This window comes from Kribbella sp. NPDC005582 (assembly GCF_040605415.1).
Lineage (GTDB): Bacteria > Actinomycetota > Actinomycetes > Propionibacteriales > Kribbellaceae > Kribbella.
Genome location: NZ_JBEXCU010000001.1, coordinates 1,620,635 through 1,676,012, shown reverse-complemented (window position 1 = coordinate 1,676,012; position 55,378 = coordinate 1,620,635). Strand labels below are relative to the sequence as shown.

Genomic DNA, 55,378 nt, shown 5'->3' with positions numbered 1-55,378 from the left:
CTACCAGCCGCAGCAGCAGCTTCCGGGGCAGCCGCAGTACGGCGCCCCGCAGGGACCGCCGGCGGGCGGCCCGCCTGCGGGTTCCCCCAGCCCGCAGGACGGACAGCCGCCCTTTACCGGCGGCCACTGACGGAGCGCCTCCCGGTGCCGGGCCTGGGACACGGCGGCGGTCGGTCGCCGCGCCCCAGGCCCTGCCTCCCCCCGGTACCGGTGTCAACAGTGCCGCAGTGAGATACATCCGGCGTACATCGGGCTTCCCGGGCGGTGTGGCGAGATGCCACGATGGGTCGGTTCGAGAGTGGAGAGGGCAGGCGAGTGGACAGTCCGAGGTACCGCATCCTCGGACCCCTACGCCTCAGCCACGTCCAGGGCCAGCCGCTGAAGGCCGCGAAACCGCGGCAACTGCTGGCCACGCTGCTGCTGCACCCGAACCGCTTCGTCTCCACGGACCTGATCGCGGACGCACTCTGGGAGAGCAGCCCGCCACGTTCCGCGACCGCGAACATTCGCACCTACGTCCGTGCCCTGCGCGGCGTGCTGCAGGACGCCGGACTGCCGGCCCCGATCGACACCTCGGCCGCCGGCTACAGCATCGAGGTCGGCGTCGACGAGCTCGACGCGAGCCTGTTCGAATCGCTCCTCGCCGAGGGCGGCCACCTCCGCGATGCCGGTGACGGCAAGCAGGCCATGCAGGTGCTGTCCCGTGCCTACGCGCTCTGGCGCGGGCGGCCACTGGAGGACCTGATCGTCCCAGCGGCCTGGGAGGGCTCGCTCGGTCGGCTCGAGGCCCAGCACCGTGGACTCGTCGACAGCCTGCTCGACCTGCGCCTCGAGTACGGCGATGCCGCGGGCGCCGCCGTACTGCTGAGTGCTCGGCTCACCGACGATCCGTACGACGAACAGCTCTGGCGGCGACTCGTGGACGCGCTGCTCGCGGCCGGTCGGGTCGGCGAGGCGCGAGCGGCGTACGCGAAGGCTGTGCAGACGCTCGCCGACGAGCTGGACATCAAGCCCGGTCCAGAGCTGGAAGCGGCCGGAGCCCGCGCGGAGAACGGCCGCTCCGCCAACTGGCCGAACCCTGGCATCCCAGCAGCAACCAGTACGCCGGAACGCGCGGCGACCGAAGCGCCGCCGGGCCCGATGGCCGCGCCGGAGCTCACTGATCCAGTGCGGCCGCCCAGCCAGCTGCCGCTCGATCTGCCGGACTTCAGCGGTCGCGCGGAACACCTGGAGCAGCTCCGCGACCTCGTGTGCGGTCGGGACCCCGTCCGGCCGCCGATCGCGGTCGTGTCAGGTGCACCGGGGACCGGCAAGACCTCGCTGGCCGTTCGGCTGGGACATCTGGTCCGGGATTACTTCCCGGACGGACAGGTCTACCTCGACATGCACGGCGCCACGCAACCGCGCGATCCAGCGGCCGCGCTCACCGATCTGCTGCTCAGCCTCAACCTGCCCGACTACGCGATCCCGACCGATCCTGAACGCCGTTCGGCGATGCTGCGGTCCGAGCTGGCCAGCCGGCGGGTGCTGATCATCCTCGACGATGTCGCCACAGCCAGTCAGGTCACGCCGCTGATGCCAGGCACCGGAGCCTCCGCGGTGGTCGTCACCAGCCGCAACCGGCTGGCTGATTTGGCCGGCGCGGACAGCCTCCCGCTGGACACCTTTGACGACGGAGAGGCCGCTGCGCTGCTGGAGTCCGTGGCCGGTGCAGGTCGCGTCGACCGAACCACCTCTGCTGCCGAGGAGATCCTTGCTGCCTGCGGCAACCTGCCGCTCGCGATCCGTATCGTCGGCAGTCGGCTGGCACAACGCCCCGACCTCAGCCCCGGCGAGCTGGCCCGGCGGTTGCGGGACGAGAGCTCGCGGCTCGACGAACTGAGCATCGGTGAGCTGGCAGTGCGGACCAGTGCCGACTTGAGCTACGACGCGCTGAGCCCGGAAGAGGCCCGCCTCTACCGGCTGATCGGTCACTTCGCGGTCGGTGTCTTCTCGGCCCGAGCGCTCGAGGCGATCGCATCCCCAGCCTCGGTACGCCGCAGCCTCGACCGGCTGATCGAGGTCAACCTGGTGCGGATCAGCTCCGTCGACCACCGCGGTACGGCGCGCTACCGCATGCACGATCTGCTGCGCCTGCACGCGATCGGGGTCGGCGACGAGAGCCAGCAGGCCGAAGCGGTCAAGGACGTCGCGACGGTGCTCGACGCGATCCTGAACAAGATCCGGAGGGCGAACAAGGCGCTCTCGGTCGAATACTTCGGCGTACTGGAGCACACCGCTCCGTTGACGTCACCGGATCCGGCGCCGTTCACCGAGACCGATGCGATCGCCTGGTTCGACAGTGAGCGCAGTACGTTCGTGCCCGCGATCCGGGCCGCGGCGCAGAACGGTCTTCATGAGTACGCGTGGCGGATCGCTTCGGCCTGGGGGCCGTATCTCGACATCCGCGCCGGGTTCGACGACTGGGGCGAGTCGCACCGGCATGGGCTGCAGAGCGCGATCGCGGCCGGCGACCGGTGGGCCGAGGCGATCATGCATCGCAACCTCGGTCAGCTCGGGATCTACCAGGACGACTGGGACACGGCGTCCAACCACCTCGAGCAGGCGGCGCGGATCTTCGCCGAGGTCGGAGACCGGTACGGCGACGGGATCAGTGCCGTCGGTCTCGGGACCTGGCTGCGTGAGCGCGGCCGGCCCGACGAGAGCCTCGCGCAGTACGAGAAGGCGATCGAGGCGTTCATGGAGGTCGGCAACGCGAACGGCGAAGCGGTCGCCCGGACCGCGGCCTCGTCGATCTGGCTGGCCCGTGGTGACACGGTCACGGCTGGTCGCTACCTGGCCGAGGCGTTCCTGCTCGGCGTGCGGCTCGGCGACGTGCATCGCGTCGCCAAGGTACGGCGGCGGATCGCGGAGCTGCGGAGTCATCAGGGCCGCCACGACCAGGCAGTCCGGCAGCTACGGCACTCGTTGAGCACGTTCACCGGTCTCGGTGACGACCACTGTGCGGCGTGGGCGCGTGCTGACCTTGGGCATGCGCTGATGAAGTGCGGTGAGCTGGCCGCGGCCCGCAAGATGCTGCTCGACTCGATCGAGATCGGCCGCCGCTTGGGCGATCGCAGTGTCGAAGGTCAGGCCGCGCAACACCTCGGCCGGCTCTACCTGCAGACCGGCAAACTGGACTGGGCCCGCCGTACCTTCGACCGGGCCGCGCGGGTCTGGCAGCAGGCCGGTCACGACGCTCGAGCCGCGGCCTGCCGCCGCGAGCTGGCCGAGTTCGACAACGACGCCGCCGCGGGCTGATGCCGTACAAGGCGCCGTACAACGAGGCAATGTACGGCGGCTGTATACCTGCCGGGCAAGGTAGTCCCAGCACGGCAACAAGGGGCCGGCGGTAAACGGGGATCGGGGGATACCTATGGCCTGGGGGGATGTTGTCGTGGAGCGCCGGGTGACGAACCCGCGGGAGACCGAGGCGGCGCTGAACTGGCAGCTGGAGCGGGTGGGGTCGACGGCGTGGCAGGACTGGCCGTTGAAGTTCCAGCGGATGGCGTTCGGTTATGCGCAGGACAGCGGCTGGCACGACGCGGCCGACGCGGTGCGATGGCTCGACCACCATTCCCTTCTGCACGAAGGGATTGCGCCACGGGGGGCGCTGGTCTGGTACCAGGCGGCAGACGGGATCCGAGTGGCTTGTGCGCTCGGGTCCGGTCAGGTGGTCGGTCCGCTCGTCGAGGGTCCGGTGTCCATCGCCGTGCTCAGTGAGGTGAGCACGGACTGGATCTGGTCGGACCCGGTGTTTCCGTTCGGCCAGTAAGAGAACCCAGTAACGCTCAGTGCTTGGGGGCCGCGTGCTTCGCGGCACCGTCGCCGGCCGCCTTGTTCCGGCGGCGGGCGAGGAGGATCTCGACACCCATCGGGATCAGCGAGACCAGCACCAGCAGGATCAGCGCGGACTCGAGGTGAGCGTGGATGAACTCCACGTTGCCCAGCGCGTGCCCCAGCAGGGTGATCCCGGGCGCCCAGATGACAGCGCCGACTCCGGTCCAGAGGAAGAACTTCTTCGGGTCCATCCGCCCGGCGCCGGCCACGATCGTGATGAACGTCCGCACGATCGGCACGAACCGGGCCAGCACCAGCGCCCGCGGTCCGTAGCGCTCGAAGAACTCGTGGGTCTGCACGATGTACTTCGGCTTCAGGAACTTCGCGTTCGGGTTCGTGAACAACGAGGTCCCGAGCACCCGGCCGATGTAGTACCCCGACACGTTGCCCAGGAACGCCGCGATGGTCAGCAGCACGCAGGCCAGCCACAGCGGGACGTCGATCGTGCCCTTCGCGATGAACAGTCCGACGGCGAACAGCAGCGAGTCACCGGGCAGGATCGGGAACAGCACCCCGCACTCGATGAACACGACGATCAGCGTGCCCCACAGCGCCCAGTCGCCCAGCCAGTTCAGCAGGAACTCGGGGTCCATCCAGTCCGGCATCAGCATCGCGAGTTGTAGAAGCACGCGCACAGGGTAGCGTCCCAACCTGTGCAGGAGCTCAATCGTGACGAGAAGGACCTCCGCGGGACCGACGTGGTCGGACCGAACGAGGTCGGCGTGGGTCCGTGGATCGGCGACCCGCCGGACGACCCCCGCCTGGACCCGGAGCTGCTCGCCGGCGGCGACCGGCGCAACGTGGTCGACAAGTACCGGTACTGGCGGCTGGAAGCGATCGTCGAGGACCTCGACCGGCAGCGGAACCCGTTCCACGTCGCGATCGAGAACTGGCAGCACGATCTCAATATCGGTTCGGTCGTCCGCACTGCGAACGCCTTCCTGGCCGCCGAGGTCCACATCGTCGGCAACCGGAAGTGGAACCGCCGTGGCGCGATGGTCACCGACCGCTACCAGCACGTCCGTCACCACCCGCAGCTCGCCGACCTCGCGACGTACGCCGCCGAGCGCGAGCTGCCGGTGATCGGTATCGACAACCTGCCCGGGTCAGTGCCGTTGGAGACCTTTGAGCTGCCAGCCGGCTGCGTCCTGCTCTTCGGTCAGGAGGGCCCCGGGCTCACCGACGAAGCCCACAAGATCTGTACGGCGGTCCTCTCGATCGCGCAGTTCGGTTCCACCCGCTCGATCAACGCGAGCGCGGCTGCCGCGATCGCCATGCACGCGTGGATCCGCCGGCACACCTTTGGGCAGCACACATGAGCGACGTGATCTGGTGGCAGGTCTATCCGCTCGGCTTCACCGGCGCGGATTCATCGCCTGGCCATCGGCTGCCGCACATCGTCCAGTGGCTGGACTATGTCGTCGAGCTCGGTTGTACCGGCCTGTTGCTGGGGCCGATCTTCGCCTCGGAAACACATGGCTACGACACTGTTGACCACTTCCGGATCGATCCGCGACTCGGCGACGACGAGGACTTCGACGCGCTGATCGCGGCGGCGCATGAGCGGGGATTGAAGGTCGCGCTTGACGGGGTGTTCAATCACGTCGCTCGCTCGTTCGTGCACCCCGAGTGGATGGCGGACCACACCTTCGAGGGCCACGATCAGCTGGTCGCCCTCGATCACAGCAATCCCGCGGTCGCGCAGTATGTGGCCAAGGTGCTGGAGTACTGGCTCGAGCGCGGTGTAGATGCGTGGCGGCTCGATGTGGCGTATGCCGTGCCGGCCGAGTTCTGGCGGAACGTCCTGCCGCGGGAGCGGTTCCCGAACGCCTGGTTCTTCGGCGAGATGATTCACGGCGACTACGCCGAGTACGTCGCACAGAGCGGGCTGGACTCGATCACGCAGTACGAGCTGTGGAAGGCGATCTGGAGCTCGCTGAACGACGGCAACTTCTTCGAGCTGGCCTACGCGCTAGGACGGCACGACGCGTTGCTGGACACCTTCGTGCCGCAGACCTTCGTCGGCAATCACGACGTGACGCGGATCGCGACCCGGCTCGAGGACGAGCGGCATGTCGGTCACGCGCTCGCGATCCTGTTCACGGTCGCGGGGGTGCCGAGCATCTACTCCGGAGACGAGCAGGGGTTCCGCGGGCTGAAGGAGGATCGGATCGGCGGCGACGATGCGATCCGGCCGGTGTTCCCCTCACGCCCCGACGAGCTCGCGCCGTCCGGAGAGGCGACGTACCGGCTGCATCAGGAGCTGATCGGTGTCCGGCGGAACAATCGGTGGCTGACGCGGAGCCGGACGACGGTCGAGCACTTGGCCAACCGGACCATGGCGCTGCGGTCGGCCAGTGGCGACGACTCAGTGCTGCTCCTGCTGAACATCAGCGACGACGAATTCCACTTCGCGGGGGAGTCCGTTCCGGCGCAGAGCTGGCGATTGTTGACGGAACGCGTAACCCCCGGGCCGGGTGCCGCGTTGTCCCTCTGACAGAAGTGAGGCTTCTCGACCAAAGTCAGCCCCTCGGGTGGGGCGGCGCGCCCTCACGCGCGCCGACTGGGTTTGTGACGGGAAAACAGGGGATGTTGATGAGTTCACTGTGGGACGAACTGATCCATGAATTGGGGACGGTGCGCGCGTTGAGCGCGGCCGCCTTGGAAGCGCGCTCGGAGTCGTCGCGGGTCGCGCTGATCACGTTGCTGGATGCCGAGACCGCGGAGATCTCGGCCATCCTCGACCAGATTCTCCGCGAGGCCCGGCAATCGGCCGAGACGCGGCAGTCGTCAGCGGCCTAGGAGCTGATTGACGGCCTGCTGCAAGGTTTCGGCGGGATCGGCAGGGAGCTCGGACGCGCGATAGCCGATGTGTGCGTCCGGGCGGACCAGCAGACAGCCGTGATCCGGGATCTCGCGCACGCGCGCCCAGTCGCCGTACAGGTCGTCGAGCTCGCGGCCCGGGCCGATCACGAAGGACTCGATCGGTACGCCGAGCTGTTCGGCAACGGACTGGGCTGCCTTGACCCAGGCCTCACCGCCGATCCCGGTGAGCAGGGTGAACCGGCCTTTGCCGACGACATCGAGCGTGCTGACGGTGTCCGATCCGCGAGTCAGCCAGCAGTGCGGAATGCGTGCGCCTGGCCAAGTGGTCGGGTGGTAGTACAGCTCCGGATCACGCTCGTACGGCGGCTCCGGCGTACCGTCGGCGATCACCGCGGCCGAGTGATAGCGCTGACCGAGCTCGACGCCGTGCGCGTTGAACTCATAGTCCTTGAGCTCGATCGCGGTCCGCAGTTCCTCGCGCTGGGCGATGCCTTCCGGGGTGTCGTCCTTGCGGGAATCGATGGTTCGGCCGGCCGGAGCGTCCGGGGTCATGCCCAGGGCGGTGAAGATCTGGCCGAACTGGGTGCGGCTCTTGTTCGCCCGGTCCACGATCTGCTTGGCGATCGGCGTCCGCTCCTCGTCGTACGTTTCGAGCAGCTGTGGCGAGGCTTGGTCCTTGAGGACGAGAGCGAGTTTCCAGGCCAGGTTGTACGCGTCCTGGATCGAGGTGTTGGAGCCGAGACCGTTGCTCGGCGGATGCCGGTGGATCGCATCGCCCATGCAGAACACGCGCCCGCTCGACGCCTTCTCGGCGTACATGTGGTTCACGCTCCACACCGAGGTGCTCTTCAGCTTCACGTCGATCGTGTCGTCACCCACCAGGTTGTGCACGATCTCGGTCGCCATCGCCTCGTCGACCACCGGCGCGGGCTGCGTGATGTCGTAGCCCCAGACGATCAGCCACTCGGTCCACGGGCGGACCATCCGGATCAGGCCGGCGCCGATCCCTCCTATCTGTGCCCCGGGCTGCAGTACCCAGTAGAGGACGCTCGGCCGGTGCGCGACGTACTTGGAGAGGTCGGCCTCGAAGACGATGTTCATCGAGCCTTCGATGTCCATCGCGCCCGCCATCGGCAGGCCGATGTCCTGGGCAACCTTGCTGCGGCCGCCGTCCGCGCCGATCAGGTACTTCGCCCGGATCTGGTAGATCTCGCCGGAGAGCCGGTCGCGGACGGTGGCGGTCACACCGTTGTCGTCCTGCTCGAGCGACAGGTACTCGGTGTTGAACCGGACCTTCGCGCCGCGGGCGGCCGCCGTACTGACGAGGATCGGTTCGAACAACGTCTGCGGGAGATCGCAGGGCAGCACCGGACTGGCCTCGGTGTAGTCGGCGAGCCGGCGCGGATGCGTGCCCCAGGTGCGGATCCGGCCGATCTCCTCACCGGCGAGGCTGGTGCAGAAGGCGGTCTGGCCCATCAGGTGGTGCGCGGTGCCCTTGCCGGTGATCTGGTCCTCGATGCCCATGTCGCGCATCAGCTCGATCGTGCGCTGGTTGGTGATGTGGGCGCGGGGCGTGTTGGCGGTCCAGCCGTAGCGAGTCAGTACGACGGTGTCGACGCCGTACGTGGACAGGAAGAGAGCGGCGGCGCCACCGGCTGGGCCGCTGCCGACGATCAGGACGTCGGTGGTGATCATTGCGGCTCCTCGGCGAGTACCAGGTCGTAGGTGACGGAGTAGTGACCATCGGGGTGTTCGGTGAAGTCGGTGACCAGCGAGTCCTTAACGCCGAAGACTGCGTCCGCTTGCAGATAAGGGTCTTCGGCTTCGAAGACGTGGGTGATGAGGCGGCGGTAGCCGGGCGCGGTGACCATGAAGTGGATGTGCGCGGGACGCATCCAGCCGCGTCCCGCTGCGCGGAGCAGCTCGCCGACCGGTCCGTCGACGGGGATCGGATAGGCCACCGGCTTCACCGCCCGGAAGGAATAGTTGCCGTCGGCATCGGTTGTGAGGTGGCCGCGGTTCTGTGGTCCAGCCAGACCGTCCTTCTGGACGTCGTAGAACCCGTCCTCGTCGGCCTGCCATGTCTCGACGGTCGCGCCTTCGATCGGCTCGCCTTTGGTGTTCAGGACGCGGCCGCTGATCAGGCACGGTACGCCGGGGGCGCCGTTCGCGATGTCGTCGCCGTTCTTGACCTCGGGCGAACCCTCGACGAAGAACGGTCCGAACACCGTCGACTCGGTCGCACCACTGGTCGCCGGACTGCCCAGGCCGACGGTCAGCATGGACAGGCCGAGGACGTCGGCCAGGAGCACGAACTCCTGCCTGGTTCCGGTGGAGATCTGTCCGGTCCGAGTGAGGAAATCGATCGCGAGGAAGTACTCCTCCTCGGTGAGGTCGACCTCGCGCGCGAACGCGTGCAGATGCCGCACGAGCGCACTCAGCACCTCTTTGGTCCGCGGCGCTGGGCTGCTGTCGAAGCTGGCCACCACCGCGTCTGTCAGGTCTTCGCCTTGCAAGTCCATCGCTGTGCCTTTCATGCTTCGATCACCATCGCCAGGCCCTGCCCGACGCCGATGCAGAGAGTGGCCAGTCCGTAGCCGCCGCCGCGCCGCTTCAGCTCGTGCGCGAGGGTGGTCAGGATGCGCGTACCCGAGCTGCCCAGGGGATGCCCGAGGGCGATCGCTCCGCCGTTCACGTTGACTTTCGTGAGGTCGAGGTCGGGCCACTCACCCAGGCATGCCAGGCTTTGCGCGGCATAGGCCTCGTTGAGCTCGACCAGGGTCAGGCCGCTCCAGCCGATACCTGCCTTGGCCAGCGCTTTGTTGGCGGCCTCGACCGGTCCGATCCCGAAGTACTGCGGTTCCACGCCGTGCACTGCTCGGCTGACAATCCTGGCCAACGGTGTTCCGAGTCTGTGTGCTGTCGCCTCGTCGGCCATCAGTACGGCGGATGCCCCGTCGTTGAGCGTGGACGCGTTGCCGGCGGTGACCGTGCCGTTGTCCCGGAAGGCGGGCTTCAGCTTGGCCATCAACTCCGGCGTACTGCCGTCGCGAATCGACTCGTCGCGGGTCAGCGGGGTGTGCTTCTTCGGGAGGATTTCGGTGAGGCGGTCCCACGGCAGTACCTCGTCGTCGAAGGTGCCGGTGGCCCAGGCCTTGGCCGCTTTCTCGTGACTCTCCAGGGCGAACAGGTCCTGCGCTTCCCGCGTGACGCCGTACTTCTCGGCTAGTTGCTCGGTCGCTTCGCCGAGGGAGATCGTCCATTCCTTCGGCATCCTCGGGTTGATGAAACGCCAGCCCAAGGAGGTCGATTCGGCGTGCAGGCTGCCGTGGGGGAAGGCTCGGTCGGGCTTCGGGAGCACCCAGGGTGCGCGGCTCATCGATTCCACGCCACCGGCGATCACCAAGCTCGCGTCGCCGGTCTCGATCGCCCGGGCCGCTTGGATCGCGGCTTCCAGGCCGGACCCGCAGAGGCGGTTGACCGTCGTACCGGGGACGCTGGTGGGAAAGCCGGCCAGGAGTGCGGCCATCCGGGCGACATCGCGGTTCTCTTCGCCGGCGCCGTTCGCGTTGCCGAGGATGATGTCGTCGAGTTCGGCCGGGTCCAGGCTCGGGGTGCGGCGGACGAGTTCTTGCAGGGTGACGGCGGCGAGATCGTCGGGGCGGGCGCCGGACAAGGCGCCGCCGAGTTTGCCGACCGGGGTGCGGACGGCGTCCAGGAGGTAAGCGGATCTCATCGGGGCGCTCCTTCGGGGCGGGTTCCGGCCCAGGCTCTGGTGAGGATGTCGTCGACGTCACCGGGGAAGCGTTCGGCGGCCTCTTTGGCCTGCTCGCGGGTGAGTCCGAGCGTCTGCAGGCTGGTTGGGACCTTCGCTGCCTCGAACAGCTCGAAGAGACCGGTCGCGAGATCGTCGGTGTGGAGGGCTTCCTCCAGGCGGCGCTTCGCCTGCGGGACCTCGGGGGCCTTCGCTCGGGCCACTTGGGGGAGTACTGCTGCGTGGGTCTCGGCGTGCGGAAGGTTGTAGGTTCCGCCGAGGAGGTGGCAGAGCTTGTGGTGGATACCTGTACCGGCCGACGCGAGCGCCGTACCGGCGAGGCAGGCGCCGAAGAGCAGCTCGCCGCGGGCGTCTGCGTCGGTCGGCTCTCGAAGAACCTTTAGTAGACCGTCCGCTAATGCTCTCGCGGCTTCTACTGCCGTGGTCTCCGTGATCGGGTTCGCCTTCTCCGTCCACACTGCTTCCACACAATGCGCGAGCGCGTTGGCGACACTCGCCGCGGTCACGTTGAGCGGTAGCTGGAGCGTGAGCTCGGCGTCGTAGACAACAGTCTTCGGCAGTACTCGCAGGTCGGTGCCGGTGGTCTTGCTGCCGCCGCTCGTCTCACCCCACACCGGTGTCATCTCGGAACCGGCGTACGTGGTCGGTACGGCGAGGATCTGCACGTCTGCGGTGAGTGCGATTGCCTTGGCCAGCCCGATCGCCGAGCCGCCGCCGATCGCGACCACTCCGTCGGCTTCGACCTCGCGTGCTTTTGTGCGCGCTGCCTCGGCGACTTCGGTCGGTACGTGCTGCCGGACGCCGTCGATCCGGCCGGCGAACCGTTCCTTCAGTGCCGCCTCGACCACATTGGCTGCTTGGTGCGCTGATCCGGTCGCGATCAGGAGGGCACGCCGTACTCCTAGGAGCTCGATCTCGGCGGCCACCTGCTCCAGCGAGCCTGCGCCGAAGACCACTCGGCTCGGATAGGACGTGTGCACGAAGTTCTCAGGCATGGATGACCTCGCGGGCACGCAGTCTGCGCAGCACGTCCAGCTCGTGCGCGGTGGGCGGTGGGACGATTTCGATGCTGTCGGCAACCTTTAGCTCCCACCCAGTGGCCGCACGAGCCTGCTCGACGGTCACGCTGGGATGCAATCGAGTCAACGTCAACTCGTTGGTCTGCGGATCCGGCTCCAGTACGCCGTGATCCGTGATCACCAGCGTCGGACCGGCACCCGGTGCTTGCCGCTCGCGCCCCGTCGGCCCGAAGCCAACGCTCGTGATGAAGTCGACTCGCTCGACGAACGTCCGCAGCGACTGCTTGACGATCACGATCACCCGCCCCGCGTTGGCGGCGATCTCCGGCGCCCCGCCCGCGCCGGGCAGCCGGGTCGTCGGATGCTCGTGGTCGCCGATCACGGTGGTGTTGATGTTGCCGAACCGGTCGATCTGCGCGGCCCCGAGGAAGCCGATGTCGATCCGCCCGGCGCCGACCCAGTAGTTGAACATCTCCGGTACCGACACCACCGCGGTCGCGGTCGCGGCCAGGTCGTCGTCCCCGATCGACAGCGGCAGCCGGTGCGGCTTCGCGTCGATCGCGCCCGACTCGTACACGAGCCGGCAGTTCGGTGCATGCGTGTGCCTGGCCAGGTTCGCCGCGAGGTTCGGCGGACCGACCCCGACCAGGCACACGTCCCCGTCATGCAGTTCGCGGGCGGCGGCGACGTTCATCAGATCGGCGCTGTCAGACATAGTCCTGCTCCTTGGCCCACTGCAGGAAAGCGTCGCGGTCCCGCGACACCGCATCCCACTGCTGATAGAAGTCGTTGTCCCGCACGGAATAGCCGTCCGCGTACGAGGGCCACGCTCCATTCGGTACGACGCTCACCGCGGCCAGCACCCATTCCGGCAGCACGACCGCACCGGTGCGTTCAGGGAACTCGTCGACGACTTCTTCGACCGTGACGATCGCCCGCTCGGCCGCGAGGACCGCTTCTCGCTGCACACCGGTGATTCCCCACAGCATCACGTTGCCGGCGCGGTCCGCGAGCTGAGCATGGATGACGGTCACGTCCGGGTTGATTGCCTTCACCGCGGCCAGTTCCTCGCCGGTGAACGGACAGGTGACCCGGCCGATGATGTCCCGCTGTTCTTCCAGATCCGTACCGCTGTAGCCGCGCAATACGGCGAAAGGCAGTCGCGCTGCACCGGCGACGTACGCGTTGGCCAGTCCGGCGTGGCTGTGTTCGTGAACCACCAACTGGTGTGGCCACTGGTTCTCCACGGCGTCACGGAGCCGGTGCAACGAGCCGACGCCGGGGTTGCCGCCGTACGAGAAGACGAGCTCGTCCGCGACGCCGAGGCCGATCAGTTGGTCGTAGACGACGTCGGGCGTCATCCGGACGAGCTTCAGGTGCCGTCTGCCCTGGCGGGCGATCTCATGGGCCGCGGCGAACGGGATCAGATGCGTGAAGCCTTCGAGCGCGACGGTGTCGCCGTCGTGGACGTGGGTCGCTATCGCTTCGTCGAGAGGGACTGGACGTGGCATGTGCGGCTCCACTATGATTTCGCTGAGCGAAAAGTTCTTCTTTCAACGAAAAGTAGGGTAGTCGGTGGCCGGAGACGCGTCTAGTGGGACGTTCCTGCAGGGGCTCGAGCGTGGGCTCGCGGTGATTCGCGCGTTCTCCGCCGAGGCGCCGGCGCTGACGCTGAGCGAGGTGGCGCGCGACGTCGGCATCACCCCGGCGACCGCGCGGCGGATCCTGCTCACGCTCGAACAGCTCGGCTACGTCCGCACCGACGGCCGTCAGTTCTCGCTGACGCCGCGCGTGCTCGCGCTCGGCTGGGCGTACCTGTCCTCGCTGGACCTCGGCGAGCTCGCCGGGCCGTACATGGAAGAGCTGAGCGCCGCGACCCGCGAGTCCTGCTCGATCGCGACGCTCGACCTCCCCGACATCGTGTACGTCGCCCGGGTGCCCACGAGCCGGATCATGACTGTCGCCCTCGGCGTCGGTGCGCGGCTGCCTGCCTATCCCACGTCAATGGGCCGGGTCCTGCTCGCCGGTCTCTCCGCGACTGACCTCGGTGCCTACCTGTCCGACGTACAGGCCGAGCAGCTCACGCCTCGCACTGTCACCTCAGCTGACGAACTCCGATCAGTCGTCGAGGCGGCCGGCGCTGACGGCTACGCGCTGGTCGATCAGGAGTTGGAGCTCGGCCTGCGCTCGCTCGCCGCTCCGATCCACAACTCCCGCGGCCGCGTGATCGCCGCCCTCAACGTCTCGGCCCACGCCTCCCGCTCCACCCTCGACTCCCTCAGGTCGGAAGTCCTCCCGCACTTGTTGCGCGCCGCCGACCAAATCACCACCGCCCTCAAGCACCGCGGCCACCTCTAGCCGCCCACCTTGAGCACCCGGCGTACTCGGTCAGCCGAGGCCGATCTGGGCGTTGAAGGACTGGTTGTCCCAGAAGAGGTACTCCTCGTCCATGGTGTTGTGGCGGTTCCAGATGCCGACGGTGGCCATGGTGATGCGGTAGGGCTTGTTGGTGGGCTGGATGTAGCCGCCCTTGCCGTCGGGCATCGGGCGGGTGAAGGTGCCCTCCATGATCCCGGTGACGGCGGTCAGTTCGTTGGTCGCGAGGCGTAGCGGGTGCTCGTGGATCCGGGTGTCGGGCGCCCAGACGAACATCGCCTTCAGGTCGGCGATGTGCTTGTCGATGCCGTCGGTGAAGTGACCGTCGGGCCAATGCACGCGAATGTTCCGGGCGTGGCTCTCGTCGAGGCGGTCCCACTTCTGGCCGGAGAAGATCTCGAAGTCGAGCTCGTCGAAGATCCGTAGGTGCCGCCGCTCGGTCGGCGAGAGGTGCGCCGGGTAGGCGGAGTCCGCGAGTGCGGTGCCGCTGTTCACCGCCGCCAGGGCCAACGCCCCGAAACCTACCGCGCCGCTGTTCTTGATCAAGGAACGCCGATCGATCGCCATGGTCACTCCATCTCGTATCTGTAGTTTCTGCTGGATACTGCTTACCAATAGAAACTAGAAACTTCAAGTACCTGGTTCCCGAGACGAACTACACTGGGCAGGTGACCGAGCAGGAGATCGAGTACGACGTGTTCTCCTCCGCATGCCCGTCGCGCCCGGTGCTCGAGGACGTGACCGGGCGGTGGGGAGCGCTGGCGCTCGGAGCGCTGGCCCACGGGCCGCTGCGCTTCAACGAGCTCCGGCGGCAGGTCGACGGAGTGAGTCAGAAGATGCTCGCCCAGTCGCTGCAGGCGCTGGAGCGGGACGGCCTGGTGCTCCGTGATGTCCAGTCGACGTTCCCGCTGAAGGTCGAGTACAGCCTGACGCCGACCGGCGCCGTACTGGCCGGCAAGCTGCTGGACCTGATCGGCTACCTGACCACGAACATGCCCGCGATCCTCACCGCCCAGTCCGACTACGACGAGGCCCACGCCGACTGACCGTTGGTCAGTGAGCGCGGGCCTCGGGGTGCTGGGGTCAGGAGCGCGTGGACTCGAGAATCTCCAGGTAGTGCGGGTTGTTCATGATGCCGATGACGTTGCCGAACGGATCCGCTACCGAGGCGGTCCGGAAGCCGGTGTTCACACCGCGCTCGGTGATCTCCTCGATCAGAGTCGCGCCGAGCTCGATCAGCCGGGCCAGCGAGGCCTCGAGTTCGTCCACGTGCCAGTAGAGGACGGCCCCCGCCGAACCGCCGTCCACCGTGTGTGATGCGAACTTCGAGTTGATGATGCCGAGCTCGGCCTGGAAGTCGCCGATCCGGAACTCGACGTACTGCGGGTCGTCGGCCGACGGGACCGCGAAGTAGGCCTCGACCCCGAGGAGTTCCTGGTACCAGTCCCGGGCCGCCTTCACGTCCGCCGCGTAGAAGCTCACAGTCGCCATGCCTCGCAACATTTGCCCACATCCCTCTTCTGCTGTGCTGATGTCTCTACTCTCGCAGCAGAAGAGGACAGGTTGTGGCCGCTACTTGGAAAGGCTGAAACTGATCAGTCGGTCTGGGTGACCTTGCGCAGGCCGCGGGGTGCGTCGGGGTCGAGGCCGAGCTTGCGGGCGAGAGCCTCGATCACGCGCTGGGCCGGGATCACCAGGGCCAGCGGGGCCAGGGTCTCGGGGAGATCCGGGCCGACCAGGTTCACGTCACAACGCGCAGCGAAGGCCGGGTCGCCGCCGATGCCGAGGATCTTGCTGCCCTTCTCGCGGACCAGGCCGGCCAGCTCGGTCATCCCGGGCAGCGCCGGGCCTTCGCCGGCAGCAACGAGGATTGTCACCAGGTCGGCGTCGACGACCGCGATCGGGCCGTGCTTCAGGTCGGCGTACGACAGGCCGCGGACCGGCTGGAGGCAGGTCTCCTCGAGCTTGAGGGCGACCTCGAGCGTGGTGCCGAAGGTCAGACCGCGGCCGCTGGCGAGCACGTCGTGCGCACCGGCGAGCAGTGTGGCGGCTTCCTCGACCGAACCCTCGAGCATCTTCGCGGCCGCATCCGGGACGCGGGCGATGTCGGCGTCCAGCGTGCCGGGCTTCTGCGCCAGGGCGTCGACCGCGACGGTGATTGCGGCGAGCTGGGTGGTGTAGGTCTTGGTCGCCGGGACCGCGAGCTCCTTGCCGGCCTGCGTGATCAGGGCGACGTCGGCGGTCGAGGCGAGCGGGCTGTCGCCGTCGTTGGTGATGCCGACAACCGCTGCGCCGTTCCGCTTGGCCCACTCCGCGGTGTCGACGATCTCCTGGGTCGCGCCGGACTGGCTGACCGCGACCACCAGCGAATTCGACAGGTCGAGGTTGGCGCCGTACAGCGTCGCGACCGACGGAGCGGCCAGCGCGGCCTGCCGGCCGGCGTGAATCTCGGTCAGGTAGCGGCCGTAGACACCCGCGTTGTCGGACGACCCCCGAGCCACGAAGATGACGTTGCGGCGACCCGCGGCGAGCCGCGTGATGTCGTGCCGCAACGGGAGAACGTGCTCGAACGTCGCGGCCAGAGCGGCCGGCTGTTCGGCGATCTCGCGCGCCATCTGGGTTGCCGGGGCGGGGACAGACACCACTGCGATCACTGGTCCTATCTGGTCTTAACAGGTATGCTGCGCACCATAGCAGTGAGCGGCGTCCCGGGGCACCCCCGAGGCCCGCCCAGGTCTGGAGGATCGAGATTCGATGGTGGCGACGAAACGGGCCCAGGTCCGATCGGTGCTGGAACGACTGATCGATGTCGAGCTGCACCCGGGGGACCCGATCCCCTCGGAGCGGGCCCTGGTGGACAAACTGAACGTCTCCCGGGTGACCGTCCGGCAGGCGATCAGCGACCTGGTCGAGTCCGGCGCGCTGGAGCGGGTGCACGGCAAGGGCACCTTCGTCACCGGCCCGCAGGTCGACTCCCAGCTGCACCTGACCTCATTCTCCCGGGAGATGCGGGCCCGCGGTCTGGAGCCTGGCACGGTGGTCCTGTCGGCCACCGAGATCGAGGCTTCCGACGAGACCGCGAAGGGACTGCGGGTCGCCAAGGGCACCAAGGTGATCCGGGTCGAGCGGCTGCGCACGGCCGACGCGTCGCCGATGGCCTACGAGGTCGGCTTCTACCCGTCCGCGCTCTTCCCCGGCCTGCTCGGCCGTGAGCTCGGCACCCTGTACGACGTCTTCGCCAGCGAGTACGACGTCGTCGTCACCTCCGGTGAGCAGACCGTCCGGGCGGACAACGCCGACGGTCACGTCGCCCGGGTTCTCGGCGTGGCCAGGCGGGCACCCCTGCTGGTCCTCGAGCGCACCACCTTCGCCGGCCGCAAGGTCGTCGAGCTGTCCTGGTCGGCCTACCGGGCCGACCGGTACCGGCTGCACATGGCCCTCACCCCGCGGGGCCCGCGCTCCGGATCGGCCTGAAAGCTGTAACAAACTGGATCGGTCCTGTTCATCAACTGGTCTGTTCCGCTGCCGTTCGCTCCCCGGCCACCTGGCCGGCTCGGCAGGCGGGCTGCTGGGTACGACGAAGTACCCGGCGGCGATACTGGAGCTCAACCCACAGGAACTTTGTTGTGAGGAGTACCGCGAGACATGCCTATTGCCACCCCTGAGGTCTACGCCGAGATGCTGGACAAGGCCAAGCAGAACCGCTTCGCCTACCCGGCCATCAATGTCAGCTCCTCGCAGACCCTGATCGCCGCGATCCGCGGTTTCGCCGAGGCGGGCTCGGACGGCATCGTCCAGGTCTCCACCGGCGGCGCCGAGTACCTGTCCGGGTCGACCGTGAAGAACATGGTCACCGGCTCGGTCGCCCTGGCCGCCTACGCGCACGAGGTCGCCAAGAACTTCCCGGTCAACATCGCGCTGCACACGGATCACTGCCCCAAGGACAAGTTGGACGGCTTCGTCCGCCCGCTGCTGGAGATCTCCGCCGAGCGCGTCGCCCGCGGCGAGAACCCGCTGTTCCAGTCGCACATGTGGGACGGCTCGGCCGTGCCGCTCGAGGAGAACCTCGAGATCGCCAAGGACCTGCTGGCCAAGGCGGCTGCGGCGAAGATCGTGCTGGAGATCGAGGTGGGTGTCGTCGGCGGTGAGGAGGACGGCGTCGCCAACGAGATCAACGACAAGCTCTACACCACCGTCGAGGACGGTCTCGCGACCGTCGAGGCGCTCGGCGCCGGCGAGCACGGCCGCTACCTGACCGCGCTCACCTTCGGCAACGTGCACGGCGTCTACAAGCCAGGCTCGGTCAAGCTGCGCCCGGAGATCCTCAAGGAGATCCAGGACGCCGTCGGCGCCAAGATCGGCAAGGAGCGCCCGTTCGACCTGGTCTTCCACGGCGGCTCCGGCTCGACCCTGGAGGAGATCCGGGCCGCGGTCGACCACGGTGTGATCAAGATGAACGTCGACACCGACACGCAGTACGCGTTCACCCGTCCGGTCGCCGCGCACATGTTCGGCAACTACGACGGCGTCCTGAAGGTCGACGGTGAGGTCGGCAACAAGAAGGCCTACGACCCGCGCGCGTGGGGCAAGGCCGCCGAGGCCGGTATGGCCGACCGCGTCAAGGAAGCCTGCGAGAGCCTGCGCTCCACCGGCACCTCGCTGAACGCCTGACATCTGGTTCCTCCTTGCAGGACTGGGTTTTGGAGGGGCTCGTCGCTTCGGCGACGGGCCCCTTCGTCACATCCGGGCGAAGTCCACGTGCCGGATGTCGGTACGGCGGGCCGCCCGGGCGAACGTGCTCGTGATGCGGTCGAGCACGGCCTTCGGGTGGTCGAGATCGGTCCACGAGATCCAGCAGGTCTCGACCGGCGGAGGACCGTCCGCGGCTGGAACGGGTGGCGGCTGCTCGGCGTCCTCGTCGGGTTCTTCGCACCAGTAGGGATGACGGAGCTCGAACTCGAGCAGTGTGCGCTGCTCGGGAAACCACAGGGCCGCTTCGCGCTCCGGTACTTCGACACCTGTCGGCAGTACCTCGGCCGGCTCCGGGAGTCCGCCCGCCTCGAGGATGAACCGCAGCCGCGATTCCGCCACCGAGGCCGAACCTCGGCAGTGCGCGAAGACGCCGAGCGCCCGATCCCCGCCGTACTCGAGGAGGCCGGCGGCGCGGCGCAACGTGCGCTTGGAGGCGAGACCGGCGTACAGGGCGGCGTCGGCGAGGGCGATCGCCGGGATGGTCGGCGCTGTCGCCGCCACCTCGGCGACGGCCCGGGCCGCGGACACCATCGGCAGCCGGTTCCAGATCAGCACGCCCGGGCCGACCGGATCCCGGATGTGCCGATACACCCCGCCGACTCGGCCACGCCGACCTCCGGTGGCCGTCACGTGCACGGTCGAGAGGTCCAGCCCCCACACCGGCAGCGCATGCAGAGCCGCCGCCGACTGATGGCTCGCGAAGACCAGCCCGCCACCCGCCCGCAACACCCGATGCACGCGCCGCAGGTACAGCGCCGCTTCCGTCACGACCTCGAACGCCCGCTGCTCCGCATACGTCCCGCGCCGGATCCGCCGCCACCCGCCGCTCGCCAGCAGATAGTCGATGTCCGCGTCGTCGTAACCACAAGCCCGGGCATCCGCCCGCCGAAAGACCCCGCCCCGAAGGCAGGCCATCACCGCAAGTTGAGGATTCATACCCAAGAAGGTGCAGCAATCACCCCCTCGATCCACCAACAACTTCCAACCTGTGGAGAACTCCTAGGCAGGCCGGATCCGGGCATAAAAAATGCTCGTCATGTGACTATGACGAGCTCGGCGCGGGTTGGTACCCAGGGTTGCCAGAGGAGGGGCATGTTGGCCTCTACCGGGGTGCGGTTGCCCTTGCGCTCGTTGCAGGAGGCGTGGGCGGCGACCGCGTTGAGCCACTCGGTGCGGCCGCCCCGGGACCTGGGTTGGACGTGGTCCATGGTGTCGGCGTTGTCGAGGCCGCAGTAGGCGCAGCGGAACTTGTCGCGGCGGAGGACTCCGTGTTTGGAGTACTTCATCCGGCCGGCGGCGTAGCGCCAGTGGGTGACGACGTAGCGGACCAGGCGCAGCACGCGGGGGACCGGGAACGGGCCGATGTATCGCTCTCCGTGCGCCTCTTCGACGACCGCGACCTCGCGGACCAGCATCCGGATGGCGTGCTGGACCGAGACGGTGTGCAGCGGCTCGTACGACGCGTTCAGGACGATGACGCTCATCCGGTGCCTCCTTCCGGCCGTAGCTGGGAACCACGGCGGTGTTGACGCAAGGGTCTCAAGCATCCGTGGCCGCTCGGTGAACGGTCAACGGATTTCGCCAGACGGTCACGTGCCGGGTCGGCGGCGTGATCGGCGAAGATGTGCTTATGGAATTGAACAATCTGCTCTCAGGCCCACCCGAGACATTACTCCCAGTGGACCCGGCCGCGGCGGAACTCGCCGCCGGGGCTCCCGCGGTCGAGGTCGCGGCCCGCTTCCCGGCCTCGTCGCTGGCCTGGGGGACGCTCGCCGAGGCGGCCCTCGCCGACGGCAACACCATCGAGGCCTACGCCTACGCCCGGACCGGTTACCACCGGGGGCTCGACCTGCTCCGGCGCAACGGCTGGAAGGGGCACGGCCCGGTCCCGTGGGAGCACGAGCCGAACCGCGGCTTCCTGCGCTGCCTGGCCGTTCTCGGCAAGGCCGCCGGCATCATCGGCGAGACCGAAGAGGCCGAGCGCTGCTCGACCTTCCTGCGCGACTCGTCACCCACCGCAGCCGACGTACTGGCCTGAAACAGGGTTGCTGGGCTGGTCACCCCGACGGCAGGATGCGTCGGATGACCAGCCCCTACGCCCAGCACGGTTTCCGCGTCGGCTTCGATTGGGGTCCGGTCGGCGCCGAGGTGGTTGCCGGACACCTGGTCGCCGTCGTCGACGTCCTGTCCTTCACCACAGCAGTCACGGTCGCGGCCGACCTCGGCATCGACGTCTACCCCTACCGCTGGCGTGACGAGACAGCCGTCGCCTACGCCAAGCAGTACGACGCCCAGCTCGCAGTCGGCCGTTCCGAAGCCGGCCCCGGCGAGGTGAGCCTGTCCCCGATCACCATCCGTCAGGCGACCGGTGTCACCCGGCTGGTACTGCCGTCGCCCAACGGCTCGACCATCACGCAGCAGCTCAGTGACAGCGGCGCCACTGTGATCGCGGTCTCGCTCCGTAACCGACTGGCAGCCGCGCAGTGGGCCAACCAGCGCCTCGCCGAGGACCCGACTCTGAAGGTCGTCGCGATCGCGGCCGGGGAGCGCTGGCGCGACGGCTCGCTCCGACCGGCTGTCGAAGACCTCTGGGGCGCAGGTGGCTTCCTGAGCGCGCTGGAGAGCGAGGGCCTGTCACCGGAGGCCCGAGCAGCAGCAGCGGCGTACGACGCAGTGGCGGACGAACTGCCGGCACTCCTGCACGACTGCGCCGGCGGACGTGAGCTCACGCAGTACGGGTATCCCGAAGACGTGCGGATCGCGGCAGAGGTAGACGAGAGTCACTCCGTGCCGGTGCTGAGAGACGGTAAGCTGACCACGTCAATCTGAACGATGATTTCTGCCCGTTGACAGAGCCGGCAGGCGGCGCGCGTCCCCGCTTCCTGCCGAACATGGACGGTTGTAGGCGGATTCGGCAGACCGGTGAAGCTGGACGCCCACGGTCGGCCCCCGCCCCGACGGGCAGCGGAAGGCTCTACCGTGCCGGCACTCACCGGACGGCTCAGCTACGCCCAAGTACTCCGTACTCCCGGGGCGTGGAAGTTCTACCTCGCAGCTGCACCAGCTCGAATCGGAATCGCCATGACGAGCCTCGGCATCGTCTGGCTGGTCCACGGATCCACTGACTCGTACGCCGTCGCCGGCACCGTAACCGGCGGATTCGCGGTCGCCGAAGCGCTGGTCGGACCGCAGGTCGCCAAACTCATCGACCGCTTCGGCCAGACCCGGATGCTGCCGATCATCCTGCTCACCCATGCGCTGGCGATGGCCATGCTGATCGGCCTGGCTGTTGGACAGGCGCCACTCTGGGTGCTGGTCGGAGCAGGCGTCCTCGCCGGTGGGTCACTCCCGCAAGTCGGTGCGCAGACTTCGGCCCGCTGGGTCTATGCGCTCCGCGGCTCCGGTCTGTTGTCATCAGCCTTCGCGCTTGAGGCTCTGAGTACCAGCGTCGCGTTCCTGGTCGGCCCAGGCCTGGTCGGCCTGGTCAGCTCGCTGTGGAGCCCAGTAGCCGGCACGGTGCTGGCAACCAGCCTGCTGCTGGCAGGCGGCTTCAGCCTGGCGGCTCAGCGTCGGACAGCTCCGCCCCCGGCGGCAGCTGGTCACCAGGTGCGCTCAAGTCGCTTGCTGCACAAGCGATTCCTCGCACTGGTTGCCGCCACTGCCGGAATCGGGCTCTTCTTCGGCAGCATGCAGGTGTCGGTCACCTCCTATGCAGTCGAGCGTGGAACACCGTCACTGGCCGGACCGCTGTACAGCATCACCAGTCTGGTCAGCTTGTTCGCCGGAGTGATCTACGGCGCTCGGCGATGGCGCATGGTGGTCGAAAACCAGTTCGTGCTGGTACTGGCCGTTCTGACCGCCACCTCCGTACCGCTGCTCGTCGTACAGGCCCCGTGGGCGGTCGGAGTTGCGCTGGCATTGCCGGGGTTGGCGATCGCGCCGTTCCAGACCCTCTCGGCCGTGATGACCGAGTCGTCGGTGGAACCGACAGTGCTCACGCAGGCCTTCACCTGGATGAACTCGGGGAGCGCTGCGGGGATCGCCCTGGGCGCCGCGTTCGCGGGACGCGTGGTGGACGCCCACAGCGCGCAGTACGGCTTCGCCGTCGCGCTGGCGGCGGCTCTGCTCGCAACCTCGATGGCGGTCCTGAGGCGGGTCAGCTCCCGTAGACCTCCAGTTCAACGACTCTCGAGTACGTCGGACCTTCGTTACTAGCCAGCGTTCGGATGCGGACCGCGGTGGCTGCGACTGGCGTGAACGTAGAGCTCGTCAGTCCGGCCACATTGCCGCGAACCTCGGCGACTGTTTGCCACGCGCCACCGACCATGGCTTGCACGTCCCAGTCCTTCAGGCCGTAGCCGGCGGCCGGGTACTGGCGTGAATTGAGGGTGTAGAGGTCGACGCGGCCGACGGTCTGCGGCTGGTCGAAGGTGACCTGGAGCCAGTCGGGGAAGTTGCCTTTGGTCGAGTCGTTCCAGCCGGTGGTCTTCGCCCAGTGCTCGGAGTCGCGGTCGCCGTCGACTGCGCCGCAAGCCGGATAGTTCGGCAGGTGCTCGCTGGAGGCAGTGACCGGCGTGTAGCGAGCGAGATTGCCGGTGGTGTCCACCGGCGGCTCGCCGACGTGCACTGGCAAGGTGACCTTCTGCTCGCCTGCCTTGATCTGGATCGAGTAGTCGCCCGGTGCGGTGCCGCGGGGCGCGTTGACGGCGATCGGAACCTTCAACGTGTAGCCCGGCGGCAGATAGCTGGACACCAGCTTGCGTGACAGCGTCAACGGCGTACCGGCCTCGAGGAAGGCGTCGGCGTACACGGCAGTCTTTCCGGTGTTGCCGAAGCGCAGCTCGAAGCCGGCCTTCGAACACGGCACCGGTGTCACTGCAACCTGCGCGACGTCAGTGGCGACAGTCAACGACGATCGCTCAGGTACACCAACCGCTGCCAGGACCAGTGCACCCACTGCGACGAACGAGCGCAGCCTCATCAGACCGCCTCCAGTCCCGGATTACCGGCCTCGACGACGAACGAACGGACGGTGGAGATCGGTGCGCCGGGCCGGTCGATGTACGGCACCGCGCGGAAGTCGACGCGGAGCTCTCGTTCGTCGAACCGGAGAACGGAATACCCGCGCTTCTCGTTGACGAGCTTCAGATGCGGGTTCGCGTCGAGGAACTTCTGGCCGTTGGCCGAGACATCGACACCGTTGCCGCCGCTGCTGAACGACGTCGGCACGAGCTCCACGCCGTACGTCTGGGAGGACGGATCGGCGAAGTCGCGCTTCATCTCCATCGCGTAGCCCGCATGCACGTCGCCGGTCAGGACGACAGGGTTGCGATGACGGTTCGCGGCGAGACCGGTGAGCATCACCTGTTGCTCGGTGGCGTAGCCGTCCCAGGCATCCATGTTGTAGAGCTCGGCCGGCGTGGGGTCGAGATCCATCCGGCTCATGATCACCTGGTTGGCCAGCACGTTCCAGGTGGCGCGGGAGCGGTTCAAACCAGCCAGGAACCACTCCGCCTGTGCATGACCGGCCAGCACTCGCGCAGGGTCGCGGCGCGCTTCGGAGTCTGCCTTCCAGCCGTCACCTGCGGCCTGGTCCGATCGGTACTGCCGAGTGTCCAGGACACTCAGCTCGGCCAGCCGGCCGAAGGCGAACCGGCGATACAGCAGGTAGTCCGGTCCCTGTGGAGCAGGTCCACGCAGCGGCAGGTGTTCCCAGTACGCGCGGTAGGCGTTGGCCCGGCGTACCAGGAAGTCCTCGACCGGAGCGTTGCTCTTCGAGGTCAGGCCGGCGTAGTTGTCCTGTACTTCGTGGTCGTCCCAGGTGGTGATCCATGGCGCGCTGAGGTGTGCCGCCTGCAGGTTCGGATCGGACTTGTAGAGCGCGTACTGCAGCCGGTAGCGGTCGAGCGTGTCCGCCTCGGTGCGGAACTGGTCCGGCACCGGATCGGTCAGATTACGCAGCCCGCCTGCCGCGGAGACGCCGAACTCGTAGATGTAGTCGCCCAGGAAGACCACTGCGTCGACGTCCTCGGACGCCAGATGTCCTTGGGCGGTGTAGTACCCGTCCGTCCAGGCCTGGCAGGAGCTCACGCCGAGCGTCAGTTGCCCGCCTCGCTGGCCGGGCGGGGGCGCCGTACGGGTGCGTCCGGTCTGACTGACGTGGCCGTCCACGCGGAAGCGGTACCAGTAGTGACGACCAGGCTGAAGCCCCCGTACGTCGACATGCACGCTATGCGCGAATTCCGGCCGAGCGGTGGCCCTGCCCGCGCGCACGACCTTACGGAACTGTTCGTCCGCGGCAACCTGCCAGTCGACCCCGACATTTCGGTACGGCGCTCCGCCGAGCGGCTCGAACGGTTGCGGCGCCAGCCGGGTCCAGATGACGACCGCGTCGGGCAGCGGATCACCGGAGGCGACGCCAAGCGTGAACGGGTTTCCGGTCAGCCTGCCGGAAGGCTTGAAAACTGCGCCCGGCAGGTTGGTTCCGAACGCCACCGCGGTGGCGGCGCCGGTCAGGGTGAGGAACCGGCGCCGGGCCAATCTCACCGCAGGTCTCAGATCGTGGGTCATCGCCTATCCCTTCAGGCCGCTGGAGAAGCCGCGGATGACATAGCGCTGGAGGACCAGGAACACGAGCAGGATCGGCAGTGCGGCGAGCACGAGACCGGCCGCGACCAACCCGTAGTCCGACGTGTATTCGTTGACGAAGGCAAAGATCCGGACCGGCACCGTCTCCCGGCCCGAGCCGCCCAGGTAGAGCAGCGGGGTGAAGAAGTCGTTCCAGATGTGGACCGCGTTCAGGATCAGCACGGTGCCGGTGATCGGCCGCAGCAGCGGGAAGATCACGTGCCGGAAGGCCTGCAGGTGAGTGGCTCCGTCGATCAGCGCCGCGTTCGTGTAGTCGGCGGGCAGGGACCGGATGAAGCCGGTGTAGAGGAAGACCGTGAAGGGCAGCTGGATCCCGGTGTAGAACAAGATCATGCCCTGGTAGGTGCCGAGCAGACCGAGGTCACTGACGAACTGGTACAGCGGGATCATGCCGAGCTGGAACGGCAGGATGATCCCGACCAGGAACAGGATGTAGAGGCTGTAGCTCAACCGCGAGGCCCGCCGAGCCAGGAAGTACGCCGCCAACGAGCCGAGCATGATCAGCGCGACCACGCTGGTGACGGTGATCAAGGTGCTGTTGAGCAAGGCGGAGCCCAGCGACGCCGACTGCCAAGCCTCGCCGAAACTGTCCACCGACGGCGGGTCCGGCGGTGACAGCGGTGCGTTCGCGATCTGCCCAGGATCCTTGAAAGCCAACGTCACCAGGGCGTAGACGGGAAACAGGAAAGCGACCGCGGCGGCCACCATGACCAGCTCCAGGACGAAGGTGCGCGGTCGGTACGCCGTTCTCATGCGGCCGTCTCCCTCGATCTCAGATAGCCGATCTGAACGAACGACACCGCCGCGACGAAGATCGCCAGCACTAGCGCGACCGCGGTGCTGTAGCCGAACTTGCCGAACACGAAGGCCTGTTTGTAGAGCACCGTCGACAAGGTGTCGGTCGCGTAGCCGGGACCGCCGTTGGTCATTGCGATGATCTGCGTGAACAGCGTCAGCCCGCCGACCGTGGACAGCATCACGTTGATCGTCACGGCCGGCGCCAGCAGCGGCCACGTGATGTGCCGGAACCGCGCGACCGTCCCGGCGCCGTCCACCATCGCGGACTCGTGCAGCTCCGGCGGTACGCCTTCCAGCCCGGCCAGGAAGATCACCATCGAGTAGCCGGCGCACTGCCAGATGACCGTGAACGCGACCGACCAGATCGCGAGCGACGGATTCCCCAACCAATCCTGGCGTAGCGCGCCGAGCCCGACCGCGCCGAGTGCCGCGTTGAGGCCGGCGTCGGGTGCCGGGTTGTAGACGTACTTCCACAGGAACGACACCATCACCGGGCTGACCACCACCGGCGCGAAGAAGATCACCCGCAGCAGCATCCGGCTCTTGATGGTGGTGTGTACGCCGAGTGCCAGCAGCAGACCGATCCCGTTCTGCACGACCACGATCGCGACCGTGAGCAGCAGTGTGTTTCGTAATGCACCAAGGGCTTGATCGTCATGGATGAGCTGTTTGAAGTTCGCCAGGCCGACGAACGACCGCTGCTCGCCGACACCGGACCAGTCCGTGAAAGCCGACCCGGCTCCGACGATGCTCGGGTAGAGCATCACCACCGCGTAAACCAGGAGCGCCGGTGCCGCGAAGAACCACGGCGGCGCGATCCCGCCGCGCCCGCGACCGACCCGTCGTACCGGCGGTGGGGCCGGCTTGACGGGCGGCGTCATGACCGCGGTCACGCGCTCTTCCGGTAGGCCTCGTCCATCTTCTTCAGTGCGCCGTCGACCGTGGTCCGGCCGCCGAGCAGCTCCTGGACGACGGCGAAGTGGGTCGGCTGGACCTCGGCGTTCGGCCAGCGCTGGTCCATGAACGGGACCGCCTTGTTGTCCGCCAGGTACGGCAGGAACGGCTTCAGGACCGGATCCACCTTGGCCTCGCCCTCGGAGTACAGGGGGACGCAGGCGACCGCTTCGGCCCAGGCGCTGACGGTCTCCGGCTGTCCGCAGAACTCGATGAACTTGCGGGCCTGCTCGGCCTTCTTGCTCTTCGCGCTGACTGCGAGGCCGACCACGATGCCGCCTGGGATCCAGTTGTCCGCGACCGTGTCGGTGGCCGGGAAGGGGAACATCCCGAGGTCGTCCGGCGACGGCGCGGCCGCGCGGTAGGCCTGCAGGACGGCGGAGACCTGGACGGCCATCGCCGCCTTGCCCGTGCCGACCATCGAGGTGGCCTGCTCGTACGTCGTACCGTTCGGGTTGTCGTTGAAGAACCCGCGCTTCTGCAGTTCGAGGTACTTGGTCATCGCGTCGGCCCAGCCCGAGCTCGCGAAGCTCGTCGAACCCGCCGCCATCTTGTCGTCGAAGTCGGGTTGCTTGGCGTAGACCGTGCCCGGAACCAAGGCGTAGTTGATCAGCTGCGTCACCCACGGGGTCTGCGCGCCGAGTGCTAGCGGCACGATGCCCTTCTTCTTCAGGGCTTCGCAGACCGTCAGCAGTTCGCTCCAGGTCGTCGGCGGCTCGACACCGGCCTTGCTGAACGCCTTCTTGTTGTAGATGGCGCCGAGCACGCTGGTACCGGGCGAGAAGATGTAGGTCTTGCCGCCCTGCTGGTACGCGCCCTTGAAGCCGGTGGGGATCTTTTGCGTCCAGGCCTGGTCGCTCAAGTCCGTGAGCAGTTTCGCCTTGCTCAGCTGGACCATCGACATCGCGCTGCCATTGCCGGGGTAGACCGCGTGCAGGTCCGGAGCGTTGCCGGCCGCCAGCTGCGCCCGGAGCGAGGTCTGCAGCTGGTCCGCGGGCGAGAAGGACAAGTTGAAGTCGAAGTCGGCGTTCTTCGCCTTGTACTGCTCCAACGCCTTGCGCAGCCCGGCCTCCTGACTGCCTGCGCCGATCACTTTCAGCTGTCCGCCGCCGGAGCCGGAGGAGTTGCCGCCACAGGCCGCCAGGGTGCCGGCCGCCGCCGCACCACCCGCCAGCTGCAAGAGGCGCCGACGGCTGACGGGACGCTCGAATACGGATGCCACGGTTCCTCCTGAGCTCGGGAAATATCGTCGATTGACGTGAATTCACCGGAAAGAAGCGTTAACTTCTCACGCCGCGCACGCTACGGACGGCCTGGAGCGGGTGTCAAGAGCTCCGCGAGCTGTTTTGAAAGGATTCAGCGAGTTCGCGATCGTCAGCGATAGGCGGTGACGGCACGTTCGGCCTGAGCCCGGAGCGCATACTCAGCCGGGGTCAGGCCGATCTGCTGTTTGAACTCCTTCGAGAAATGCGCCTGGTCGAAGTAGCCGAGCGCGGCCGAGAGCGCGGCGAGCTCGGTGACCTCGCCGCGCGCGAGCAGCTCGGCGCCGTCGTGCAGGCGGTAGCGGCGCAGCACCCACTTCGGGCCGACGCCGACGTAGCGGCGGAAGAGTCGTTGCAGGGTTCGGATCGAGACGTCGAACCGTTCGGTGATCTCGTCCACCCGAGCCAGGGATCGGTCGGCGGCCATCGTGCTGACGATCTCCCGCACCAACTCGTACGACGGGTCTGGCGGCGCGAGGTGGTCCCGCAAGAACGCCTCGAACACGGCACGACGCCGTACGTCGGATTCTTCGGCGAAGACGAGGTCTGCCAGCCGGTCGCCGTCCGGAAAGACTGCAGTCAGCGGCAGCACCTGGTCGCTGAGTGAACCGACGTCGAGCCCGGTCACGGCACCGAAGCCGCCGGCCCAGAACTTCACCCCGAAGACGCGGCCCCGGCCGACCAGCCGGCGCTCGAACTTGCGCGTGTAGACGCCGTTCACGAAGGCGCCGCCGGGCTGCTCGAAGGTGACGTTGACGCTGGGAAACGGCAGCACTTCGGCGGTGTAGGGCTCGTCGAGATCCCACTCGACGATCCAGTACCACTCGACGAATCGGGCCGCGTCTGGGCCCGGAGCGAGCCGGCGCAGGACGCGATGCCGGGCCTGCTCCCGCGGGTGCAGGATGCCCCGTTGGCTGTCCGACGGAGTGCTCACACTGGCTGTCGCTTTCTTACAAGACCGGTCCGGCTGCCGGTGGGTTGACTAAGAGCATGACGACCGACACCGACAAAAACAGCGTAGTCAGCCCCATTCCCGACGGTTACCACTCGCTCACGCCGTACCTGGCGGTCCCGGACGGCCCGAAGGCGATCGCGTTCTACGAGGAGGTGTTCGGCGCCGAGGTGATCAGCCGGCAGGACCTTCCGGATGGGCGGGTCGGTCAGGCGGAGCTGCGGTTCGGGAACTCGATGCTGCAGCTCAGCGACCAGATGCCGCAGATCGGCCTGCAGGCGCCGAACGGCGAGTGGGTGCACTCGTCGCTGGTCCACTACGTGCCGGATGTGGACGCGACGTACGCGAGGGCGATCGCGGCCGGGGCGCGGTCGGTCGAGGCGGTGCAGACCTTCATGACCGGCGACCGGTTCGGGACGGTGATCGACCCGTTCGGGCATCGGTGGGCGATCCTGACCAAGGTCGAGGACGTGTCGCGCGAGGAAGCCGACCGGCGGGTGCAGGAGTGGCTCGACGCGAACCCGGAAGCCCTCAGCTGAATCAATCACCGCATAAGGAAGCGGCCCGCCGGAACCGTCCCCTGCGGCAGTTTCGGCGGGCCGCTGACTAAGAGTGTGCACGTGATCACGGAGATTGGCAACCCGTTAGGTGATGAAACACTTACTTGAAGTGTTCGTTGGGCGGCTGTGGACGATCGACACAGCGGGTGGACCTGGTTCCGGTAGGCTTCGGTCGTAAGAGCCTGGGTGCGTTACCGGATGAATTGCCGGTGAACGTCTCCGGGCTTCACCGTTTCCAGCGTCCGGCCGCCGCGCGTCGTGAGGGCCGCGGGCCGGCGCGTGAAGAGGAGGGCTGAGATGCCCGCAATCGTGCTCGTCGGCGCCCAGTGGGGCGATGAGGGCAAGGGTAAGGCGACCGATCTGCTCGGGAACACCGGGACCGCGATCGACTACGTGGTGAAGTTCAACGGCGGCAACAACGCCGGCCACACGGTCGTGATCGGCAGCGAGAAGTACGCGCTGCACCTGCTCCCGAGCGGGATCCTGACCCCCGGCGTGACGCCGGTGATCGGCAACGGGGTCGTGGTCGACCTCGCCGTACTGTTCGAGGAGCTGGACGCGCTGCAGGCCCGCGGCGTCGACACGTCCCGGCTGGTGATCAGCGCGAGCGCACACCTGATCCCGCCGTACAACCGGACGCTGGACAAGGTCGCCGAGCGGTTCCTCGGCAGCCGCAAGATCGGCACCACCGGCCGCGGCATCGGGCCGACGTACGCGGACAAGATGAACCGGATCGGCATCCGCGTCCAGGACCTGTACGACGAGAAGATCCTGGAGCAGAAGGTCACCGGCGCGCTGGAGCAGAAGAACCAGCTGCTGGTGAAGGTCTACAACCGTCGCGCCGTCGAGATCCGCGAGGTCCTCGACGAACTGCTCCAGTACGCCGAGCGCTTGCGCCCGATGGTCGCCGACACCAGCCTGCTGCTGAACAAGGCGCTGGACGACGGCAAGACCGTGCTGATGGAAGCCGGCCAGGCGACCCTGCTGGACGTCGACCACGGCACCTACCCGTTCGTCACCTCGTCGAACGCGATCTCCGCCGGCGCCTGCACCGGCACCGGCATCCCGCCGACCCGGATCGACCGCGTGATGGCCGTCGTCAAGGCCTACACCACCCGCGTCGGCGAAGGCCCGTTCCCGACCGAGCTGCTCGACGCCGACGGCGAGTGGCTGCGCCAGCAGGGCTTCGAGTTCGGTACGACGACCGGCCGCCCGCGCCGCTGCGGTTGGTACGACACCGTCATCGCCCGCTACGCCGCCCGCGTCAACGGCGTCTCGGACTTCGTCCTCACCAAGCTGGACACGTTGACCGGCCGCGAGACGATCCCGGTCTGCGTCGCGTACGACGTCAACGGCGTCCGGCACGACGAGATGCCGATGACCCAGACCGACTTCCACCACGCCACCCCGATCTACGAAGAGTTCGACGGCTGGTCCGAAGACATCACCGGCTGCCGAACCTTCGAAGACCTCCCCAAGGCGGCCCAGTCCTACGTCCGCGCCGTCGAGTCCCTCAGCGGCGCCCGCATCTCCGCCATCGGCGTAGGCCCCGAGCGCTCCCAAATCGTCCAGCTCTGAGCTGACCGTCCGCCGGCGTCCTCGTCGTCAGTTGAGGCCGATGATGGGGATGTCGCGGATGAAGGGGGCTTGGCGGAGGTCGTCGAGGGTGGGTTGCTCGAAGGTGGCGCCCTCGGTGGGGTTGCGGGCCCAGTCGGAGCCGGCGCCTTGGGTGGCTTCGTAGAAGGTGTAGGCGCCGAGGGCGAGGAAGACGACGGCTACTGCCGTGGCGAGCCAGCGGGGGCGGAAGATGCTGCGGGCGGTGATGTGGGCGCCGCGGCGGAGGGAGTTGCCGCCGGGGCCCCACCAGGCGGTGAAGAGGGCGGCTAGGCCGGCTGCGCCGAAACCGACTGCTGACAAGGGCTGCCAGCTCACGCTCTTGGCGGTGGCGGCGACTCCGGTGACGACGCCGCCGACGATCACGCCGACTACGAGCGGCAGGATCAGGCAGACGAGGGTGATCAGGCCGGCGGTGACGAGCTGGATCGGGGAGGACGCCACGGCGACGACTCCGTCGGAGCGGCCGGCGCGACCACGGACCTGGCGGCGGCGCATCAGTGCGGTGCTGCCGCGGTCGACGGTTCGGGCGAGCACGAAGAGCACAGTGGCGGCGAGCGTGCCCAGCAACGGGTAGAGCGCGATCAGTCCGGTCAGACCGGCCATCAGCCCGACCACAACCGCCGTACGGCGACCTGTGGCTGGTGCGCGGCGTGGCTTCGCGGGCGGATGCTCGTACGGCGAGACGTCGGTCGACGGTGCCTGGTACGGCGCGATTGGTTGCGGGGCGCTCTGGTACGGCAACGGCATCGCCGGCGGAGCAGCCGCGATGGGTGCGGGACTGTAGGTCGCCGGGTGAGTCACCGGCGGAGTACCGAAGGAGCCTGCAACAGGACCACCAGCGAGTGCCGGACCAGCGGCGGCGGCTCGGGTGGCTTTGCGGGTGGCGGCGGCGTCGCGGACCTTGTCGGCCAAGGGTGAGAAGGCGGACAGCGGCGGGATGACTGGCGGGACCAGGCTGGCCACTTCAGTGGGCGAGGGCTCGCTGGGCGACGGCTCCACAGGCATCACGCGAGTCATCTGGCGCGTGGGTGGGTGCAGCTGGGCGGTTTCGGCAGCGGGGGTCTCGCGCGGCGGCAGCGCGTCGCGGCCTTCGGCGTAGCGGGTGAGGCCGGTCATGATCTCGGCCTGGGTGGGGCGGTCCTCTTTGCGCGGCGCCAGGGCCGCGGTGAGCAGGGTCTTGAGACGTGGGTCGAGACCCTCGAGGTCTGCTTGGCCGGTGTGCACGCGGTGCAGCACGGCTTCGAACGGTCCCTTGCCGAACGGGCGGCGGCCGGTGGCGGCGAAGGTGACCGTGGCGGCCCAGCCCCACCAGTCGGCGGACTCCGACACCATCTCGCCCTCGATGAGCTCCGGCGCCAGGTAGCCCGGCGTACCGATCACCAGGCCGGTCTGAGTGAGCCGGAGGTCGTCGGCGGCCTGGGCGATGCCGAAGTCGATCATCACCGGCTTGCCGTTGAGCATCATCACGTTGCCGGGTTTGAGGTCGCGGTGGATGACTCCGGCGCGGTGGATCGCCTGCAGCGACTCGGCGAGACAGCCGGCCAGCGGGAGCCACTTGCGCGGAGTGAGCGGTCCGCGGTCCTCCACCTGCTCGTCCAGCGGACGCCCCGGCACGAAGCGCGTCACCAGGTACGGGCGCTCCGCTTCCAGGTCGTGGTCGAGGATGCCGGCCACGCCGGGGTGGCTCACCTTCTGCAGTGTGGTCGCTTCACGCTGCAGCCGGGCGCGTGCGGTCTCGTCGTGGGCGACGTGCGGCCGCAGCACCTTCAGCGCGACCTCTTGGAGCTCAGGTCCCTCCGCCAGGTAGACGACACCCATGCCGCCCTGGCCGAGCCGCCGGATCAACCGGTACGGACCGACGCGCTCCTCCACCTCCCCAGCAGGCATGGAAGGCGTTCCCCCTGTGACTGACATGCCATCGACTGTACGTCGGGAGCAGATCAACCAACCACGATGACGTCAGAGGTAATCGCCGGAACGACCTCCAAGATCGAGGCTGGTGCTACCACCAACCGCCAAGGAGGCAGCTGTGACGCACTACGCGATCGCCAATCTGAAGAACGTCCGCGTCGGCGCGGACATCGTCGAGTACCTCACCCGCATCGACGACACCCTTGCCCCGTACGACGGGCACTTCATCGTGCACGGTCATCAGCCGGAGCACGTCGAGGGCGAGTGGGACGGGACGCTGATCGTGATCGAGTTCCCCGACTACGCGAACGCCCGCGCCTGGTACGACTCACCGGCGTACCAGGCGATCCTTCCGCTCCGGACCGAGAACTCCGACGGTGTCACGATGCTGCTGGAGGGCGTCGACCGCACTCACCGCGCCACCGACGTGCTCAGCTGACCCGCAGGCGGAAGGCGAGCAGGCCGCTGCCGACCGCGTTCGTGATCCACGGTCCGGAGCCGATGTGACTCTGGTAGATCAGAGCGGTGACTCCGGTTGCCGGTCCGGAGAGCGTCAGCACCAGATTGCCGCCGGCCCGGTACGCAACTGACGACACCGTCACCGCAGAACCCTCGACGCGGAAGTCCGCAGCCGCACCGGCCGCCACGGTGAGCGGATCGCCGGTCCGCAGCTTGACGACGAGCTGTGAGCCGCTGGCCGTGACACTGGCCGGGTTCGGCGCTGAGACGCCGGCGGCGGGACCGCCGTACAGGTCGCGGGCGATCACCGCGAAGTTGTGGTCGCCCAGGTCGCGGTAGCCGCCGAGGTACGCGTAGTGGCAGCCGTCGTGGCCGGACAGCCCGTTCGTAGAGAGCAGTACGACGTCGTCGATGTCGCCGAGTGCACGCTGGGCCTCACGGAGGTTGATGCTGGTGGTGTTGTTGCAGGGCGACGTACGCACCTGGTTGACGTAGTACCGGGTCGCACTGCCGAAGTCGGCGCGCCAGTCCGCCAGCAAAGCGCGGAAGCCGGCTACATGCACTGCTGCGTTGTCATTGTCGCTCTCGCCCTGGTACCAGAGCAGTCCACGCACCTGACCGATCACACCAGCCGCCTTGAGTCGCGTCCGCAGCCGTCCGTAGTTGGTGGTGAGGTCGTCCGGGGCGGCGTCGTTCCGCTGGAAGAAGCTGATCGGCTGACCGCCGTGCGCACCCTGCACGATCGCCACCGGCACCTTGTAGGTGTCAACGATCCGCCGGCCCATCCGGATCGCCCACTGCCCGATCGAGCCGGACTGCACAGTCACGTCACCAGTCGCGTAGTGCCAGACCCGATCGGCCCCAGAGATCTCGGCGTCAGACGTCGGAGTGCCAAAGCTCCGCAGGTACGGCGACTCCTCGACGTTCGCATTGCCGTTGTACTTGGCCGCCTCCGCATTGGACTGCCCCTGGATGACGTACACGTCACCCGAGACCACACCGGTCCGTCGAGCGACCACTCGGTTGATTCCGCTGCCCAGCGCCCGCAGTTCGAAGGTGTACTCCTGCAGTGCCGCGTTGATCCGCGGAGTGAAGCGGAAATCCCGCGACTGCGAGCTGTACGTGTCGGTGTGTCCGTTGCTGGAGACGCGCAGCTGCACCTCGGTGACGTTCGGATCCGTGATCCGTCCAGCCACTGGCACGTTGGCTCCGTTGGCAGTGTCCCGCGGAACCAGTTGGCGATCCTGCGGCGCCTCGGACAACGAGACCACCGCCGTCCGGACGTACGCCGTCAGCTTCCGCTGCGTGTAGCGAGCGGCGTTGCCGGCAAAGGTCCAGTCCGGCTGGCCGGAGGGATTCGTCCCGATCCCGATCGACAGCGGTACGTCGGCAGGCTGGGTGAACGAGTTGATTCCGAACACCGTCTTCGCAGCCAGGTCGGATGGCCGGGTCGGCCCGACCTGCGAGACCTGGAACGACCCGTACGCACCAGTGGTCGGACTGTCGTCCACGTCGTACGTGATGGGAGAGGTGTTCGCGACCTGGGTGCTGCTTCTCTCGGCGTACGTGTTCGGCCACATCTCCAGGTAGCCGGTCTGGCCGAGGCCGGTGGTCACGTCCGGCACGTTGGAGGCGACCTCAAGATCGTCCACGCGCTGCCGCGTGACCTGTCCGGCCTTGGTGGGGATCCCGAGGTTGCGGGCGTCCTTGGAGAACGGCTCCATCGCAGTCCACACCCGCTGCGGACCGTCCGGCCCGTTCAGCTCGAGGCAGTACCCGACACGGTCGAAGTTCGACCCGACCTCGGTACGGCGGTCCAGCGTGTACGGCAGCTCCTTGTCGAGCCACCCAGCGCGTTCGGGCAGTGTCAGCTGCAGTACCGGCGTGAAACCGACAGCTGCAGCAGTACAACCGGCTCCGGGATCACGGAGTGCGGGAAGAACGGCGTCGGCCTGCACAGTCAGAGTCGAACCGAGCAGAGTGGCGGCGAGCGTTCCGACGATCAGACGTCGAGACATGGCGGACCTCCGGGGGCGGCGGATTGTCAGTCACCTTGATAGCGACTGCCCGCCCCCGGCGGCTGCGGTCCAGCGGCCGTCGTGCGGCCAGCGGTCCGAACCCTGCGCCCAGCGACCTACGGTGTCAGCTGCGCACCAGCTGCGGGTAGGCCTCGGCGAGGTCGCGGGAGACGACTGCCTTCGCGCCCCGGGCGGTGTCGTCGGCCAGCACCTCGTAGGCGCCGGACTCGATCCCGTCGAGGGCTTGGCGGGCGATGTCCTCGGCCTTCGACTTGGGTGCGTCGATGGCCGCGGTCATGTCGGTGTCGACGTAGCCCATGTGCAGCCCGGTGACACCGATGCCGCGCTCGAGCAGCTCGATCCGCAGAGCGTTGGTCTGCAGCCAGAGCGCCGCCTTGGACGCCGAGTACGCACCGGCCAGGGCGACCCAGGAGAGCGCGGAGTGGGCGTTCAGAATGTGACCGCCGCCGTTGCGCTCGATGATCGGGACGAACGCCTTGGTGACCTCCAGCGGGCCCCAGAAGTTCGCCTCGAAGACCGTCCGGAGCTCGTCGGTCGGCGCGTCCAGATAGGTCCGCGGCGCGGTCACGCCGGCGTTGTTGATCAGGACGGTCACGTCCGGCGCCGCAGCGGCGAGCGCCGCGATCGAGGCGGGGTCGGTGACTTCCAGCGGCAGCGGTACGACGCGCGGGTCGTCGCTCGGCACGGGCTTGCGCGCCGTCGCGTAGATCTTCGCGACGCCGCGGGTGAGCAGGTCGTCGACGAGAGCCTTGCCGATGCCGCGCTGGCCACCGGTGACGAGGACGACAGCGCCTTCAAGTGCGGTCATGATGACTCCTGAGAGATGAGGAAACCGATCTGTTTCTCCTAACGTAAACCGATCTGTTTCTTATTCCAAATCGAGCCGGTACCCTCGTCGTATGAGCACCTCGGCGACACCCCGCGAACGTCTCCTCGAGGCCGCGGGCGAACTCTTCTACACCGACGGCGTGAACATCGGCGTCGACGCACTCTGCAAGGCGGCCGGAGTCTCGAAGAAGTCGATGTACCAGCTGTTCCGCTCCAAGGATGAGCTGATCGCGGAGAGCCTGGCCGCGCGCGGCCCGCAGGTGCAGTCGGCCGTGTGCCCCGGCCCGGAGGACGAGCGGCCGCCGCGGGACCGGATCCTCGCCGTCTTCGAGCGCCAGGACGACCGTGTTGCCGAAGGCAACTTCCTCGGCTGCCCGTACGTCGCGACCGCCGTGGAGCTGAAGGATCCGGAGCACCCGGGTTCGGTGGTGGCCCGGCACTTCAAGCAGCAGCTCACCGACTTCTTCCACCGCGAGCTGGTCAAGGCCGGCGCGGAGGACCCGAGCACACTCGCGATCCAGCTGACGATGATCTACGACGGCAGTGCCGCGCGCGGTGTCGTCCGGGCCCAGCCGCTGGGCGGGATCGGCGTGCTGACCGCGGCCGCGCTGCTGGATGCGGCCGGGATCCGCGCCGCCGAGCTCGCCGGCCAGCTGAGCTGAACCAGCGCGCCGGTAGGGTCGCGCAGGTGGAGATTCCCGCGGAGTTCCAGGAGTTGCTGTCGTCGACGGCGGTCGCGATCGTCGGCACGATCGGCAAGCAGGGCGAACCGCAGATCACGCCGCAGTGGTTCCTCTGGGACGGCGAGCAGGTCCGGATCAGTCTGGTGGAGGGCCGGCAGAAGCTGCGCAACCTCCGCCGGAACCCGCGCATCTCGGTCATGATCGTCGACCCGGCGCGGCCGACGTACTATCTCGAGTTGCGCGGGCGGGTGGACGAGCTGGTCCCCGATCCGGAGCTGGCGCTCGAGCAGGCGATCGCCCGCAAGTACGTCGGCGAGTGGTCCGATGTGGAACCGCCCGGTACGCCGCGATTCGCGGCGGCCGTCGTCGTCGAACGCATCACCAGCCAGCTCGGCCACCCCTGACGACGGGCCGGTTCAGGTCGTCAGCTGGGCCAGCTCCGCGCCGGCCAGCAGGAACGCGCCGACGCCGAAGTCGGCCGTCGACCCGTAGTTGACCGGCTGGCTCGACTCCGGCCGGTCGCCGACCTTCTGCACGTAACCGAGGAAACCGTCCGGATGCACGGCGGTCTGCACCATGCCGTTCCACGCCCGCGCCGCCATCGGCAGATAGGTGGCCGAAGGCAACAATCCGGTCCGGACCGCGTACGCCGCCGCGTACGCGAAGAACGCCGTACCGCTGGTCTCCGGGCCGGGGAGGTGTTGTGGGTCGGCCAGGTTGACGTTCCAGAAACCGTCCGAGCGTTGGATCGGCCGCAACGAACTCACCAGCTGCGTCAGGCCGGTCTTGTACTCCGCGACGTTCGCCTGATCGGCCGGAAGCGCCTTCAACGTCTTGACGTGCGCCGCCGCGACCCAGCCGTCACCGCGTGACCAGATCACCGGTTTCCCAGTGGGAGAAAGGATTCCGGTCGGTAGGAACCGTTCGTCGCGGTACCAGAGTCCGCTCGACGGGATCCACAACTTCCGTGTCCGCTTGGTGTGGTTGTAGAGCTGGTACACCTTCGTCCAGTACGCCGGATCGCCACGCAGCCGACCGATCCGCGCGAACGGCGGCATCGCCATGTGCAGTGCGTCGCACCACCACCAGTCGTCGACCTTGGTGCTGTTCACCATCCGGCTCAGCGTGTCGGTCGCCGCGGTCAGTTTGTCGGCGCTCGGCTCCAGCTCGTAGAGATCGAGATAGGTCTGGATGCAGTTGTGGTTGTCGGCATGCCGGGTCGTGACGCCGCCCGGGATGCCGTAGTTGTGCCGCTCGGCCCAAGCGCGCGCGTGATTCAGGTAGCGCACCTCACCGGTCAGCTTGTAAGCGGCCATTAGACCGCTGAAGAACGTCGCGCGGGCCCAGCCGTTGTCGCCGGAGTCGCTGTGGGTGGCGATCCACTGATCGGCGACGCGGCGGACCACGGCGATGATGTCGGCCCGCCGCGGCAGGCTCGGAGCGGTGGTTACGGAGGGTAGTGCCGGGGCGGCCATGACTGCGGTTCCGACGGTCAGGAACTGGCGTCTTTTCATGGGACAAATCCTCACTTTGTTCCACTGAACTGGGAAGAAACCGGTATTGGTTCCAGCGTGAAGTAATGCCTGCTGAGATGTTGACGCCCTTACCGTCCGTCGTCAAACTTCCGAAAAGACTCTGCGGATTCTGGGGACTGCAGAGTCCTCCGCCCCCATTTGACGCAAGGAATCCGCCCATGCGAATCAAACCTCTCCTGATGGCTGGGGTGAGCGCCGCTCTGGTGGCCGGCGCTCTCAGCAGCCCAGCGGTCACCGCCCAAACCGCGGAAGCGGCCCCGGCCGTCTTCGCGCATCCCGGTGTCGGCGTCAGTCGGGCCCAGCTGGACTTCGTGAAGGCGAAGGTCCAGGCCGGTGCTCAGCCGTGGACCAACGCCTTCAACCAGGCCAAGAACAGCGCGTACGGTTCGCTGTCCCGTACGGCGAAGCCGCGTGCGGTCGTCGAGTGCGGACCGTACTCGCAGCCGAACTACGGGTGCACCGACGAGCGGCAGGACGCGATCGCGGCGTACACGGACGCGTTGATCTGGTACATCACCGGAGACACGCGGTACGCGCAGAAGTCGATCGAGCTGATGGATGCCTGGTCTGCGACGATCCGCGATCACACCAACAGCAACGCGCCGCTGCAGACAGGCTGGGCCGCCTCGTCCTGGCCGAAGGCTGCCGAAATCATCAAGCACGCCTACGGAAACTGGCCGAACTCCGGCCGCTTCGGCACGATGCTGCGCAACGTCTACGTCCCCGAGATCATCAACGGCTCGAACTCCAACGGCAACTGGGAGTTGACCATCATCGAGGCCCTGCAGGGCATCGGGGTGTTCCTCGAGGACCGCGCGATCTACGACAAGGCGATCTCGCTGTTCAGCTACCGCGCACCGGCCTACGTCTACCTCGCGTCCGACGGCGCATTGCCGAAGACGGTGCCGAGCCAGAACCTCAACACCCGCGACAAGATCGTCAGCTACTGGCAGGGACAGGGCACCTTCGTCACCGGTCTGACTCAGGAGACCTGTCGCGACTTCGTCCACACCGGCTACGGCATCTCGTCGATCTCCCACGTGCTCGAGACCGCACGGATCCAGGGCATCGACATGTACCCGCAGTACGGCGAGCGCCTGCGGCAGGCACTCGGCTTCCAGGCCAAGTACGAGCGGCAGGCCGAGCCGGTCCCGTCCTGGCTGTGCAACGGTTCGGTGAACCGCGGCCTCGGCCCGATCACCGAGGTCGGCTACAACGCGCTGCACACCCGGCTCGGGATCGCGATGGCGAACACCCAGGCGCTCACCGAGGCCAACCGCCCGTCCGGTACGAACGCCCTGTTCGTCGCGTGGGAAACGTTGACCCACGCGGAGAACCCGGCCTGAGCTAGCGGCGAGGCGATCAGCCGATCGCCTCGCCGCGTTTCCAGTAGCCCTGGAAGGAGATTGCGGGCTTCGGCAGGCCGACCACGTTGACCAGATGACGGCGTACGGCCTTGATCATCGCGGATTCGCCGGCCACCCAGGCGAAGTCGACGGTCTCGGGCAGTGCGGCTGCTTTGAGTGCCTCGAGCAACGGAAGCTCGGCGTCCGAGGCCGGTACGGCGGTGATCCACGTGACGTCCGCCGTACCGGCAGTCGGGAGTGGCCTGATATCCCGCTCGTCCGGGACCTGCGCGAAGACGGTCGCATGCACGCCCGGCTCCAGCTCCTCGAGGATGCCGGCCAACGCGGGCAGCGCGGTCTCGTCGGCGATCAGGACGCGGTGGACGCTGCTGCTCGGCGGCACGTAGTCGACGCCGGAGTTCAGCATCCCCTTGATGCTGGTGGTGTCGACCCCGAACGGGAGGAACATCCCGATCTCCTGCCCCGGTACGGCGTTCGTCGCCCACGCCGAGGCGGGACCGTCGACGCCGTGCAGCACGAACTCGATGTCGAGCTCGTGCTGATCCGCCCGGAGCGCTCGGATCGTGTACGTGCGCATGATGACGCGCTCGGCCTCCGGCTGCCCGCACCAGTCGACGTACCAGTTCTCGCCGGTCGGGAGCTTGAGTTCGCCGCCGTTCGGCGGCGGCAGGAGCACCTTGATCCGCTGGTCGGGGCCGGCGGTGACCGCCTCGGCGAGCCGCGGTGCGACGAAGGTGACCCGGCGCAGGTGTGGGCTCAGGTCTTCGACGGCGCGAACGGTCACCAGCAGCGAATCGAAGACGATCGGCGGGGTGGCGACTGTGGTCATGCGGGTTTCTCCCAACGAGACTCGGATGCGCGCTCGACGACGGCCAGGCTATTGTGAGGCACGTAGAGGTTAGCCTTACCTAAGAGGATTCCGAAAGCCTGATGCCACCGTCCAGCACCGTCGCCGATTCCGCCACGGGCGCGACCGCTGCCGGTTCCGCGCCCCCGCGCCGGACCCGGCGGGCCACGCTGATCCTCGGCCTGGCCGGGTGTTTCGCCTTGCTCACGCTGGTGGTTCTGCTGAGTATCGCGATCGGGTCGAAGCAGATTCCGTTGTCCACAGTGATCGATGCGCTCCGTCACTACGACGAGTCGAACACCGATCATGTGATCGTGCACTCACTGCGGGTGCCCAGAACTGTCATCGGTCTGCTGGTCGGCGCCGCGCTCGGACTCTCCGGTGCCTTGATGCAGGGAGTCACCCGCAACCCGCTCGCCGATCCCGGCATTCTCGGGGTCAACGGTGGCGCGGCACTGTTTGTTGTCGGCGGCATCTATTGGTTCGGGTTGTCGAGCCTGACGTCCTATGTCTGGCTGGCCTTTGCCGGTGCGGCCGCCGCCTCGGTGGCGGTCTACTTCCTCGGATCACTCGGCCGGGAGGGCGCGACGCCGGTCAAGCTCGCGCTCGCCGGTGCCGCGCTGACAGCGATGCTCGGATCGCTCACGACCGCCTTGCTGATCAGCGATGTCAACACCTTCGACCAGTTCCGGTTCTGGTCGGTCGGGTCGCTCGCCGGCCGCGGTACGGAGATCGCGAGCCAGGTGGCGCCGTTCATCCTGATCGGAATCGTGCTGTCGCTGGTCTGCGGCCGGGTGCTGAACGCGATGTCGCTCGGTGACGAGGTCGCGAAGTCGCTCGGTCAGCGTGTCGGGCTGGCCCGCCTGTTCGTCGCAGTCGTCGTCGTACTGCTGTGTGGTGCGGCCACTGCGGCCGCCGGGCCGATCGGATTTGTCGGGCTGACCATCCCGCATGTCGCGCGGTTGATCACCGGGCCTGACTACCGCTGGATCCTGCCGTACTCGATGGTGCTGGCGCCGATCCTGCTGCTCGGCTCCGATGTGATCGGCCGGGTCGTCGCGCTGCCGGGCGAGCTGCAGGTCGGCATCGTGACCGCGGTCATCGGCGCACCGTTCTTCATCATGCTGGTACGCCGACGGAAGCTGGCCGACCTGTGACCACGGCCGAAGAGGCAATCCACGTGATCAGCCGGGCCCGCGCGGTCCGGCAGGCCCGCACGGTCGCGGTGATCGCCGTACTCGCGGTCCTCGTGTTCGCGACGTTCTGCGTCTCGCTGTCGCTCGGTGACTTCAAGATCCCGGTGATCGACGTCGTGAAGACCTTGTTCGGCGGCGGCGACCGGGCGACCGAGTTCATCGTCAACCGGCTGCGGTTGCCGCGGGCGCTGACCGGTCTGATGGTCGGCGCCGCGCTCGGCATGTCCGGCGCGATCTTCCAGAGCATCGCCCGCAACCCGCTGGCCAGTCCCGACATCATCGGCGTCACGTACGGCGCCAGCGCGTTCGCCGTGTTCGCGATCGTCACGCTCGGGCTGACCGGGCTGGCGGTGTCCGGCTTCGCAATCGTCGGCGCGATCCTCACCGCGTTCATCATGTACGTGCTGGCCTGGCGGCACGGAGTGTCGAGCTACCGGCTGATCCTGATCGGGATCGGGATCGGCGCGATCGCCACCAGCATTACGTCGTACCTGCTGACCAAGGCCCGGGTCGAGATCGCCCAGCAGGCGCTGATCTGGCTGACCGGTTCGCTGAACGGACGCGACTGGTCGAACGTGCAGGCGATGACCGTCACGCTGGTGATCACCGCGCCGCTCTGCGTCTGGCTCGTGCACCGGCTGCGGATTCTTCAGCTCGGCGACGAAACGGCGTACGGGCTGGGGTTGCGGGTGGAGAGCTCGCGGCTCGGGTTGATCGTGGTCGGCGTACTGCTGGCTGCGGTTGCGACCGCGGCCGCGGGGCCGATCGGCTTTGTGGCGTTCGTCGGTCCGCCGATCGCGCGCCGGCTGACCCGGTCGCCGGGGCCGGCGATGATCTCGTCCGCGTTGATCGGAGCGCTGGTGGTGGCCTTGTCGGATCTGATCGCGCAGCACGCGTTCGGCGAGACGCAGTTGCCGGTCGGTGTCGTCACCGGCGTGGTGGGTGCGCCGTACCTGATGTTCCTGCTGGCTCGGACGAACCGGGTGGGAAGTGGTGGCTGAGATGGAGAACTCTGTGGAGCGACCCGTGACACGACACAGCCTGGCGGCTGAAGGACTCGCGGTCGGGTACGACCAGCGGCAGATCATCGACGACCTGTCGGTGGAGATCCCCACCGGCAAGATCACCGTCATCGTCGGCGCCAACGCCTGCGGCAAGTCCACGCTGCTGAAGACCCTCGCCCGGCTGCTCAAGCCCTCGAAGGGCTCGGTGCTGCTGGACGGCAAAAGCATCCAGTCGATCCCGACCCGCGAGGTCGCCACCAAACTCGGCCTGCTGCCGCAGTCGCCGACCGCGCCGGAAGGCATCACCGTCGCCGACCTGGTCGGCCGCGGCCGCTACCCGCGCACCCGCTGGATCCGTCAGTGGACCAAGACCGACGACGAGGCGGTCGCGCAGGCGATGACGTCGACCGACGTCCTGGAGATCGCCGACCGCCCGATCGACGAGCTCTCCGGCGGTCAGCGCCAGCGGGTCTGGATCGCGATGGCGCTCGCGCAGGAGACCGACATCCTGCTCCTCGACGAACCGACGACGTTTCTGGATCTCACGCACCAGTTCGAGGTCCTCGACCTGCTCGTCGACCTGAACAAGCGCGACGCCCGCACCATCGTCCTGGTCCTGCACGACCTCAACCAGGCCTGCCGCTTCGGCGACCACCTGATCGCGATGAAGGACGGCGAAATCGTTGCCAAGGGCAACCCGGGCGACGTGATCACCGAGGAGGTCGTGCACGACGTCTTCGGCCTGCACGTCAAGATCATCCCCGACCCGGTCGCCGGTACGCCGATGGTCGTCCCCCTCGGCCGCCACACCACCCGCACCGACCGCCCCACCGACGTACCGGCGGACCGCCGTACCGATGTACCGGCGGACCGCCCCACGGATGTCGACGCGGACCGCTCCGGCGATGCCTCGATGGATGCTCGCGCGGACGCCTCGATGGAGGCTCGCACGGACGCCTCGATGGAGGCTTCGCCGAGCAACCCCGCCGCCGCGGCCCTCGCCGCCTCGGGCGCCGCCAACGGCATCTGCCGCCCCACCACCCGCTGACCCCCCGCTTCCCATCTGGTGGGCTGGCCCGCCGCATTGTGGGTGTACCCACCGCATGCGGCTGGTCCACCCACCTCGGGATGGGCTGACCCATCAAATGGGCCTCTCCTCCTCAACGTGTGTGGTACGACGCGGGGCGCTGCACGGTGGCTTCACTCGCACCCCCATCGGTGGCAGCAGGATCGGCGACTGTGCGGACTGTGTTGCCGGCAACCGATTGCCGGCGACACAGAAGTCACACTCGACCGCAACTCACCACACTCATCACCGTGGCTTCGGTCGCGGTCCGGGGGCTCGCGCCTGCGATCGTGGTTGGCTCCGGGCGGACCTGAGCCACTCACCAACCCGCACTTTCGTCGCTCAGGGACGGACCGCTGAGCGTGTGCCGGACCGGCCGCGCGGAGTTGGACAGTGGTGGGCGTCCGCCGGCCGGCATCCGCACGGTGGCTTCACTGGCCGTGCCCAACGAGCAGTCCATCTCGACTGTGACGACAGTGCCGCCGGTAAACGTTGGACAACAGCACACAGGCCACAGTCGAGCGCAGACTCATCGCACTCGGCACGGTGGCTTCGGTCGCGCTGGCACCACCTCACCCCAACAGACCGTGGCCGACAGTCGCAGCTCCGGGCCGAGGAGATGACGTCGACCACGCCTCCAACGACCCGTACCTGAGACATAAGAGACTTGAATGGGGCGGACTGCGCACGGCATACGGCGGGGTGGGCGGAGCCACCGCGGCCCACCACCGCTGACCGCCGCCCTGCTGACCGCCGCCCTGCTGACCCCCGGATTCCGGTCTCCGGTTTTCGTCGGTGGGCCCGGTTAGGGTTGCCGCCATGCTGTCCGTCCTGGGTTATCACCGAGCTGTCCTCGCGGCTGTCCACCGTCAGGACCAGCAGGCCTGGGCCGCGCTGCGCGGTGCTCCCGACGTAACGCTCGACGACACTCTGCGCCGCAACGCCTACCGGCTCGACGCCGACTCCCACCCGATCGTGCACCGGGCGGGCCGGCGCGCGGCCGAGGCGCTCGAGCTGGCGACCGAGATCGAGTACTTCCAGCTCAACGGCGCCCCGAACGCGTCGTACCTGCATCAGGCCGGGCCCGCGATCGTGCTGTTCCAAGGAGCACTGCTCGATCGGCTCGACGAGGACGAACTGACCGCGGTCATCGGTCACGAGCTGGCGCACCGGCTGTTGTGGGAGAGCGAGGACGGCGCCTACCTCGCCGTCGACCGCCTGCTCGACGCCGCTGCCGGTGACGCTCGCACCCCCGCGCAGTACCTCGAGACCCATCGACGGTGGTCGCTCGCGACCGAGCTGTTCGCCGACCGCGGCGCGCTGACCGCAAGCGGCGACCTCAGTACGACGATCCGCGCGCTGCTCAAGCTCGAGACCGGCCTGAGTTCCGCCGACCCCGCGGCGTACCTGAAACAGGCCGAGAAGGTCGATCTGAGTTCGGGCAGCCGGGGTACGACCCATCCCGAGGCGGTTGTGCGCGCCTGGGCGTTGCGGAGCTGGCTGGCCGGCGACGATGTCGAGGCACTGATCACCGGACCACTCGACGTGGACGCACCCGATCTGCTCGATGCGGCCGTCCTGCGGGAGGTGAGCCGAGATTTCGCGGCGCTGATCGCCCGATCCGAGGAGTTGCTGACCGATGCGGTGGCCGCAGCTGCCGCGGGCTTCATCGATCCGCCGGGACCGCTGGGCGTGCCCGGTGAGTCACTGCGCTTCGATGAACCGCTGGCAGTGCGTCCCGTCGATGGTGCACCGCCGCCGCGGCCCAGACCAGTGGCCGACGCCACCAAGCGCTACCTGGCCTATCTCCTGCTCGACCTCGCCACGGCCGATCCGGAGACCGGTGAGGACGGACTGATCGCCTCGCTCCGGATCGCCCGGCGTACCGGGCTGCAGGGGTACGTCGATATCGCGGGAGTCGAGCTCGGGTGGAGCGACGCGGATCGGGCGCGGCTGGTTGGGGCGGTGACCGCATGAGCGCCGAAGAACTGGTCGCGCTGGCTGTCGCCGAGGACGGTCTCGGCAGTGACGCCCTGCTCGCGGCGGTGCTGCCGTTGTTCCGTGCGACGGCCGAGGTGCATGAGCGCGGTCTGGTCGCGCCACTGCGCGGTCTCGGACGGCTCACCGTCGACGACCAGCACCGGCTCGGCTTCCGGCCCGAGGATGCGGGCCGCCCGACGCTCGCCGAGCGCGAGCTCGACGCCCGGCAGGGACCTCGGGCAGTCGCCGTCGAGGTGGTCGCGCACCGCACCGAGAAGCTCGACCTCGGCGAGGATGGCGGTCGGGCCACCACCACGGTCGTCGATCCGGTCCCGTCCGCGATCACCGCGCCGACGCATCTGCCGGGCTGGCAGTGCTGGGAGCATGTGGTCGGCCATCACGACCCACTGACCGATGTGTACAGTCTCGGCCAGCTGCTGCTCGCGCTCGGCAGCGGTCTGGACCTGTCTCGGCCGGCCGACGTCGCCGAGCTGATAGATGCCCGAGGCAACTTCTTCCGGCTGGCCCCGGGGCTGCATCCGGTGATCGTCTCGATCGCTGCGCAGATGGCCGAGCCGGACCGGCATCGCCGGGCCCAGGACCTGCACTCACTGATCGGCCAGCTGGAGAACTACCGTGACCAGCCGCTGGACTTCGACCTCGCGGCGGTCACCAGGGATGCGGCCGACCAGCGGACCGCGGTGCTCGGGGCCCTCCGCAACCGGCTGTTCGACCTGTCCCGGCGGAACCGGCTGATCAACTTCCGCCCGACTGCTCAGACGTTGAACCTGACCGAGGCGTCGGTGCCGCTCATGCTCGACGTCCGCAGCATCGAGCCGGACCAGCTGTTCACCTGGCGCGACGACCTCGCCGCCCAGCTGCTGAGCAAGACCCAGCCGCTCGGCAAATGGATTCGGTACGACGAAGCGCCGTACGCCGCGAACACGCTGGACAAGCTGATCGCGACCGCCCGGCGGGACCGGACGGAGTACGGGCAGGACCAGTTGCGGCTGGTGCCGGCGTTCCTGCGCTGGCACGACCTCAGGAACGATCCGGAGACCCGGCTGGCTTCGCCGCTGGTGCTGGTGAAGGTGGAGCTGGCGAAGAAGCGCGGTGTGCGGGACTCGTACACGATTCGGGTGACCGACCCGATCGCCGAGGTCAACCCGACGCTGCGACACCACCTGCACCAGCTGTACGGGATCACCCTGCCGGAGACCGTCGACCTGTCCGAGCGTGGTGCGCTGGGCGTCCTGCACGAGCGGCTGGCGAAGGAGATTCAGGCGACCGAGCCAGGGCTGCGGCTGCACCTGCAGGAGAAGCCGCGGATCGATCTCGTCCGGCAGCGGGCGCTCGTCAAGCTGCGCAGTTACCAGCGGCGGAAGCGGCGGGGCTCGGTCGGCGACTTCGCCGGCAAGCAGTATGCGTACTCGTACCGGCGCTCGGACTATCAGCCGCTCGGGGTGCAGATCTTCCAGTCGCAGCTGGCGACCCAGGTGCTGCCGCTCGGGATCGCGCTCGGCGAGACGCCGCGGCGACCGTCGGCGATCGAGACCGACACGTACTCCCTGGACACCAGCGGCGGGCCGTACTCGTGGGACGTCGATTTGTGCGCGGTGTCGCTGGCGAACTTCAACTACCGGACGCTGGGGCTGGTCCGGGACTACGACGAGCTGCTCGCGACGGGTGCGACCGGGGCGTCGTTCGAGCAGTTGTTCTCGGAGCTGCCGCGGCCGATCAGCGGCGTGCCGCCGGAGTTGCCGGTCGGTGAGCGCCATCTGGTCGTGCCGGCCGACGGTTCGCAGGTGGGTGCGATCGCGCGGGCGCAGCGGGGCGAGAGCTTCGTGATCCAGGGACCGCCGGGGACCGGCAAGTCGCAGACGATCACCAACATGATCGCCGACTTCGTGGCTCGCGGGCAGCGTGTGCTGTTCGTCTGTCAGAAGCGGGCGGCGCTGGACGTCGTCCACGCTCGGCTGGCGAGTCGGCGGTTGGACGGGCTCTGCACGCTGATCCACGACTCGCAGGCGGACAAGAAGGCGTTCGTCCACGGGCTGCGGGAGACCTATGAGGAGTGGCTGGCCGCCGACGACAACCTCGACGAGCTGACCGACCGCCGGGATGCTCTGGTGGCGCGGGTCGAGCGGCTCCTGGTGGCGGTCGGGGAGTTCGAAGGAGCGTTGGGCGCCGGCTCGCCACGGCTCCGGGATGTGGTCGACCGGCTTGCCGAGCTGCGGGATCAGCAGTGGATCACGGAGTCCGAGCTGGTCCCGAGCGCGGCGGAGTGGTGGAGTGCGCGACAGGCAGTCGGCGCGGTGGCGCGAGAGCTGGCAAGTGCGGACCCTTCCACGGGTGGTGTGCTTGCCCGGAGCCCGCTCGCGTACGTAGCCGCTGAGCGCTGGGCCGATGCGGATCTCTCGGAGCTGGTGCGGACAGTGCGAGCAGCCTGGGCCAAGGTGGACGAGGCCCTAGCCGAGGTGGGCGGTCCCGCGGACACATCCGGGGCTGGGCCGCGTGGTGTGGGTTGGGATGTGCGGCAGGTGGGAGCGCTGGCTGGGGTGGGGCGGCTGTTGGCGCCGCTCGCGGAGCGGGACCGGACAGCGGTGCTTGATCCGCGGTCGCGGGAGGCCGAGCGGCTGGCGGCGGCGGTTGCGGAGCAGACTCGGCTGGAAGACACCGAGCGGAAGGCTTGGCAGGGCGCGGCTGGCTGGAGTGAGCCGTTGTCGCCGGCTGATGCGGCTTCGGCTCTGAAGGTTGCCCAGAGCAAGGAAGGTGGCCTCTTCTCCTTCCTGGCCGGGGACTGGCGGCGGGTGAAGGCGTTGGTGCACTCGCGTTTCGACAATTCCGGGCGGGCAGTCCGGCCTTCGGTTGTCGAGACGTTGACCGATCTGGTCGCCGCGCACGCGGCGACGGCTGCCGTGGCCGAGCATGCCGAGCGGGAACGGCAGGAATGGGGGACCGCCGATCCCCGCGAGCTGGCGAATGGCCTCGCCGCGGTGCGCAAGGACCCGCTGCTGCCGGACTGGCGGTTCGCGCTCCAAGACGGCGTACCGGAGGGCCTGGAGCGGCTCGCCGACCTGCTCGACGAGGCTGAGGTGCCAACGCGACGGCTGCTGGATGCCGGATACCAGTCGCTGTCCGTCGACGGTCTGCGCGCAGTCCTGGATCGACTGACCGCAGCAGACCCCGTCATCCGGGCGGTCGGTCCGGCCCTGCGGGATCTGCAGGAGGCGCCGGCCGCGGTGCAGACCGCCGTACGGCGATTGGACGCGTCACCCGACCAGCTCGAGTACGCCGTCTGTGCGGCGGAGTGGGAGCGGGCCCGGTCGGCCGCCGCGCTGCGGCTGCCGTCGGTGCGGGTCGACGCGATCGTTGGCGAGCTCGGCCTGGTGTACGACGAGTTGACCGAGCTCGAGGCCGAGGTGATCGTCGCGGGCGTCCGCCGCCGGTTCCTCGCCGAGCTCCGGCACTCCGAGCTGAGCGTCTCCGGGATGTCGCCGGAGGACCGGGCCCGCAAGAAGCAGTTCGCGGCCGGCCGGCGCGAGGTGGAGCACGAGTTCGGCAAAGTGATGCGGTACCGCTCGATCCGCGATCTCGCCTCCGGTGCGCCGGGAGCGGTGGTCGCCACGCTGCGGCCCGTGTGGTTGATGAGCCCCTCGTCGGTCTCCGACACGTTGCCGCTGACCGCGGACTTCGATGTCGTCATCTACGACGAAGCCAGCCAGATCCCAGTGGAGGAAGCGATTCCGGCGCTGCATCGGGCACCGCAGGTGATCGTCGTCGGCGACCAGATGCAGCTGCCACCGACGCAGTACTTCCGGGTCCGCTCCGGCGACGATCTCGAGGACGAGTCGTCCGAGCAGGTCGGAGTGGCGTTGACGGAGGACAGCTTCCTCTCGATCAGTGCGTTGCGGCTCGCATCGACGATGCTGACCTGGCACTACCGCAGCCGATCCGAGTCGCTGATCTCGTTCAGCAACGCCGCGTTCTACCAGGGCCGGCTGGCGACGGTCCCGGACCGGCTACCGGCCAACGTCGCGCCGCCCTGGCTGCTGCGGTCGGACGCGCCGATGGTCGCCGAGGTCTGCGACAGCCTGCTGGACGGGAGCATCACCTCGGTCCGGCTGGCCGACGGCGTCTACCAGCGCCGGACGAATCCGGCCGAGGCCCGCTGGATCGCGGAGCTGGTCCGGGAGTTGCTGGCGCGGCAGACCGGCAAGAGTCTCGGGATCGTCGCGTTCTCAGAGGCGCAGCAGACCGAGATCGAGCGCGCGCTGGACGAGCTGGCCGCGGCTGATCCCGCCTTCGGCGCGCAGTACGAGGCCGAGCAGGTGCGCACGCACGGAGAGCAGGACGTCGGCCTGTTCGTGAAGAACCTGGAGAACGTTCAGGGTGACGAGCGGGACATCGTCCTGATGAGCGTCTGCTACGCCGCCGGGCCGGACGGCCGGATGCTGATGAACTTCGGGCCGATCAACACCTCCGGCGGCGAGAAGCGGCTCAACGTCATCTTCAGCCGGGCCCGGCACCACATGGTCGTCGTGAGCAGCATCGAGCCGGAGGCGATCACCAACACCTACAATGACGGAGCGAACACCCTGCGTCGCTTCCTCGGGTACGCCGACGCCGTTTCACGAGGCGATGTGCCCGCAGCCCAGGCGGCCCTGGCGTCGTTCACCACCCCGGTACGCCGAGCCGTGGCGACCGCGGTGCCGACGACAGAGGCAGTCGTCGGGCAACTGCGCGAAGCGTTGGAGGCGCGCGGAGTCGAGGTCGAGACGGCCGTCGGCAGCTCGGTGTTCCGCTGCGACCTGGCGCTGAGGCTCCCCGGCGACGCCGGCTACCGGATGGCAGTGCTGGTCGACACCCGGACCCGAGTCTCCGCCGACACCCTGCTGGAGCGCCTGACCACGCACCCGGCCGCACTCAAAGCCACCGGCTGGCGAGTCCATCACGTCCTCACCGCGGACTGGATCCAGACTCCGGACACGGTGCTGGCCCACCTGCTCGAGACTCTCCACCGGCCGATCGACTAGGGGCGGGCGCGGAACTGGTAGCAGATGAGGCCGCCGATCAAGGCGCCGAGCGTGCCGAGGGCGAGGTCGCCGAGCGTGTCGGTGTAGGCGGACTGGAGTTCGGGAGAGTTGCGGACGAAGGCGACGTACTCGCCGAGTTCCCAGATGACGGCGGCGGTGGCGCCGAAGCCGAGGGCGACGAAGGCGAGGACTCCGCGGGAGAGGTTGCGCGGGGCGAAGGCGAGCAGGGCGCCGGCGGTGAGGAAGCCCCAGAGCAGGAAGTGCATGGCGTCGTCCCACCAGTCGACGGTGTCGAACAGGTTGAGGCGGTTGCCGATCAGGTCGATCAGCCAGGGCAGCGTGAGCAGCAGGTCGGCGGGCCAGGGGAAGGTGCGGTGCAGTTTGCTGCGGGTGCGGCCGTAGGCCCACCACCACAGCGGAAGCACCATCGCACCGATCGGGTAGACGACCAGGCGGGCGCCCGCGGCCTTGCCCTTGATCCCGCTCAGGTCCGGCCAGACGAGGGCTGTGAGCAACAATCCGAACAGCAGCACCTTGGCGATCAGGGCGGCGTACCGGATCCGGTTGCTGTGCGTGGCCGGCGCTGTCGTGGTGGCAACCATCGTCGTCATGCCTCTCAGTCAAACCGACCGCTGGGCGAGGCGGATGAGTACATCTACGCGAAGAACCCCCGCGATGCCGTCATTGTGACGGATCGCGGGGGCCCTGGGGGAGTAGGTCAGCCGACGCTCAGCAGGTCGACGACGAAGATCAGCGTCTCACCGGGCTTGATCGCGCTGCCGGCGCCGCGGTCGCCGTAGCCCAGGTGCGGCGGGATGACCAGCTTGCGGCGGCCGCCCACCTTCATGCCCTGGACGCCGGTGTCCCAGCCCTGGATGACCTGGCCGACGCCGAGCTGGAAGCCCAGCGGCGCGCCCCGGTTGTACGACGCGTCGAACTCCTCGCCGGTCGAGTGCGCGACGCCCACGTAGTGCACGTTCACCCGCGAGCCGGCTACGGCCTCGTCGCCGTCGCCCACGGTGATGTCGGTGATCTCGAGATCCGCCGGCGGCGGCCCGTCGGGAAAGTCGATCTCTGGCTTGTCAGTCATGCCACCAAGCTAACCAGACGCCCGGCCGGACCTGGGTCACCCCCCACTGACCGGTGGCAGATCGGCGGCGAGCTGGAGCAGCCGGTCGAGGACCGAGCCGCCGGACGCGGAGCCGCCGTCGTGCTGCCACTCGTTGGTGATCCAGGTGGTGATGTTGCCGATGCGGGCGGCGGTCTGCAAGGAGAGGTCTGCGTCGACGTACATGTCCTCGTGCCAGATGGCAGCGGCGACCGGTACGTCGTTCGCGGCGAGCCGATCGACGTCGTACAGGCGGGGCCAGTCGCCCTCGGCGGCGAGCAGGTTCGCGGCCTCGGCGAACTCCCGCAGACCCGAGATCTGCTCGAACATCCACGGGAAGACCATCTCGCCGGTGAACAGCAGCCGGTCCTGATCGGGGCTGAATTCCGCGGGACGCAGTCGTGCTGCGGCCCAGTTGGTCAGGTGGTCGCCCTGCGCGTAGATCAGCTCGTGGATGGCCGCCCACAGAGGCTCGATCCCGAAGGCCGTCTTGTTCATCACTGTGTGCAGGAACGCGTCATCCAGTACGTCGCCGTCCCACGCCTCGTCGATCAGCCAGTGCAGCGTCTCGGCCGCCGAGCCCATGCCGAGACCGACTCCGAGCAGCTGGAACCGCCGTACGTCGAGTTGGTCGCCGTTCGGCAGCCGTACGTCGTGATCCCGCAGATAGTCGGCGATCCGGCGGACACGCTCGACGTCCTCGGGGTAGCGGGTATAGAACGCGTCGTTCTTGGCGACGACCCGAGGATAGGTGCGCCGGTAAACGTCGTCCGCGGTCGCGTCGAGACCGGGCAGACCGCCGGTGATCAGGCAGGTCTTGAGGCCCTCGGGCGCGAGCGACAGGTAGGTGAGCGTGATGAAACCGCCGTAGCTGGTGCCGAGGCTGGTCCACGGTTCGTCCGGGCTCAGTTGCGCGCGGATCAGCTCGGCGTCGCGCACGATCGAGTCCGCGCGGAACAGCCGCAGGTACGCCGCCAGCTCGGCCGGCGTCTTCGAGGCCGCGGTCCGCGCGGTGATCGCCGTACTGCGACCGGTGCCGCGCTGATCGAGCAGCAACACTCGGTAGTCGCGAGTGGCGCGCTCGATCCAGCCGCTCGCCGAGCTCGGCCGGGGTGCCGCGAGGCCGGGGCCGCCCTGGAAATAGATGAGCCATGGCAGCTTGGCGTCCGCCTTGCCGGTCGCGACGACCTCCCGCCCCAGCACCTCGATCGTCTCGCCGTCGGGCCGGGAGTGATCCAGCGGAACGGTGAACAGATGGTCGGTGACAACCAACCCAGGCAGTCTTGGCATAGGCCCCATCCTCGGACGGCGGCGGGTCACGCAGAATGGCGATCATGCCGACTTATCGCGCGCGATTCGATGCCACGGTTGCCTTCACGAACGGCGGTGGACTGCAGGTCCAGGGGTTCCTGGTCGACGTGCCGTCGGCCGACGTCACGCCGGCGGAGATCGGCGAGCTCTTCCTCGGCTCGCTGGGATTGCTGATGGCTGGTGAGGTTCAGCTCAGCAATGTGGAGGTGGTCGAGGCCGCCCACAAAGGCACGCGCGGTGGGCCCGCTGCCGAGGGTGCGGCGAGCGGCGGGCGGGCGGCGTACGTCGAGCTCAGTCACGTGATCCGGGACGGCATGGTGACGCTGCCGAATCTGCCGGCGCCGAGCTTCGGCAAGCAGCTGACCAGGGAAGCGTCGCGAGAGCTTTATGCGCCGGGTACCGAGTTCGAGATCGGCCTGTTGACCATGGTGACGAACACCGGTACCTACATGGACAGCCCGTATCACCGCTACCCCGACGGGCACGATCTGACCGGCTTCAGGCTCGAGCGCACGGCCGATCTGCCGACGGTCGTCGTACGGGTGCAGGACAGTGGCCGGCTCGGCATCGACGCGGCCGCGCTGGCGACGTACGACGTGCGCGGGAAGGCGGTCCTGCTGCACACCGGTGACGATGCGCGGTTCGGGACACCGCAGTACGTCGAAGAGGCGCACTTCCTGACGCGGGACGGCGCCGAGTGGCTGATCGACCGCGGCGCCGTACTGGTCGGGATCGACGCGGCCAACATCGACGACATGACCGACGGCACCCGGCCCGCGCACACGCTGCTGCTCGGAGCGGGGATCGCGGTCGTCGAACACCTCACCAACCTGAGCGAGGTCCCGCCCATCGGCGCGCTGTTCACCGCGACCGCACCCCGCATCGAGGGCCTCGGAACCTTCCCGGTCCGCGCCTACGCGAAGGTCGCTACGAGCTAGTCCGAGCGTGCACGTGGGCGTCGTGACGGCCGTCGGCCAACTGCCAAGCACTGCGCAGAGTGCCTTCCAGGAGGTAGCCGGCCTTCTCGGCGACTCGGCAGGACGCGTGGTTGCGAGTCGAATGCTGAAGCGCGATGCGCTGGAAGCCGAGAGCGAAGCACCAGCGCTCGAGGGTCGCGATCGCGCGCGGCGCCAGCCCTTGACCGCGGGCGCTCGGAAGCATCCAGTACGACAAGCTGACGGTCGCGTTGGTGAGGTCGATGTGCCGGAGGCCGATCTGGCCGACTGCGGTGTCGGCGCTGGTGATGGCCCAGGCGGCAGCCTCGGCGGCCGCCCAGCGCTCGCGCCACTGAGCCAGCCAGTCCGCCGCCGCGGCCGGGGTCTCGATGCGCAGGACGTGCCAATGCGTGATGTCGGCGTCGGTGAACGCCGACATCACAGCTGGTACGTCGGTGCTGCGCCACGGCCGCAGGTTGTCGAGCACCGGCTGGTCGGCGGCGAACGCCGTATTAGCGAGCAGTGAGGACCTCACGAAGTTTGTCGGCGAACTCGGCCGGCTTGCCGGGCATCCCGTACTCGTCGCCGAGGAAGCCGGCATGGTTGCCCGGGAAGACGACCGGCGTGAGCCCGAGGCGGTCGGCCACAGCCTGCC

The 55,378-nt window shown here is 68.2% G+C and carries 52 protein-coding genes and 1 pseudogene (2 of these 53 cut by a window edge); 25 read left to right on the top strand and 28 right to left on the bottom strand.

What is annotated here, in order from left to right:
• The 3 genes from ABZS29_RS08390 to ABZS29_RS08380 all read left to right on the top strand — a co-directional run.
• Positions 1-130, top strand: partial view of a LemA family protein gene (locus ABZS29_RS08390; RefSeq protein WP_355459769.1) — the 3' portion only. The gene continues 671 nt to the left of window position 1, outside the view; the window shows 130 of its 801 coding nt (coding positions 672-801); the start codon falls outside the window, past its left edge; it ends in the stop codon at positions 128-130.
• Between the two features lie 185 nt (positions 131-315).
• Positions 316-3,300 carry a BTAD domain-containing putative transcriptional regulator gene (locus ABZS29_RS08385; RefSeq protein ID WP_355459767.1) on the top strand — a complete coding sequence of 995 codons (2,985 nt, stop codon included), beginning with the start codon at positions 316-318 and terminating at the stop codon, positions 3,298-3,300.
• Between the two features lie 148 nt (positions 3,301-3,448).
• Positions 3,449-3,814, top strand: coding sequence for a hypothetical protein (locus ABZS29_RS08380; RefSeq protein ID WP_355459765.1), 366 nt, complete (start codon positions 3,449-3,451; stop codon positions 3,812-3,814).
• 16 nt (positions 3,815-3,830) lie between these two features.
• Here the strand turns inward: ABZS29_RS08380 and ABZS29_RS08375 are convergent, their stop codons facing one another.
• Complete coding sequence (locus ABZS29_RS08375) at positions 3,831-4,508, bottom strand: DedA family protein (protein ID WP_355459763.1); 678 nt, start codon at positions 4,506-4,508, stop codon at positions 3,831-3,833.
• 24 nt (positions 4,509-4,532) lie between these two features.
• On the opposite strand from ABZS29_RS08375, the gene ABZS29_RS08370 reads away from it, so the two are divergent.
• The 3 genes from ABZS29_RS08370 (at position 4,533) to ABZS29_RS08360 (ending at position 6,681) form a co-directional block, all read left to right on the top strand.
• Entirely contained in the window at positions 4,533-5,198 is a 666-nt protein-coding gene (locus ABZS29_RS08370) for a TrmH family RNA methyltransferase (RefSeq protein ID WP_355459761.1), read from the top strand.
• A complete protein-coding gene (locus ABZS29_RS08365; RefSeq protein WP_355459759.1) occupies positions 5,195-6,376 on the top strand; it encodes an alpha-amylase family protein in 1,182 nt (393 codons plus the stop codon). The genes ABZS29_RS08370 and ABZS29_RS08365 overlap by 4 nt, the downstream gene beginning before the upstream one ends.
• A 98-nt stretch (positions 6,377-6,474) precedes the next feature.
• Positions 6,475-6,681 (top strand): hypothetical protein, encoded by a 207-nt coding sequence (locus ABZS29_RS08360; RefSeq protein WP_355459757.1) that lies wholly within the window; start codon positions 6,475-6,477, stop codon positions 6,679-6,681.
• On the opposite strand, the gene ABZS29_RS08355 is transcribed toward ABZS29_RS08360, so the two are convergent.
• Genes ABZS29_RS08355 through ABZS29_RS08330 form a run of 6 tightly spaced genes read right to left on the bottom strand, consistent with a single transcriptional unit; the run spans position 6,670 to position 13,010 of the window.
• Positions 6,670-8,400, bottom strand: coding sequence for an FAD-dependent monooxygenase (locus tag ABZS29_RS08355; protein ID WP_355459755.1), 1,731 nt, complete (start codon positions 8,398-8,400; stop codon positions 6,670-6,672). The two genes, ABZS29_RS08360 and ABZS29_RS08355, sit on opposite strands and share 12 nt — an antisense overlap.
• Entirely contained in the window at positions 8,397-9,242 is an 846-nt protein-coding gene (locus ABZS29_RS08350) for an intradiol ring-cleavage dioxygenase (protein ID WP_355459753.1), read from the bottom strand. Before ABZS29_RS08350 ends, ABZS29_RS08355 begins: the two co-directional genes overlap by 4 nt.
• Positions 9,239-10,441 carry a thiolase family protein gene (locus ABZS29_RS08345; protein ID WP_355459751.1) on the bottom strand — a complete coding sequence of 401 codons (1,203 nt, stop codon included), beginning with the start codon at positions 10,439-10,441 and terminating at the stop codon, positions 9,239-9,241. Before ABZS29_RS08345 ends, ABZS29_RS08350 begins: the two co-directional genes overlap by 4 nt.
• A complete protein-coding gene (locus tag ABZS29_RS08340; RefSeq protein ID WP_355459749.1) occupies positions 10,438-11,475 on the bottom strand; it encodes a maleylacetate reductase in 1,038 nt (345 codons plus the stop codon). Before ABZS29_RS08340 ends, ABZS29_RS08345 begins: the two co-directional genes overlap by 4 nt.
• Positions 11,468-12,214 carry a CoA-transferase gene (locus ABZS29_RS08335; protein ID WP_355459747.1) on the bottom strand — a complete coding sequence of 249 codons (747 nt, stop codon included), beginning with the start codon at positions 12,212-12,214 and terminating at the stop codon, positions 11,468-11,470. Before ABZS29_RS08335 ends, ABZS29_RS08340 begins: the two co-directional genes overlap by 8 nt.
• Positions 12,207-13,010: a CoA-transferase gene (locus tag ABZS29_RS08330; RefSeq protein ID WP_355459745.1), complete on the bottom strand. Its 804-nt coding sequence runs from the start codon at positions 13,008-13,010 to the stop codon at positions 12,207-12,209. Before ABZS29_RS08330 ends, ABZS29_RS08335 begins: the two co-directional genes overlap by 8 nt.
• Positions 13,011-13,074: 64 nt before the next feature.
• Here ABZS29_RS08330 and ABZS29_RS08325 point away from each other — a divergent pair, with 64 nt between their 5' ends.
• Positions 13,075-13,857, top strand: coding sequence for an IclR family transcriptional regulator C-terminal domain-containing protein (locus ABZS29_RS08325; RefSeq protein ID WP_355459743.1), 783 nt, complete (start codon positions 13,075-13,077; stop codon positions 13,855-13,857).
• 30 nt (positions 13,858-13,887) lie between these two features.
• Here the strand turns inward: ABZS29_RS08325 and ABZS29_RS08320 are convergent, their stop codons facing one another.
• A complete protein-coding gene (locus ABZS29_RS08320; RefSeq protein WP_355459741.1) occupies positions 13,888-14,442 on the bottom strand; it encodes an ester cyclase in 555 nt (184 codons plus the stop codon).
• A gap of 101 nt (positions 14,443-14,543) precedes the next feature.
• Between ABZS29_RS08320 and ABZS29_RS08315 the strand changes: the two genes are divergently transcribed.
• The gene (locus ABZS29_RS08315) at positions 14,544-14,921 is read left to right on the top strand and encodes a helix-turn-helix domain-containing protein (protein WP_355459739.1); all 378 of its coding nucleotides are present in this window, start codon (positions 14,544-14,546) and stop codon (positions 14,919-14,921) included.
• Positions 14,922-14,958: 37 nt separating this feature from the next.
• Here ABZS29_RS08315 and ABZS29_RS08310 read toward each other — a convergent pair whose 3' ends face one another.
• Positions 14,959-15,366: a VOC family protein gene (locus ABZS29_RS08310; RefSeq protein ID WP_355459737.1), complete on the bottom strand. Its 408-nt coding sequence runs from the start codon at positions 15,364-15,366 to the stop codon at positions 14,959-14,961.
• Between the two features lie 104 nt (positions 15,367-15,470).
• A complete protein-coding gene (locus ABZS29_RS08305) occupies positions 15,471-16,517 on the bottom strand; it encodes an SIS domain-containing protein (RefSeq protein ID WP_355459735.1) in 1,047 nt (348 codons plus the stop codon).
• A 112-nt stretch (positions 16,518-16,629) separates the two neighbouring features.
• Between ABZS29_RS08305 and ABZS29_RS08300 the strand changes: the two genes are divergently transcribed.
• Together ABZS29_RS08300 and fbaA are read left to right on the top strand one after the other, a co-directional pair.
• A complete protein-coding gene (locus tag ABZS29_RS08300; RefSeq protein WP_132407309.1) occupies positions 16,630-17,349 on the top strand; it encodes a GntR family transcriptional regulator in 720 nt (239 codons plus the stop codon).
• Between the two features lie 171 nt (positions 17,350-17,520).
• On the top strand, positions 17,521-18,546 hold the full coding sequence (fbaA, locus tag ABZS29_RS08295; protein WP_355459733.1) for a class II fructose-bisphosphate aldolase: 1,026 nt from the start codon (positions 17,521-17,523) through the stop codon (positions 18,544-18,546).
• A 66-nt stretch (positions 18,547-18,612) separates the two neighbouring features.
• Here fbaA and ABZS29_RS08290 read toward each other — a convergent pair whose 3' ends face one another.
• On the bottom strand, positions 18,613-19,563 hold the full coding sequence (locus ABZS29_RS08290; RefSeq protein ID WP_355459731.1) for a type IV toxin-antitoxin system AbiEi family antitoxin domain-containing protein: 951 nt from the start codon (positions 19,561-19,563) through the stop codon (positions 18,613-18,615).
• Between the two features lie 98 nt (positions 19,564-19,661).
• A complete protein-coding gene (locus tag ABZS29_RS08285) occupies positions 19,662-20,111 on the bottom strand; it encodes an HNH endonuclease (protein ID WP_355459729.1) in 450 nt (149 codons plus the stop codon).
• A 146-nt stretch (positions 20,112-20,257) separates the two neighbouring features.
• Between ABZS29_RS08285 and ABZS29_RS08280 the strand changes: the two genes are divergently transcribed.
• The 3 genes from ABZS29_RS08280 (at position 20,258) to ABZS29_RS08270 (ending at position 22,842) form a co-directional block, all read left to right on the top strand.
• The gene (locus ABZS29_RS08280; protein WP_355459727.1) at positions 20,258-20,665 is read left to right on the top strand and encodes a DUF3151 domain-containing protein; all 408 of its coding nucleotides are present in this window, start codon (positions 20,258-20,260) and stop codon (positions 20,663-20,665) included.
• Positions 20,666-20,709: 44 nt separating this feature from the next.
• The gene (locus ABZS29_RS08275; RefSeq protein WP_355459725.1) at positions 20,710-21,456 is read left to right on the top strand and encodes a 2-phosphosulfolactate phosphatase; all 747 of its coding nucleotides are present in this window, start codon (positions 20,710-20,712) and stop codon (positions 21,454-21,456) included.
• Positions 21,457-21,549: 93 nt separating this feature from the next.
• Positions 21,550-22,842 (top strand): MFS transporter, encoded by a 1,293-nt coding sequence (locus ABZS29_RS08270; RefSeq protein ID WP_355459723.1) that lies wholly within the window; start codon positions 21,550-21,552, stop codon positions 22,840-22,842.
• Here ABZS29_RS08270 and ABZS29_RS08265 read toward each other — a convergent pair.
• From ABZS29_RS08265 to ABZS29_RS08240, 6 genes are all read right to left on the bottom strand, one after another.
• Positions 22,784-23,536, bottom strand: coding sequence for a discoidin domain-containing protein (locus ABZS29_RS08265; protein ID WP_355459721.1), 753 nt, complete (start codon positions 23,534-23,536; stop codon positions 22,784-22,786). The two genes, ABZS29_RS08270 and ABZS29_RS08265, sit on opposite strands and share 59 nt — an antisense overlap.
• Positions 23,537-23,607: 71 nt before the next feature.
• Positions 23,608-25,197 carry an alkaline phosphatase D family protein gene (locus ABZS29_RS08260; RefSeq protein WP_355459719.1) on the bottom strand — a complete coding sequence of 530 codons (1,590 nt, stop codon included), beginning with the start codon at positions 25,195-25,197 and terminating at the stop codon, positions 23,608-23,610.
• Positions 25,198-25,200: 3 nt separating this feature from the next.
• Positions 25,201-26,028: a carbohydrate ABC transporter permease gene (locus tag ABZS29_RS08255; RefSeq protein WP_355459717.1), complete on the bottom strand. Its 828-nt coding sequence runs from the start codon at positions 26,026-26,028 to the stop codon at positions 25,201-25,203.
• Positions 26,025-26,966 (bottom strand): sugar ABC transporter permease, encoded by a 942-nt coding sequence (locus ABZS29_RS08250; RefSeq protein ID WP_355459715.1) that lies wholly within the window; start codon positions 26,964-26,966, stop codon positions 26,025-26,027. The genes ABZS29_RS08255 and ABZS29_RS08250 overlap by 4 nt, the downstream gene beginning before the upstream one ends.
• Positions 26,963-28,249, bottom strand: a complete 1,287-nt coding sequence (locus ABZS29_RS08245) for an extracellular solute-binding protein (RefSeq protein WP_355459713.1) — start codon at positions 28,247-28,249, stop codon at positions 26,963-26,965. The genes ABZS29_RS08250 and ABZS29_RS08245 overlap by 4 nt, the downstream gene beginning before the upstream one ends.
• 152 nt (positions 28,250-28,401) lie before the next feature.
• Positions 28,402-29,223, bottom strand: a complete 822-nt coding sequence (locus ABZS29_RS08240; RefSeq protein ID WP_355459711.1) for a helix-turn-helix transcriptional regulator — start codon at positions 29,221-29,223, stop codon at positions 28,402-28,404.
• 56 nt (positions 29,224-29,279) lie between these two features.
• Between ABZS29_RS08240 and ABZS29_RS08235 the strand changes: the two genes are divergently transcribed.
• Positions 29,280-29,780 (top strand): VOC family protein, encoded by a 501-nt coding sequence (locus ABZS29_RS08235; protein WP_355459709.1) that lies wholly within the window; start codon positions 29,280-29,282, stop codon positions 29,778-29,780.
• Positions 29,781-30,098: 318 nt separating this feature from the next.
• Positions 30,099-31,379 carry an adenylosuccinate synthase gene (locus ABZS29_RS08230; protein ID WP_355459707.1) on the top strand — a complete coding sequence of 427 codons (1,281 nt, stop codon included), beginning with the start codon at positions 30,099-30,101 and terminating at the stop codon, positions 31,377-31,379.
• A 27-nt stretch (positions 31,380-31,406) separates the two neighbouring features.
• Here the strand turns inward: ABZS29_RS08230 and ABZS29_RS08225 are convergent, their stop codons facing one another.
• Positions 31,407-33,332 carry a serine/threonine-protein kinase gene (locus ABZS29_RS08225; RefSeq protein ID WP_355459705.1) on the bottom strand — a complete coding sequence of 642 codons (1,926 nt, stop codon included), beginning with the start codon at positions 33,330-33,332 and terminating at the stop codon, positions 31,407-31,409.
• A gap of 115 nt (positions 33,333-33,447) precedes the next feature.
• On the opposite strand from ABZS29_RS08225, the gene ABZS29_RS08220 reads away from it, so the two are divergent.
• The gene (locus tag ABZS29_RS08220) at positions 33,448-33,768 is read left to right on the top strand and encodes a DUF1330 domain-containing protein (protein WP_355459703.1); all 321 of its coding nucleotides are present in this window, start codon (positions 33,448-33,450) and stop codon (positions 33,766-33,768) included.
• Here ABZS29_RS08220 and ABZS29_RS08215 read toward each other — a convergent pair.
• Both ABZS29_RS08215 and ABZS29_RS08210 read right to left on the bottom strand, forming a co-directional pair.
• Entirely contained in the window at positions 33,761-35,806 is a 2,046-nt protein-coding gene (locus tag ABZS29_RS08215) for a sialate O-acetylesterase (protein WP_355459701.1), read from the bottom strand. The genes ABZS29_RS08220 and ABZS29_RS08215 overlap by 8 nt on opposite strands.
• A 124-nt stretch (positions 35,807-35,930) precedes the next feature.
• Positions 35,931-36,635: an SDR family oxidoreductase gene (locus ABZS29_RS08210; RefSeq protein WP_355459699.1), complete on the bottom strand. Its 705-nt coding sequence runs from the start codon at positions 36,633-36,635 to the stop codon at positions 35,931-35,933.
• Positions 36,636-36,726: 91 nt separating this feature from the next.
• On the opposite strand from ABZS29_RS08210, the gene ABZS29_RS08205 reads away from it, so the two are divergent.
• Together ABZS29_RS08205 and ABZS29_RS08200 are read left to right on the top strand one after the other, a co-directional pair.
• Entirely contained in the window at positions 36,727-37,317 is a 591-nt protein-coding gene (locus ABZS29_RS08205; RefSeq protein WP_355459697.1) for a TetR/AcrR family transcriptional regulator, read from the top strand.
• Positions 37,318-37,343: 26 nt separating this feature from the next.
• Positions 37,344-37,742 (top strand): PPOX class F420-dependent oxidoreductase, encoded by a 399-nt coding sequence (locus ABZS29_RS08200; RefSeq protein ID WP_355459695.1) that lies wholly within the window; start codon positions 37,344-37,346, stop codon positions 37,740-37,742.
• Between the two features lie 12 nt (positions 37,743-37,754).
• Here ABZS29_RS08200 and ABZS29_RS08195 read toward each other — a convergent pair whose 3' ends face one another.
• Positions 37,755-38,852 (bottom strand): glycoside hydrolase family 88 protein, encoded by a 1,098-nt coding sequence (locus ABZS29_RS08195; protein ID WP_355459693.1) that lies wholly within the window; start codon positions 38,850-38,852, stop codon positions 37,755-37,757.
• Between the two features lie 179 nt (positions 38,853-39,031).
• Here ABZS29_RS08195 and ABZS29_RS08190 point away from each other — a divergent pair, with 179 nt between their 5' ends.
• A complete protein-coding gene (locus ABZS29_RS08190) occupies positions 39,032-40,219 on the top strand; it encodes an alginate lyase family protein (protein WP_355459691.1) in 1,188 nt (395 codons plus the stop codon).
• Between the two features lie 16 nt (positions 40,220-40,235).
• On the opposite strand, the gene ABZS29_RS08185 is transcribed toward ABZS29_RS08190, so the two are convergent.
• Positions 40,236-41,069: a siderophore-interacting protein gene (locus ABZS29_RS08185; protein ID WP_355459689.1), complete on the bottom strand. Its 834-nt coding sequence runs from the start codon at positions 41,067-41,069 to the stop codon at positions 40,236-40,238.
• A gap of 101 nt (positions 41,070-41,170) precedes the next feature.
• Between ABZS29_RS08185 and ABZS29_RS08180 the strand changes: the two genes are divergently transcribed.
• The 5 genes and pseudogenes from ABZS29_RS08180 (at position 41,171) to ABZS29_RS08160 (ending at position 51,369) form a co-directional block, all read left to right on the top strand.
• Complete coding sequence (locus ABZS29_RS08180; protein WP_355459687.1) at positions 41,171-42,244, top strand: iron chelate uptake ABC transporter family permease subunit; 1,074 nt, start codon at positions 41,171-41,173, stop codon at positions 42,242-42,244.
• Entirely contained in the window at positions 42,241-43,284 is a 1,044-nt protein-coding gene (locus tag ABZS29_RS08175; RefSeq protein ID WP_355459685.1) for an iron chelate uptake ABC transporter family permease subunit, read from the top strand. Before ABZS29_RS08180 ends, ABZS29_RS08175 begins: the two co-directional genes overlap by 4 nt.
• 1 nt (position 43,285) lies before the next feature.
• Positions 43,286-44,104, top strand: a pseudogene (locus ABZS29_RS08170) (ABC transporter ATP-binding protein); the annotation flags it as partial.
• A 1,068-nt stretch (positions 44,105-45,172) separates the two neighbouring features.
• The gene (locus ABZS29_RS08165) at positions 45,173-46,330 is read left to right on the top strand and encodes a M48 family metalloprotease (RefSeq protein ID WP_355459683.1); all 1,158 of its coding nucleotides are present in this window, start codon (positions 45,173-45,175) and stop codon (positions 46,328-46,330) included.
• Positions 46,327-51,369, top strand: a complete 5,043-nt coding sequence (locus tag ABZS29_RS08160) for an AAA domain-containing protein (RefSeq protein WP_355459681.1) — start codon at positions 46,327-46,329, stop codon at positions 51,367-51,369. The genes ABZS29_RS08165 and ABZS29_RS08160 overlap by 4 nt, the downstream gene beginning before the upstream one ends.
• Here the strand turns inward: ABZS29_RS08160 and ABZS29_RS08155 are convergent.
• From ABZS29_RS08155 to ABZS29_RS08145, 3 genes are all read right to left on the bottom strand, one after another.
• Positions 51,366-51,980 carry a hypothetical protein gene (locus ABZS29_RS08155; RefSeq protein ID WP_355459679.1) on the bottom strand — a complete coding sequence of 205 codons (615 nt, stop codon included), beginning with the start codon at positions 51,978-51,980 and terminating at the stop codon, positions 51,366-51,368. The genes ABZS29_RS08160 and ABZS29_RS08155 overlap by 4 nt on opposite strands.
• A 107-nt stretch (positions 51,981-52,087) precedes the next feature.
• Entirely contained in the window at positions 52,088-52,459 is a 372-nt protein-coding gene (locus ABZS29_RS08150) for an FKBP-type peptidyl-prolyl cis-trans isomerase (protein WP_355459677.1), read from the bottom strand.
• A gap of 36 nt (positions 52,460-52,495) precedes the next feature.
• Entirely contained in the window at positions 52,496-53,767 is a 1,272-nt protein-coding gene (locus ABZS29_RS08145) for an alpha/beta fold hydrolase (RefSeq protein WP_355459675.1), read from the bottom strand.
• 44 nt (positions 53,768-53,811) lie between these two features.
• Here ABZS29_RS08145 and ABZS29_RS08140 point away from each other — a divergent pair, with 44 nt between their 5' ends.
• Complete coding sequence (locus ABZS29_RS08140; protein ID WP_355459673.1) at positions 53,812-54,726, top strand: cyclase family protein; 915 nt, start codon at positions 53,812-53,814, stop codon at positions 54,724-54,726.
• Here the strand turns inward: ABZS29_RS08140 and ABZS29_RS08135 are convergent.
• Positions 54,716-55,258 carry a GNAT family N-acetyltransferase gene (locus tag ABZS29_RS08135; RefSeq protein ID WP_355459671.1) on the bottom strand — a complete coding sequence of 181 codons (543 nt, stop codon included), beginning with the start codon at positions 55,256-55,258 and terminating at the stop codon, positions 54,716-54,718. The genes ABZS29_RS08140 and ABZS29_RS08135 overlap by 11 nt on opposite strands.
• Positions 55,236-55,378, bottom strand: the final stretch of a protein-coding gene (locus ABZS29_RS08130) for an alpha/beta hydrolase (RefSeq protein ID WP_355459669.1). It continues 727 nt past the right edge of the window; 143 of the gene's 870 nt are visible here — the last part of the coding sequence; its start codon lies beyond the right edge, outside the window; its stop codon occupies positions 55,236-55,238. Before ABZS29_RS08130 ends, ABZS29_RS08135 begins: the two co-directional genes overlap by 23 nt.

What these genes read in the sequence shown, in the direction of transcription:
- ABZS29_RS08365 (WP_355459759.1), top strand. Translation starts at nt 5,195, where the DNA reads ATGAGCGACGTGATCTGGTGGCAGGTCTATCCGCTCGGCTTCACCGGC.
- ABZS29_RS08360 (WP_355459757.1), top strand. Translation starts at nt 6,475, where the DNA reads ATGAGTTCACTGTGGGACGAACTGATCCATGAATTGGGGACGGTGCGC.
- ABZS29_RS08355 (WP_355459755.1), bottom strand. Translation starts at nt 8,400, where the DNA reads ATGATCACCACCGACGTCCTGATCGTCGGCAGCGGCCCAGCCGGTGGC.
- ABZS29_RS08350 (WP_355459753.1), bottom strand. Translation starts at nt 9,242, where the DNA reads ATGAAAGGCACAGCGATGGACTTGCAAGGCGAAGACCTGACAGACGCG.
- ABZS29_RS08345 (WP_355459751.1), bottom strand. Translation starts at nt 10,441, where the DNA reads ATGAGATCCGCTTACCTCCTGGACGCCGTCCGCACCCCGGTCGGCAAA.
- ABZS29_RS08340 (WP_355459749.1), bottom strand. Translation starts at nt 11,475, where the DNA reads ATGCCTGAGAACTTCGTGCACACGTCCTATCCGAGCCGAGTGGTCTTC.
- ABZS29_RS08335 (WP_355459747.1), bottom strand. Translation starts at nt 12,214, where the DNA reads ATGTCTGACAGCGCCGATCTGATGAACGTCGCCGCCGCCCGCGAACTG.
- ABZS29_RS08330 (WP_355459745.1), bottom strand. Translation starts at nt 13,010, where the DNA reads ATGCCACGTCCAGTCCCTCTCGACGAAGCGATAGCGACCCACGTCCAC.
- ABZS29_RS08320 (WP_355459741.1), bottom strand. Translation starts at nt 14,442, where the DNA reads ATGGCGATCGATCGGCGTTCCTTGATCAAGAACAGCGGCGCGGTAGGT.
- ABZS29_RS08310 (WP_355459737.1), bottom strand. Translation starts at nt 15,366, where the DNA reads ATGGCGACTGTGAGCTTCTACGCGGCGGACGTGAAGGCGGCCCGGGAC.
- ABZS29_RS08300 (WP_132407309.1), top strand. Translation starts at nt 16,630, where the DNA reads ATGGTGGCGACGAAACGGGCCCAGGTCCGATCGGTGCTGGAACGACTG.
- fbaA (WP_355459733.1), top strand. Translation starts at nt 17,521, where the DNA reads ATGCCTATTGCCACCCCTGAGGTCTACGCCGAGATGCTGGACAAGGCC.
- ABZS29_RS08290 (WP_355459731.1), bottom strand. Translation starts at nt 19,563, where the DNA reads ATGAATCCTCAACTTGCGGTGATGGCCTGCCTTCGGGGCGGGGTCTTT.
- ABZS29_RS08285 (WP_355459729.1), bottom strand. Translation starts at nt 20,111, where the DNA reads ATGAGCGTCATCGTCCTGAACGCGTCGTACGAGCCGCTGCACACCGTC.
- ABZS29_RS08280 (WP_355459727.1), top strand. Translation starts at nt 20,258, where the DNA reads ATGGAATTGAACAATCTGCTCTCAGGCCCACCCGAGACATTACTCCCA.
- ABZS29_RS08275 (WP_355459725.1), top strand. Translation starts at nt 20,710, where the DNA reads ATGACCAGCCCCTACGCCCAGCACGGTTTCCGCGTCGGCTTCGATTGG.
- ABZS29_RS08260 (WP_355459719.1), bottom strand. Translation starts at nt 25,197, where the DNA reads ATGACCCACGATCTGAGACCTGCGGTGAGATTGGCCCGGCGCCGGTTC.
- ABZS29_RS08255 (WP_355459717.1), bottom strand. Translation starts at nt 26,028, where the DNA reads ATGAGAACGGCGTACCGACCGCGCACCTTCGTCCTGGAGCTGGTCATG.
- ABZS29_RS08235 (WP_355459709.1), top strand. Translation starts at nt 29,280, where the DNA reads ATGACGACCGACACCGACAAAAACAGCGTAGTCAGCCCCATTCCCGAC.
- ABZS29_RS08230 (WP_355459707.1), top strand. Translation starts at nt 30,099, where the DNA reads ATGCCCGCAATCGTGCTCGTCGGCGCCCAGTGGGGCGATGAGGGCAAG.
- ABZS29_RS08225 (WP_355459705.1), bottom strand. Translation starts at nt 33,332, where the DNA reads ATGTCAGTCACAGGGGGAACGCCTTCCATGCCTGCTGGGGAGGTGGAG.
- ABZS29_RS08215 (WP_355459701.1), bottom strand. Translation starts at nt 35,806, where the DNA reads ATGTCTCGACGTCTGATCGTCGGAACGCTCGCCGCCACTCTGCTCGGT.
- ABZS29_RS08210 (WP_355459699.1), bottom strand. Translation starts at nt 36,635, where the DNA reads ATGACCGCACTTGAAGGCGCTGTCGTCCTCGTCACCGGTGGCCAGCGC.
- ABZS29_RS08205 (WP_355459697.1), top strand. Translation starts at nt 36,727, where the DNA reads ATGAGCACCTCGGCGACACCCCGCGAACGTCTCCTCGAGGCCGCGGGC.
- ABZS29_RS08195 (WP_355459693.1), bottom strand. Translation starts at nt 38,852, where the DNA reads ATGAAAAGACGCCAGTTCCTGACCGTCGGAACCGCAGTCATGGCCGCC.
- ABZS29_RS08190 (WP_355459691.1), top strand. Translation starts at nt 39,032, where the DNA reads ATGCGAATCAAACCTCTCCTGATGGCTGGGGTGAGCGCCGCTCTGGTG.
- ABZS29_RS08185 (WP_355459689.1), bottom strand. Translation starts at nt 41,069, where the DNA reads ATGACCACAGTCGCCACCCCGCCGATCGTCTTCGATTCGCTGCTGGTG.
- ABZS29_RS08180 (WP_355459687.1), top strand. Translation starts at nt 41,171, where the DNA reads ATGCCACCGTCCAGCACCGTCGCCGATTCCGCCACGGGCGCGACCGCT.
- ABZS29_RS08165 (WP_355459683.1), top strand. Translation starts at nt 45,173, where the DNA reads ATGCTGTCCGTCCTGGGTTATCACCGAGCTGTCCTCGCGGCTGTCCAC.
- ABZS29_RS08160 (WP_355459681.1), top strand. Translation starts at nt 46,327, where the DNA reads ATGAGCGCCGAAGAACTGGTCGCGCTGGCTGTCGCCGAGGACGGTCTC.
- ABZS29_RS08155 (WP_355459679.1), bottom strand. Translation starts at nt 51,980, where the DNA reads ATGACGACGATGGTTGCCACCACGACAGCGCCGGCCACGCACAGCAAC.
- ABZS29_RS08150 (WP_355459677.1), bottom strand. Translation starts at nt 52,459, where the DNA reads ATGACTGACAAGCCAGAGATCGACTTTCCCGACGGGCCGCCGCCGGCG.
- ABZS29_RS08145 (WP_355459675.1), bottom strand. Translation starts at nt 53,767, where the DNA reads ATGCCAAGACTGCCTGGGTTGGTTGTCACCGACCATCTGTTCACCGTT.
- ABZS29_RS08140 (WP_355459673.1), top strand. Translation starts at nt 53,812, where the DNA reads ATGCCGACTTATCGCGCGCGATTCGATGCCACGGTTGCCTTCACGAAC.